General features: G+C 65.3%; 58 protein-coding genes and 2 tRNA genes (1 of these 60 running past the window's edge). 28 read left to right on the top strand and 32 right to left on the bottom strand.

From position 1 onward, the window contains the following. Together VKT83_07490 and VKT83_07485 are read right to left on the bottom strand one after the other, a co-directional pair. A protein-coding gene (locus VKT83_07490) for a response regulator transcription factor (GenBank protein ID HLY22296.1) crosses the window boundary here: on the bottom strand, positions 1–314 show its start. The gene continues 367 nt to the left of window position 1, outside the view; 314 of the gene's 681 nt are visible here — the first part of the coding sequence; its start codon is at positions 312–314; its stop codon lies off the left edge, out of view. Positions 315–369: 55 nt separating this feature from the next. Next, complete coding sequence (locus VKT83_07485; protein ID HLY22295.1) at positions 370–822, bottom strand: hypothetical protein; 453 nt, start codon at positions 820–822, stop codon at positions 370–372. Positions 823–1,255: 433 nt separating this feature from the next. On the opposite strand from VKT83_07485, the gene VKT83_07480 reads away from it, so the two are divergent. The 4 genes from VKT83_07480 (at position 1,256) to VKT83_07465 (ending at position 3,670) form a co-directional block, all read left to right on the top strand. Continuing rightward, positions 1,256–2,041 (top strand): hypothetical protein, encoded by a 786-nt coding sequence (locus VKT83_07480; GenBank protein ID HLY22294.1) that lies wholly within the window; start codon positions 1,256–1,258, stop codon positions 2,039–2,041. A gap of 103 nt (positions 2,042–2,144) precedes the next feature. Then, the gene (locus VKT83_07475; protein HLY22293.1) at positions 2,145–2,354 is read left to right on the top strand and encodes a cold-shock protein; all 210 of its coding nucleotides are present in this window, start codon (positions 2,145–2,147) and stop codon (positions 2,352–2,354) included. Positions 2,355–2,481: 127 nt separating this feature from the next. Continuing rightward, a complete protein-coding gene (locus tag VKT83_07470) occupies positions 2,482–2,661 on the top strand; it encodes a hypothetical protein (GenBank protein HLY22292.1) in 180 nt (59 codons plus the stop codon). Positions 2,662–2,680: 19 nt separating this feature from the next. Further along, complete coding sequence (locus VKT83_07465) at positions 2,681–3,670, top strand: zinc-dependent alcohol dehydrogenase family protein (GenBank protein ID HLY22291.1); 990 nt, start codon at positions 2,681–2,683, stop codon at positions 3,668–3,670. 3 nt (positions 3,671–3,673) lie between these two features. Here VKT83_07465 and VKT83_07460 read toward each other — a convergent pair whose 3' ends face one another. Next, positions 3,674–4,462, bottom strand: a complete 789-nt coding sequence (locus VKT83_07460; GenBank protein HLY22290.1) for an aspartate dehydrogenase — start codon at positions 4,460–4,462, stop codon at positions 3,674–3,676. Positions 4,463–4,495: 33 nt separating this feature from the next. After that, positions 4,496–4,939, bottom strand: a complete 444-nt coding sequence (locus VKT83_07455; GenBank protein HLY22289.1) for an OsmC family protein — start codon at positions 4,937–4,939, stop codon at positions 4,496–4,498. 91 nt (positions 4,940–5,030) lie between these two features. On the opposite strand from VKT83_07455, the gene VKT83_07450 reads away from it, so the two are divergent. Then, entirely contained in the window at positions 5,031–5,471 is a 441-nt protein-coding gene (locus VKT83_07450; GenBank protein HLY22288.1) for a TfoX/Sxy family protein, read from the top strand. A gap of 14 nt (positions 5,472–5,485) precedes the next feature. On the opposite strand, the gene VKT83_07445 is transcribed toward VKT83_07450, so the two are convergent. From VKT83_07445 to VKT83_07435, 3 genes are all read right to left on the bottom strand, one after another. Next, on the bottom strand, positions 5,486–6,661 hold the full coding sequence (locus VKT83_07445) for a phosphodiester glycosidase family protein (protein HLY22287.1): 1,176 nt from the start codon (positions 6,659–6,661) through the stop codon (positions 5,486–5,488). Between the two features lie 172 nt (positions 6,662–6,833). Beyond that, positions 6,834–7,229, bottom strand: a complete 396-nt coding sequence (locus VKT83_07440) for a RidA family protein (protein HLY22286.1) — start codon at positions 7,227–7,229, stop codon at positions 6,834–6,836. Beyond that, positions 7,226–7,972, bottom strand: coding sequence for an alpha/beta fold hydrolase (locus VKT83_07435; GenBank protein ID HLY22285.1), 747 nt, complete (start codon positions 7,970–7,972; stop codon positions 7,226–7,228). The genes VKT83_07440 and VKT83_07435 overlap by 4 nt, the downstream gene beginning before the upstream one ends. Positions 7,973–8,091: 119 nt before the next feature. Between VKT83_07435 and VKT83_07430 the strand changes: the two genes are divergently transcribed. Genes VKT83_07430 through VKT83_07415 form a run of 4 tightly spaced genes read left to right on the top strand, consistent with a single transcriptional unit; the run spans position 8,092 to position 11,973 of the window. Beyond that, the gene (locus VKT83_07430) at positions 8,092–8,847 is read left to right on the top strand and encodes an SIS domain-containing protein (protein HLY22284.1); all 756 of its coding nucleotides are present in this window, start codon (positions 8,092–8,094) and stop codon (positions 8,845–8,847) included. Between the two features lie 12 nt (positions 8,848–8,859). Then, the gene (locus VKT83_07425; protein HLY22283.1) at positions 8,860–10,173 is read left to right on the top strand and encodes an extracellular solute-binding protein; all 1,314 of its coding nucleotides are present in this window, start codon (positions 8,860–8,862) and stop codon (positions 10,171–10,173) included. Between the two features lie 22 nt (positions 10,174–10,195). Next, entirely contained in the window at positions 10,196–11,155 is a 960-nt protein-coding gene (locus VKT83_07420; protein ID HLY22282.1) for a sugar ABC transporter permease, read from the top strand. Further along, a complete protein-coding gene (locus tag VKT83_07415) occupies positions 11,152–11,973 on the top strand; it encodes a carbohydrate ABC transporter permease (protein ID HLY22281.1) in 822 nt (273 codons plus the stop codon). The genes VKT83_07420 and VKT83_07415 overlap by 4 nt, the downstream gene beginning before the upstream one ends. Here the strand turns inward: VKT83_07415 and VKT83_07410 are convergent. Next, positions 11,957–13,120 carry an amidohydrolase family protein gene (locus VKT83_07410; GenBank protein ID HLY22280.1) on the bottom strand — a complete coding sequence of 388 codons (1,164 nt, stop codon included), beginning with the start codon at positions 13,118–13,120 and terminating at the stop codon, positions 11,957–11,959. The genes VKT83_07415 and VKT83_07410 overlap by 17 nt on opposite strands. 41 nt (positions 13,121–13,161) lie before the next feature. Here VKT83_07410 and VKT83_07405 point away from each other — a divergent pair, with 41 nt between their 5' ends. The 6 genes from VKT83_07405 to VKT83_07380 are packed head-to-tail and all read left to right on the top strand — an operon-like array spanning position 13,162 to position 18,775. Then, positions 13,162–14,451 carry a neutral/alkaline non-lysosomal ceramidase N-terminal domain-containing protein gene (locus VKT83_07405; GenBank protein HLY22279.1) on the top strand — a complete coding sequence of 430 codons (1,290 nt, stop codon included), beginning with the start codon at positions 13,162–13,164 and terminating at the stop codon, positions 14,449–14,451. Then, positions 14,448–15,215 carry a glucosamine-6-phosphate deaminase gene (locus VKT83_07400; GenBank protein HLY22278.1) on the top strand — a complete coding sequence of 256 codons (768 nt, stop codon included), beginning with the start codon at positions 14,448–14,450 and terminating at the stop codon, positions 15,213–15,215. Before VKT83_07405 ends, VKT83_07400 begins: the two co-directional genes overlap by 4 nt. A gap of 17 nt (positions 15,216–15,232) precedes the next feature. Further along, on the top strand, positions 15,233–15,841 hold the full coding sequence (locus VKT83_07395; GenBank protein ID HLY22277.1) for an urea carboxylase-associated family protein: 609 nt from the start codon (positions 15,233–15,235) through the stop codon (positions 15,839–15,841). 23 nt (positions 15,842–15,864) lie between these two features. Continuing rightward, positions 15,865–17,037: a Xaa-Pro peptidase family protein gene (locus VKT83_07390; protein HLY22276.1), complete on the top strand. Its 1,173-nt coding sequence runs from the start codon at positions 15,865–15,867 to the stop codon at positions 17,035–17,037. Then, positions 17,022–18,320 (top strand): D-amino acid dehydrogenase, encoded by a 1,299-nt coding sequence (locus tag VKT83_07385; GenBank protein ID HLY22275.1) that lies wholly within the window; start codon positions 17,022–17,024, stop codon positions 18,318–18,320. Before VKT83_07390 ends, VKT83_07385 begins: the two co-directional genes overlap by 16 nt. Before the next feature lie 14 nt (positions 18,321–18,334). Further along, positions 18,335–18,775, top strand: coding sequence for a hypothetical protein (locus VKT83_07380; GenBank protein ID HLY22274.1), 441 nt, complete (start codon positions 18,335–18,337; stop codon positions 18,773–18,775). A gap of 52 nt (positions 18,776–18,827) precedes the next feature. Here the strand turns inward: VKT83_07380 and VKT83_07375 are convergent, their stop codons facing one another. The 3 genes from VKT83_07375 to VKT83_07365 form a co-directional block, all read right to left on the bottom strand. Then, complete coding sequence (locus VKT83_07375; protein HLY22273.1) at positions 18,828–19,238, bottom strand: RidA family protein; 411 nt, start codon at positions 19,236–19,238, stop codon at positions 18,828–18,830. 2 nt (positions 19,239–19,240) lie between these two features. Then, positions 19,241–20,485, bottom strand: a complete 1,245-nt coding sequence (locus tag VKT83_07370) for an ammonium transporter (protein ID HLY22272.1) — start codon at positions 20,483–20,485, stop codon at positions 19,241–19,243. A 176-nt stretch (positions 20,486–20,661) separates the two neighbouring features. Next, positions 20,662–21,951, bottom strand: coding sequence for a mandelate racemase/muconate lactonizing enzyme family protein (locus VKT83_07365; GenBank protein HLY22271.1), 1,290 nt, complete (start codon positions 21,949–21,951; stop codon positions 20,662–20,664). 106 nt (positions 21,952–22,057) lie between these two features. Here VKT83_07365 and VKT83_07360 point away from each other — a divergent pair, with 106 nt between their 5' ends. Genes VKT83_07360 through VKT83_07345 form a run of 4 tightly spaced genes read left to right on the top strand, consistent with a single transcriptional unit; the run spans position 22,058 to position 26,594 of the window. Then, entirely contained in the window at positions 22,058–24,022 is a 1,965-nt protein-coding gene (locus tag VKT83_07360) for a molybdopterin-dependent oxidoreductase (GenBank protein HLY22270.1), read from the top strand. Continuing rightward, positions 24,012–24,542, top strand: coding sequence for an NAD(P)H-dependent oxidoreductase subunit E (locus VKT83_07355; GenBank protein ID HLY22269.1), 531 nt, complete (start codon positions 24,012–24,014; stop codon positions 24,540–24,542). Before VKT83_07360 ends, VKT83_07355 begins: the two co-directional genes overlap by 11 nt. Beyond that, the gene (locus tag VKT83_07350) at positions 24,535–25,758 is read left to right on the top strand and encodes an NADH-ubiquinone oxidoreductase-F iron-sulfur binding region domain-containing protein (protein HLY22268.1); all 1,224 of its coding nucleotides are present in this window, start codon (positions 24,535–24,537) and stop codon (positions 25,756–25,758) included. Before VKT83_07355 ends, VKT83_07350 begins: the two co-directional genes overlap by 8 nt. Next, complete coding sequence (locus tag VKT83_07345) at positions 25,755–26,594, top strand: 2Fe-2S iron-sulfur cluster-binding protein (protein ID HLY22267.1); 840 nt, start codon at positions 25,755–25,757, stop codon at positions 26,592–26,594. The genes VKT83_07350 and VKT83_07345 overlap by 4 nt, the downstream gene beginning before the upstream one ends. A 96-nt stretch (positions 26,595–26,690) precedes the next feature. Here the strand turns inward: VKT83_07345 and VKT83_07340 are convergent, their stop codons facing one another. The 5 genes from VKT83_07340 to VKT83_07320 form a co-directional block, all read right to left on the bottom strand. Next, positions 26,691–27,191, bottom strand: a complete 501-nt coding sequence (locus VKT83_07340) for an SgcJ/EcaC family oxidoreductase (protein HLY22266.1) — start codon at positions 27,189–27,191, stop codon at positions 26,691–26,693. Between the two features lie 136 nt (positions 27,192–27,327). Next, a tRNA-OTHER gene (locus VKT83_07335) sits at positions 27,328–27,413 on the bottom strand. 152 nt (positions 27,414–27,565) lie between these two features. Next, complete coding sequence (locus VKT83_07330) at positions 27,566–28,813, bottom strand: restriction endonuclease (protein ID HLY22265.1); 1,248 nt, start codon at positions 28,811–28,813, stop codon at positions 27,566–27,568. Positions 28,814–28,951: 138 nt separating this feature from the next. Further along, positions 28,952–30,058: a tyrosine-type recombinase/integrase gene (locus VKT83_07325; GenBank protein ID HLY22264.1), complete on the bottom strand. Its 1,107-nt coding sequence runs from the start codon at positions 30,056–30,058 to the stop codon at positions 28,952–28,954. 1,462 nt (positions 30,059–31,520) lie between these two features. Continuing rightward, the gene (locus VKT83_07320; protein HLY22263.1) at positions 31,521–31,865 is read right to left on the bottom strand and encodes a hypothetical protein; all 345 of its coding nucleotides are present in this window, start codon (positions 31,863–31,865) and stop codon (positions 31,521–31,523) included. A 1,029-nt stretch (positions 31,866–32,894) separates the two neighbouring features. On the opposite strand from VKT83_07320, the gene VKT83_07315 reads away from it, so the two are divergent. From VKT83_07315 to VKT83_07305, 3 genes are all read left to right on the top strand, one after another. Next, the gene (locus VKT83_07315) at positions 32,895–33,569 is read left to right on the top strand and encodes a hypothetical protein (GenBank protein ID HLY22262.1); all 675 of its coding nucleotides are present in this window, start codon (positions 32,895–32,897) and stop codon (positions 33,567–33,569) included. Positions 33,570–33,708: 139 nt separating this feature from the next. Then, positions 33,709–33,954: a hypothetical protein gene (locus tag VKT83_07310; GenBank protein ID HLY22261.1), complete on the top strand. Its 246-nt coding sequence runs from the start codon at positions 33,709–33,711 to the stop codon at positions 33,952–33,954. Positions 33,955–34,039: 85 nt separating this feature from the next. Next, positions 34,040–34,789 (top strand): recombinase family protein, encoded by a 750-nt coding sequence (locus VKT83_07305; protein HLY22260.1) that lies wholly within the window; start codon positions 34,040–34,042, stop codon positions 34,787–34,789. 1,618 nt (positions 34,790–36,407) lie between these two features. Here VKT83_07305 and VKT83_07300 read toward each other — a convergent pair. Continuing rightward, positions 36,408–36,968: a hypothetical protein gene (locus tag VKT83_07300; GenBank protein HLY22259.1), complete on the bottom strand. Its 561-nt coding sequence runs from the start codon at positions 36,966–36,968 to the stop codon at positions 36,408–36,410. Positions 36,969–37,970: 1,002 nt separating this feature from the next. Between VKT83_07300 and VKT83_07295 the strand changes: the two genes are divergently transcribed. Then, entirely contained in the window at positions 37,971–38,507 is a 537-nt protein-coding gene (locus tag VKT83_07295) for a hypothetical protein (GenBank protein ID HLY22258.1), read from the top strand. A gap of 622 nt (positions 38,508–39,129) precedes the next feature. On the opposite strand, the gene VKT83_07290 is transcribed toward VKT83_07295, so the two are convergent. Continuing rightward, a complete protein-coding gene (locus VKT83_07290) occupies positions 39,130–39,588 on the bottom strand; it encodes a hypothetical protein (GenBank protein ID HLY22257.1) in 459 nt (152 codons plus the stop codon). Here VKT83_07290 and VKT83_07285 point away from each other — a divergent pair. Then, a complete protein-coding gene (locus tag VKT83_07285) occupies positions 39,508–40,020 on the top strand; it encodes a restriction endonuclease (protein ID HLY22256.1) in 513 nt (170 codons plus the stop codon). The genes VKT83_07290 and VKT83_07285 overlap by 81 nt on opposite strands. An 840-nt stretch (positions 40,021–40,860) precedes the next feature. Here VKT83_07285 and VKT83_07280 read toward each other — a convergent pair. Then, positions 40,861–41,979 carry a DUF2971 domain-containing protein gene (locus VKT83_07280; protein ID HLY22255.1) on the bottom strand — a complete coding sequence of 373 codons (1,119 nt, stop codon included), beginning with the start codon at positions 41,977–41,979 and terminating at the stop codon, positions 40,861–40,863. Between the two features lie 1,254 nt (positions 41,980–43,233). Beyond that, complete coding sequence (locus VKT83_07275) at positions 43,234–43,593, bottom strand: hypothetical protein (protein ID HLY22254.1); 360 nt, start codon at positions 43,591–43,593, stop codon at positions 43,234–43,236. Positions 43,594–43,617: 24 nt separating this feature from the next. Here VKT83_07275 and VKT83_07270 point away from each other — a divergent pair, with 24 nt between their 5' ends. Together VKT83_07270 and VKT83_07265 are read left to right on the top strand one after the other, a co-directional pair. Next, positions 43,618–44,085, top strand: coding sequence for a hypothetical protein (locus tag VKT83_07270; protein ID HLY22253.1), 468 nt, complete (start codon positions 43,618–43,620; stop codon positions 44,083–44,085). A 96-nt stretch (positions 44,086–44,181) separates the two neighbouring features. After that, on the top strand, positions 44,182–44,418 hold the full coding sequence (locus VKT83_07265) for a hypothetical protein (GenBank protein ID HLY22252.1): 237 nt from the start codon (positions 44,182–44,184) through the stop codon (positions 44,416–44,418). Positions 44,419–45,133: 715 nt separating this feature from the next. Here VKT83_07265 and VKT83_07260 read toward each other — a convergent pair. The 3 genes from VKT83_07260 to VKT83_07250 form a co-directional block, all read right to left on the bottom strand. Further along, positions 45,134–45,763: a hypothetical protein gene (locus VKT83_07260; GenBank protein HLY22251.1), complete on the bottom strand. Its 630-nt coding sequence runs from the start codon at positions 45,761–45,763 to the stop codon at positions 45,134–45,136. Between the two features lie 10 nt (positions 45,764–45,773). Then, positions 45,774–46,454: a hypothetical protein gene (locus VKT83_07255; protein ID HLY22250.1), complete on the bottom strand. Its 681-nt coding sequence runs from the start codon at positions 46,452–46,454 to the stop codon at positions 45,774–45,776. A gap of 344 nt (positions 46,455–46,798) precedes the next feature. Beyond that, positions 46,799–46,874, bottom strand: a tRNA-Lys gene (locus VKT83_07250). A 70-nt stretch (positions 46,875–46,944) separates the two neighbouring features. Between VKT83_07250 and VKT83_07245 the strand changes: the two genes are divergently transcribed. Then, on the top strand, positions 46,945–47,283 hold the full coding sequence (locus tag VKT83_07245) for a DUF6616 family protein (GenBank protein HLY22249.1): 339 nt from the start codon (positions 46,945–46,947) through the stop codon (positions 47,281–47,283). 94 nt (positions 47,284–47,377) lie between these two features. On the opposite strand, the gene VKT83_07240 is transcribed toward VKT83_07245, so the two are convergent. From VKT83_07240 to VKT83_07210, 7 genes are read right to left on the bottom strand one after another with little or no spacing between them, the layout of a single operon-like run. Continuing rightward, positions 47,378–48,430: an ABC transporter substrate-binding protein gene (locus VKT83_07240; GenBank protein ID HLY22248.1), complete on the bottom strand. Its 1,053-nt coding sequence runs from the start codon at positions 48,428–48,430 to the stop codon at positions 47,378–47,380. 25 nt (positions 48,431–48,455) lie between these two features. Next, positions 48,456–49,514 (bottom strand): ABC transporter substrate-binding protein, encoded by a 1,059-nt coding sequence (locus tag VKT83_07235; protein ID HLY22247.1) that lies wholly within the window; start codon positions 49,512–49,514, stop codon positions 48,456–48,458. A gap of 25 nt (positions 49,515–49,539) precedes the next feature. After that, positions 49,540–50,727 carry a CoA transferase gene (locus tag VKT83_07230; protein HLY22246.1) on the bottom strand — a complete coding sequence of 396 codons (1,188 nt, stop codon included), beginning with the start codon at positions 50,725–50,727 and terminating at the stop codon, positions 49,540–49,542. Beyond that, positions 50,727–51,527 (bottom strand): enoyl-CoA hydratase-related protein, encoded by an 801-nt coding sequence (locus VKT83_07225; protein ID HLY22245.1) that lies wholly within the window; start codon positions 51,525–51,527, stop codon positions 50,727–50,729. The genes VKT83_07230 and VKT83_07225 overlap by 1 nt, the downstream gene beginning before the upstream one ends. Continuing rightward, positions 51,524–52,870, bottom strand: coding sequence for an FAD-dependent oxidoreductase (locus VKT83_07220; GenBank protein ID HLY22244.1), 1,347 nt, complete (start codon positions 52,868–52,870; stop codon positions 51,524–51,526). Before VKT83_07220 ends, VKT83_07225 begins: the two co-directional genes overlap by 4 nt. Beyond that, positions 52,867–53,730 (bottom strand): ABC transporter permease, encoded by an 864-nt coding sequence (locus tag VKT83_07215; GenBank protein HLY22243.1) that lies wholly within the window; start codon positions 53,728–53,730, stop codon positions 52,867–52,869. Before VKT83_07215 ends, VKT83_07220 begins: the two co-directional genes overlap by 4 nt. Then, positions 53,727–54,512: an ABC transporter ATP-binding protein gene (locus tag VKT83_07210; protein ID HLY22242.1), complete on the bottom strand. Its 786-nt coding sequence runs from the start codon at positions 54,510–54,512 to the stop codon at positions 53,727–53,729. Before VKT83_07210 ends, VKT83_07215 begins: the two co-directional genes overlap by 4 nt. 59 nt (positions 54,513–54,571) lie before the next feature. Between VKT83_07210 and VKT83_07205 the strand changes: the two genes are divergently transcribed. After that, the gene (locus tag VKT83_07205) at positions 54,572–55,873 is read left to right on the top strand and encodes an amidohydrolase (GenBank protein HLY22241.1); all 1,302 of its coding nucleotides are present in this window, start codon (positions 54,572–54,574) and stop codon (positions 55,871–55,873) included. Between the two features lie 10 nt (positions 55,874–55,883). On the opposite strand, the gene VKT83_07200 is transcribed toward VKT83_07205, so the two are convergent. Beyond that, complete coding sequence (locus VKT83_07200) at positions 55,884–56,675, bottom strand: SDR family NAD(P)-dependent oxidoreductase (GenBank protein HLY22240.1); 792 nt, start codon at positions 56,673–56,675, stop codon at positions 55,884–55,886. A gap of 20 nt (positions 56,676–56,695) precedes the next feature. Next, on the bottom strand, positions 56,696–56,885 hold a 190-nt coding region (locus VKT83_07195; protein HLY22239.1), incomplete at its 5' end, for a hypothetical protein.

Raw genomic sequence — 56,885 nt, 5'->3', positions numbered from 1 at the left:
GGGCTGAACGGCTTCACAATGTAGTCGTCGGCGCCGAGCTCGAGGCCCACCAGGCGGTCGGCCTCGTCCGCGCGCGCGGTGAGCATGATGACCGGAACGTCGGATTCCCGGCGCAGCGCCCGTGTCACGTCGAGGCCGTCCTGGCCGGGCAGCGCAAGATCGAGCACGACGAGGTCGGGCTTTTCGCTGCGCACCGCCGGCAGCACGGAGGGACCGTCGCCCGCCGTGACCACGCGGAATCCCGCGCGCTCGAGGTAGTCCCGCGCGATCTTGACGATCTTCGGCTCATCGTCGACGACGAGGATCTTTCGCATCGCGTGTCAGGGAAGAGCGCGGGCGGGCGCCGCTTCGGCGCCCGCCCGCGCCTACTCACACCGTGCCGGCCTGGCCCTTCGCCTCGTGCTGGCGCCGGTGCCATTCTTCGAGCCACTGAGGCCCCCCTCCGCTCCCGCACGGCCCGTGGCCACCAGGTCCGTAGCCCCATGGTCCGCGGCCCCAATAGCCGCGCGGACCGCGGAACAGAGCGCGCACGATGAAGATGATCAGCACGATCCACAAGAGCGGCCAGAGGAACCCGAAGAACCCAAACCCGAACGGTCCGTGGAAACCGTACCCGTACGGTCCGTACGGTCCATACCCGTACGGGTGCATCGGGTACGGCGCCCCCGGCGCGGGGGCGGGTGCCTGTCCGCTCGGCGCGGAGCTCTGCGCGGAGCCCTGCGCCACGCCCTGCGCCAAACCGAGATTGTACGAATAGGCGGAGATTCCGGAAATGCCCGCCGCGATCGCCAGGACCAGCAGCACACCTACGACAATTCGCATCGTTCGACCCTCCCTGAGGTTCATCTACGATCTGAGGATGCGCCCGCGACGTGGAGCAGTCGTGGAGGCAGTATGGAGGGCGTGTGGAGACCGGAGCAGGCCATCCGCTTGACTCGGCACCCGTCCGGCCCGGCCGCGTGTTAAAATAGGGGGTACTCGAACATTCGGAGCGTGTTGTTTGAAGAAACCAAACTACAATGCCGCGAAGCGTGCACGTGAACTGAAACAAAAAGCGAAACGCGATGCGAAACTGGCAAAACGCCAGGCCCGCGGGGTGAATCCGGAGTCGCAGGCCGAACCCGGCGTCATGCCGGCGGACTCCGCGCCTGCCTACCCTGCACCCGCAACCTCCCCTGCACCAAGCGCCGAACCAGCCCGGCCTCTTACCGAGCACGACCACGACCCGCTGACCCACCCGGGAACGTAGGGCGCCGTGGATACCCGGAGGCGTCCAATCAACGCCGCGGTACTCGAGGCCCGGGAGCGCACCTCGCGCGTTCGCGCTGCCGCGCGGAAGGGCAAGACCGCGCAGCAGATCGCCCAGGTGCACGATTATCCCTTGAAGCTGGTCGAACAGATTCTCGCGCCCATCGCCGACGTGCGGCTGTCCGACCCGGCCGCGCTGCTCAACAACCGGCCGGTCGCCGCGGGGCTCCCGCCCGCCGACGTGCAGGTCTACTGGGTCGGGTTCCTGACGGCCTCGGGGCGGATCTGCGGACAGGGCGCGTCGTTCGCGCTGATCATCACGCTGGGCGAGCGGTCGCAAAACCACATGAACACGTTTGTCGAGGATCTCGCGACGCCCCAGGTGCGAAACGAGTACTGCGAGAGCAGCGTGCTCGGCTGGCAGCTGTACGTCCGCGATCAAAGCCTGTGCAAGGCGCTGCTGCGGTGGGGCGTGCCGTCCGATCTCGACGGCGACGATCCGACCGTGCTCGACGATCTCCCGAACGAGTTCATCGCGCCGTTCCTTCGGGGCTATCTGGACGGCGGCCGGGCGGCGACGTCCGACAACGGGGCGCCGCGATCCGGCGGACTCGCGCTCCACGGGACGGAAGCGGTCCTCGGGGCGATCAACACGATGGTCAGCCGCGGCTGGGGAATCAAGAGCGGCGTGGTCAAACCGAAGCCGCCCCGGGCCGAGCTCAAGTTCAACCGGCAGGACGCGCAGACGATCCTCACGCGCAGCCGCGCGTACACCACGCGGCGGCGGGGATAGCGCCCGACGTTCTTGCGCACCGGCGCAGAATCTGTCATACTAAGCTGGCATCAGCTGGACTGTATAAGTCGGTTGGTAGCACGATCTCGAAGGTAGGTGTAGGATGGCAACAGGTACGGTGAAGTGGTTCAACGGCGAGAAGGGGTATGGATTTATTACCCCCGAGGACGGCACGAAGGATCTGTTCGTGCACTTCAGCGCGATCCAGGGCGACGGCTACAGAACCCTCAACGAGGGCCAAAAGGTCGAGTACGAGGCCACGCAGGGGCAAAAGGGTCCCCAGGCGAGCAACGTCCGGGTCGTCAACGGCTAAGAGCCGAGGGCGTTTCCGAGACGCCGGCGCAATTACAGGAGAGCAGCCGGACAACCGGCTGCTCTCCCCACATTTGAACCAGCGCATGGAGCGTGGAGTCATGTCGAATCGCTGCAAAGCCTGCGGAATGCCGCTTCCGCCTGTCGCGATCCAGCATCACGACGAATTCTGCTCGACCGAGTGCGCGAGGCAGCACTACGGCGGCGGCCGCGCCGAGCGGACCGCGTCCGGACGGCTGCAGGCGGCCGGCCGCGGGCGGATCGTCTCGCTGAACGCTATGAAGGCCAGGCGCGCAGGAAACCGCTAACGAATTCCCGGCGCGTCACATGCGCGCCATGGTGCTCGACAGCCCGAAGACACCGCTCCGGCACGCGGACCTTCCCGTGCCGGAGCCGGCCGCCTCGCACGTGCTGCTCCGCGTTCACGCCTGCGCCGTCTGCCGGACCGACCTGCATGTGGCGGACGGCGAACTGACCGAGCCGAAACTCCCCCTGGTACTCGGGCACCAAATCGTCGGCACGGTGGAGCGTCTCGGCCCCGGGGTCGAGCGCTTCAAGCCCGGAGACCGGGTGGGCGTGCCGTGGCTGGGCTGGACCGACGGCCGGTGCGAGTACTGCCGGACCGGCCGCGAGAACCTCTGCGACAACGCGCGCTTCACCGGCTACCAGATCGACGGTGGATACGCCGAGTACACGGTGGCCGACGAGCGGTTCTGCTTTCCGATTCCGGCGGGCTATCCCAATCTCCAGGCGGCTCCGCTCCTGTGCGGCGGCCTGATCGGGTACCGCGCGCTGCAGATGGCCGGCGACGCCCGGCGACTCGGCCTCTATGGCTTCGGGTCGGCCGCGCACATGATCATTCAGGTGGCGCGGTGGCAGGATCGGCGGGTGTTCGCCTTCACGAGCCCGGGCGATGTGGCGACGCAGCAGTTCGCCCGCGACCTCGGCGCGGAGTGGGCCGGCGGGTCGCTCCAGGCACCGCCCGAACCCCTCGACGCGGCCATCATCTTCGCGCCCGTCGGCGCGCTCGTGCCGGCGGCGCTGCGCGCGCTGGCGAAGGGCGGTACGGTCGTCTGCGCCGGGATCCACATGAGCGACATCCCCGCATTCCCGTACGACATCCTGTGGGAAGAACGGGCCGTGCGTTCGGTCGCGAACCTGACCCGGCAGGACGCCGAGGAATTCTTACACCTCGCGCCGCGGGTACCGGTGCGCACGGAAGTGCACGCGTTTCCGCTCGAGCAGGCCAACGAGGCGCTGGACGCGCTGCGCCGCGGGCGCGTCAAGGGCACCGCGGTCTTGACCGTCGGCTGCTAAAGGCTACCCCGCGCGGAGCGGCGACGCCAGCCGCTTGATCGTCGCTAGGATCGACATCGCGGTCAGGACCCCTGTCCGCGGGTTTGCGCTCGGCCGGTTCTCGATGTGAACCGTGAAGCGCCCGAAGTCCCCCGCGACTTCCACGTCGTGCATGTTGCGGTCGAGCGACGGGTCGGCGATGATGCGGACCCGCGTCCGGTCGGGGCCGATGCCCGCGAGGCTGACCGCCGCGGACACGTTGACGTTGGCCGGGAAACCGCGACACGCGTCGCGTGCGCTCCCCTCGAACACGACCCTCGGCTCGATCAGGCCGCTGAGGTCGATGTCGTTGGCCTCGAGGTACGGCGCGCCCACGAGCCCGCGCGGCGGCTTGCGGGTCGTCATCGTCACCGACTCGACCGCGCCCATCGCCGCCGCGGAGATGGCGTCGAGCCCGCCGATCGCGCCGGAGACGACGTGGAGCGTCCCGCCGTGGCGGCGCGCAAGAGCGGCATAGCGCTCCGGATCCGCGACCAGCGCGCCGACGCTCGCGACCAGGAGGACCTTGCCGGCGCCGAGCGCCGCCGTCGCGATCTCATCGAACGCCGCGGCCGGAGCGGCCTCGACGACGACCTCGGAGCGGCGGACATTTTCATCGAGCGGGACGACCGGCGGCACGCGGCGGAGCAGCGCCTGTGCCGCGTCCCGGGCCTTCTCGAGATCACGGCTGGAGATGGCCGCGAGGGCCGCGCCCCGCACCCCCCGGTCGAGGCCGGCCGCGACGCCCCGGCCGATCGCACCGAACCCGACGATCCCGACGTGCCTGATGGGATCCAGCCGGAGACCCTACTTCTCCAGCGTCGCCTGCACGCTCAGCTGGACGTTGCCCTTGAGCGCCTGGGAAATGGGGCAGCCGTCCTTCGCCGCCTCGGCCGCCTTCCGGAATGCGTCCTGGTCGATCCCCGACACGCGACCCCGCACGGTCAGGGCGCTCGAGACGACCTTGAAGCCGTCGCCGACGCGGTCGAACGTCACCTGGGCGCTCACCTCGAGACGGGTCGGCGGGGTCTTCGCGTTCGCCAAACCAAACGACAGGGCCATCGCAAAACAGCTCGCGTGGGCCGCGGCGACCAGCTCTTCGGGGCTCGTCCGGCCGCCCGGCGCCTCGGTGCGTGAGACCCAGCTCACCGGCAGCTCCTTGAAGACTCCGCTCGACCCGGCCGACACCACACCGGATCCGGAGAGCAGGTCTCCTTGCCAAACCGCATCAGCGCGTCGAACCGCGGGCATTTAGGACCCCCTTTGGACCTTGGATTGCTTCATTATAGTAGATGGAGCCGCGGTGGATGGAGCGGCGCAGGCAGACCGCCGGAGGTGCCCGATGGCGATGAAGTGGCGCAAGTCTCCCGAGGCGCTGGTCCGGACGTTCGATGCGATCGTCCCGGACGATCCTCGGGTCGAGCGCCGGAAGATGTTCGGCTATCCGGCCGCGTTCGTCGGGGGCAACCTGTTCATGTCGCTGTTCCAGGATTCGCTGGTGCTGCGGCTGCCGGAAGACGACCGCGTGTCCTTCCTACGGATCGACGGATCGGCGGCGTTCGAACCGATGCCGGGCCGGCCGATGCGCGAATATGTCGTCGCGCCTCCCGCGTTGGTCGCGCGCCCCAGGTCCCTCGCGTCCTGGATCGAGCGGTCGCTGGCGTATGCTCAGTCGATCCCACCGAAGGCCGCCAAGCGCAGCGCATCCAGGGCGCCGGCGACGCGCCGCGCACCCACAGCGGCGAAGCGCGCCGCCGCGCAACGCGCCGCGAAACGGAAGTAGCCGGGTGGCGCGGCCTAGCGCGACTTCGCGGACGGCCTGCTGAAGATGATCAGGGCGTTGGCCACCGCGCGCTCGTGGCCATCGGACGGCGAGTTGACGACGACGGGCGCGGGACGGCCCGGGAGGCGCAGGGCCATCGTGACCGACCCGCCGCTGTCGAACTCCATCGCCTGAGAGGCGCCGAGCCACCGCATGTACGCCGCGAGCTGGGGCTGCGTGAGGCCCACGCTCAGATGGGGCTGCCGGCCGTCGACGGCGACGAGCAGCATCGTCTTCCCGTCCCCGGAGACGCCCACCGCGGAGACGGGGTTGGGCTTGTCGCGCTCCCGAGGCACCGGATTGTACGGATCGTCGACGAGCCGCCCGTTCTGCACGAGGAGCGGTCCTCCGCCCAGGACCGTCGCGAACGCCCGCCAGTCGGGGGCCGTTTGCAGTCCGACGTCGATCGCCATGCCGGCTTTGATGCTGCGGAGCAGCCAGTCCGAAGTCTCGCCGCGGCCGACCAGAAGAATCTCGCGCTTGGGAAACGGCGCGTAAAAGGCCTGCTGGGGCCAGACCTGCCTGACCGTGTACCGCGCCGCGGAGTCCTCCGACGCACCCGCGGGAGACAACTCTACCACCGTTTGGCGGGTCCCCGGATCCGGGACGGGCGCGCCGTACCCGCGCACGTTCGAGAGCACGGTGATCCCGCGGGGAGCGATGCCGGTGTTGAACCCGGCGATCCAGTACGTCTGGTCGATCTCCGGAACGGCGATCGACGCCGCCCACCGGAAATGCGCGATCCGGGCGCTGCCGTCTCGGCCGATCGCGAGCGCCGTCCACCCGGAGGGGCTCCGCAGCAGCCGCCCGTCCTTGACCATGATGTTGAGCGGCATCCCCGAATCGCCGATGTCGAAGAAATCGCCGTTGACGGCCGCGATGGCGCCGTTCCAGTGCGTCATCATCGACGAGACCGTCTCGTCGCCGCTGATGAGCTGGTTGTTGGCGAGCGCGGTGCTCAGGCGCACCGACGGATTGTCGAGGTCGACCCGCAGCTGGTGGATGTTGAGCGGGCCGTCGGACGTGCGAAGCGTGTAATGAGCGTACGAGATGCCGGGGGCGATTCGGGTCGAGGAACCGTGGGAGACCTGGACGGCGGGCCAGAACGGAGGCGAGCCCGCCACCCCCGCCTCCGCCGTGAACAGCAGCACCACCGCAGCCGACAGCCAACCAAACGCGGAGACGCGAAAACGACACCGACGACGCATAGACGCTAAGGCGTGATGTGCCTTCCCCCGTGATGAGCGCCGCGGCCGGGCGGCCGGGGCGTTTGTGGCGAACCTTATCTAGTACGGAACAGCGGCCCGGATCGGTTCCGCACGCCTAATGCCCAAGATAGGCCGTGCAGGTGACCTCGACCAGCAGATCCGGATGGATGAGGGCGGCGACCTGCACGAGCGTGCTGGCCGGCCGGTGCTCGCCGAAGTATCGGATCCGGACGGGGTTGATGCGCACCCGGTCGTCCATGTTCGTGAGATGGATGAGCACGCTCGTGATCCGCGAGGCATCGGCGCCCACGTGGGCCAGAACCTTTGCGATGTGCTCGAAGATCTGCTCCGTCTGCCGGGCGGCGTCGCCCGCGCCGACGACCCGGCCGTCGCGGTCCATCGCCACGATGCCCGAGACGTAGAGGATGTCCCCCGCCCGGACCGCGTCGCAGTAATGGCTCACCGGCGCCGGCAGCACGCCTTCGAGACGGATCCGCTCGATCCCGGTCATCGCGCGCCCATCTCCATCCAGTCGACCAGCGCCCGCGCCACGTGCCCCGGCTGCTCGAGCGCCGTCAGGTGGCCGGCGTCGGGAACGGTGACGAGCCGCGCGCCCGGGATGCCGTCCGCGATCTCGGCCGCGCGGTCCGGCGACGTCGCCTCGTCTTTGTCGCCGACGAGGACCAGCGTCGGGCAGCGGATGGCCGCGAGACCGGGGCGCGAGTCCGGACGCGTCATGATCGCCGTGATCTGCCGCACAAACGCGTCGGGGCCCGTGTCCTCCGCCATGCCCTGCACGATCGCCCGCAGCGTCACGTCGGTGCGGCGGGAGGGGTGCACCCATGACAGGAACAGCGGCTCGATCACCTCCGCGAAGCGGCCCTCGCAGGCGAGCGCGATCATGGCGCGGCGGCGCTCGCCCTGTTCGGGCAGATCCGCACGCGCGGACGTGTCGAGCAAGGCCAACCGGGCTACCCGGTCGGGCGCGGCGCGCATGACTTCAAACGCCGTGTAGCCGCCCATCGACAGTCCGACCAGGGCGAAGCGCGGCGGCGCCGCCGCAAGCAGGCGCCGCGCGATCCCCGCGACGCTGTCGTCGCGCGTGTGGTCGGCGACGGTGACCGGGCCGAACCGCCAGAGCGCCGAGAGCTGTTCCGCGTAGAGGCGCGGCGTGCAGAGCAGGCCGGGGATGAGCACGGTCGGCAGCGCGTCGGCCGGCCGCGCGGACTTGGATGAGGCCGCGGGGGGAGTCATGCGCTCCTCTTGGTTCAGGGGCCGTCAAAACCCTGTGTGGTCTGCAGGGGAAGGGGTTCGGGATCGCCGAAGCCGGAACATGGAGCGCCGTTCCCGACGCGCAGGGGAGGTGTCGGCTCGTGTCGGTGACCCAGCGGTTCCTCGAGCGCGTGCGAGAGTATCACGACCGCATCGCCCGCGAGGAGGCCGACCGCATCGCCGCCGCGGCGCGCCTCATCGCGGACTGCATCGGCGGCGGCGGCCTGGTCCACGTCATCGGTCCCGGCGGGCACTCCATGCTCGCGGCGGAAGAGTGCTTCTACCGGGCCGGCGGGTTCGTGCCGATCGATGCGATCCTCGACGACGGATTCTGGCTCGGCTCCGGCGCCGCCCGGTCCACGCGCATCGAGCGCACGCCCGGCTACACGAAGGCGATCCTCGACGGCTATCAGCTGCGGCGCGGCGAGGTCTTGATGATCGTCAACGCCTACGGCGTCAACGCCGCGACGATCGACGCGGCCGGCGAAGGCCGCGCGCGCGGACTCACGACGATCGGCGTGACGTCGGTCGAGCATTCGCGCAGCCTTCCCCGCGACCACCCGGCCCGGCATCCCAGCGGCCGCAACCTGTTCGAGGTCGTGGACGTCTACGTCGATACCAAGGTGCCCGTCGGCGACGGCGTGCTGCGCCTCCCGGGCTTGGACGAGCCGGTCGGGCCGATCTCGACGCTGAACAACGCCTTCGCGCTCAACGCAATGCTGCTTGAAGCGATGGCCCTGCTGCTCGGCCGGGGGCAGACGCCGCCGATCTGGCGGAGCGCGAACTCGCCTGGGGGGGACGAGTTCAACCGGCGCTACTTCGAAGAGTACGGCACGCGCATTCGCAGGCTGCTCTAAAGGAGGATGAGGATGCAAAGAACCTGGCAGCAGGCACGCTGGCTGGGACTGGCCCTGGCGGTGGCCGTGGCGGCGCTTGGAGGCGCGGCCGCGCCCGGCGGCGCGGCGCCGTCGATCAACCTCGCGATCTGGAGCGGATATCCGGAGCTTCAGCCCGTCTACCAGGCGGCCGCCGACGCGTATGACCGGGCTCACCCCAACGTCCACACGACGGTGCTGGTGACGCAGCTGCGGGACTACGAGCGCAAGCTGGCGGCGTCCATCCCGTCCGGCACCGCGGGCGACATCCTGGAAGTGGACGACGCCACGGTGTTCCGCTACATCGACGCGGGGCTGATCGCCAAAGCGCCGCCGGACATGGCCCAGTACGTCCGCGGCCGCGGCTTCGGCACTGCGTCGCAGCAGCACGCCACGGTCGGATCGGACGTCTACGGCGTGCCGTGGTTCGCGGGGATCGGCGCCCTCTTCTACAACACTGACATGTTCAAGGAGGCGGGGATCTCCGGGCCGCCGCGGACGATGGACGAGCTCGCGGCGGACGCGAAGAAACTGGTCAAGACCGACGCGCAGGGCCGCGTTACCCGGAGCGGGATCAGCCTCCGCCTCTTCGGCGCCGGCAGCGGCGTTGCCGAGAAGTTCACCATCCTGATGTGGCCGCGCGGCGGGGAGATCCTCACCCGCAACGCGCAGGGCAAGTACAAGGCCGGATACGCGAACGACGCCGGGGCCGCCACGCTCAAGATGTACCTCGACGCCCTGTACGTGAACAAAGTCGACAGCTTCGACATCAAGCACGACGCCGAGGCGTTCGAGCTCGGGCAGACGGCGATGTTCGCGCGCGAGTCCTGGGTCGTCGGGGACGCGGCGAAGAACGCGCCCGCCCTCAAGTACATGGCGGCGCCGCTGCCGCGCGACAAGCGGTGGGGCACGATCTTCAACCCCGTGAACCTCTATGTCCCGCAGTCGTCGAAGAACGCGGCGGCCGCCTGGGATTTCATCAAGTTCCTGACCCAGGCACAGTACGAGCGCCAGATGCTCGAGCAGGTCGGCTGGATCCCGCTGCGCCAAGACGTCAACTACGATCCGGTGCTGGTGAAGATCCCACAGTATCGCGCGTTCCTGTTCCAGAACAAGGACTTCGTGTACTGGTCGATGCCGTCGATCAAAGATTTCGACGAGATCGAGACCAAGCTGGCGGACCGGCTGGTGGCCGCGTACCGGGATAAGAGCCTGACCGGCAATCCGGGCGCCATCGCACGGATCCTGCGCACCTGGGCGGACGAGACGAACACCATTCTCAAGCGGGACGGGCTCTACGGCGAGTAACGGACCGGACCGCTCGACAGACGTGGGAGCGCCGCGCACCGCCGCGGCGCTCCCGCCGCATTCCCCGGCCGGCGCACGCGCCGCCTCGCGCCCACGCCTCAGCCGCGTCGTCCTCGGCCGGTACGCCTTCTGCTACGCGATGCTGCTGGTCCCCGCGGCCTTCTTCGTCCTCTTCCGCGTGATCCCGATCGTCCAGACGCTGCGCCTGTCCGTGTTCAGCTGGGACCTGATCTCCCGCGTCAAACCCTTCGTCGGCCTGGAGAACTTCAGCGCGCTGCTCGCCGACTCGAACTTCCGCCTGGCGCTGTCCAATACGACCGTGTTCGCGGTCGTGACGGTCGTCGCCGGCGTGGCGCTGGCGCTCGTCGTGGCGCTGCCGCTGGCCCGGCGCCTGCGCTTCGAGGGCGCCTATCAGTTCATCTACTTCCTGCCGTTCATCACGCCGACCGTACCCGAGGCCGTGGTCTGGAAGTGGATCTACGACGCGCGGTACGGCATCCTCAACTACGCCCTCTCGTTCGTGGGGATCCAGCCCGTGGGGTGGCTGCTCGAGCCCCGGACCACGCTCTGGGCCGTGATCATCATGTCGGTCTGGAAGACGCTCGGCTACAACATGGTCCTGTTCATCATCGGCCTGCGCGCGATCCCGGCCGAATACACCGAGGCGGGCCTGATCGACGGCGCGACGGGGTGGCGGTTCTTCCGCTACCTCACGCTGCCGCTGCTGATGCCGACGGTGCTGCTGGTGACGGTGATCTCGACGATCGGCGCGTACAACGTCTTCACGCAGGTGTACGTGATGGCCGCGGACATCCAGGGCTCGCCCGGCAGCGTGGTGCGCGTGCTCATCTACGACATCTTCGAGAACGCCTTCCGGTTCTACCGGATGGGGTACGCCTCGGCGGAGGCCACGGTCTTCTTCGCCATCGTGCTGCTGCTCACGCTGGCGCAGTTTCGGGTCCTGCGCGGCGGCGCCGAATGAGCGCGCGCGTGCAGGCGGGCCTGACCCACGCGCTCCTGATCGTCTGGGCGGCGGTCATGATCTTCCCGTTTCTCTGGATGCTGGCCACGTCGCTCAAACCGGCGCCGGAGATCCTGGCGTTTCCGCCGCACCTCCTGCCGCGCGCCCCGACCGTGCTCAACTACGTGCGGGCGTTCCAGACGGCCCCCTTCGGCCGGTTCTTCCTGAACAGCCTCATCGTCGCCGCGCTCTCCACGGCGGTGATCGTGGCCACGTCGACGGTCGCGGGGTACGTGTTCGGGAAGTTCCGCTTCCCCGGCGACACCGCGATCTTCATGCTGTTCCTCGCGACGGCGATCCTGCCGCTCGAGACCTACATGGTCCCGCTGTACCTGACGATGCGGGACTGGCACTGGATCAACAGCTACCCGGGCCTCGTCGCGCCGTATCTCGTGATGAGCTTCGGTGTCTTCATCATGCGGCAGTACTTCCGCACGGCGCTCCCCGACGAGCTGCTGGACGCGGCGCGTATCGACGGCGCGTCCGAGTGGCGGATCTTCCTGCGCATCGCCGTCCCCGCCGCCAGTTCGGCGATGGCGGCCGTGGCCATCTTCGCCGCCATCCAGGCGTGGACGGGCTTCATCTGGCCGCTCATCATCGCGAGCTCGCAGGACATGTACACAATGGAAGTCGGGCTGGCGTTCTTCCAGCAGCGCTTCACGATCGACTACGGCGCCATCACCGCCGGCGCGACGGTCAGCGCCGTGCCGATCATCGCCGTGTTTCTCTTCTTCCGGCGGCACATCACCGAGGGCATCGCCTTCACCGGCTTCCGTTAGCGTAGACGACCGCGCCGTCCACCACGGTCTGGACGATCCGCGGCGGGCCGTCGCCGGGCGACCACCGGGCCAGCACGAGGTCGGCGGCATTGCCGGGAACGAGCGACCCGAGATCCTGACGGCCGAGCAGCATCGCGGGCTGCCGCGACGCCATGGCCACGGCCTCCGCGACCCCGACATCGGCGAAGCGCACGGCGTTGGCCACCGCGCCGGCCAGGTTCAACGCGGATCCCGCGAGATACCCGCTGTTGCCGAGGCGGACCTTGCCGCCGGGGGTCAGCTCCACCGGACTGCCGAGAAATTCGTATCGACCGGGCGGCTGATCCGCGAGCCAGATCGCATCGCTGATCAGGACGCACCGCGCGGGGCCCTTCGCCCGGATCATCACCTTGACGACCTCGGGCGGCAAATGGTGACCGTCGACGATGAGGCTCGCGGACAGGACGTCTTCCGCCAGCTGCGCCCAAATGTAGTTCGGATGCCGCGGCAGCGTCGCGTGCGCGCCGTTCCCAAGATGCGTGGACAGCCTGACGCCGGCCGCGACCGCGGCTCGGATGTCGTCCGGCGTGGCGGCGGTGTGACCGATCGCGGGGACGATGCCGGCCCGCGACAGACGCTCGATCAACTCCATCGCGCCGGGCCGCTCGGGCGCAAGCGTGAACACCCGGATCCGGCCGCCGGCCGCCCTTTGGAACGTCTCGACCTCCCGCCAGTCGGGCGCGCGGACGTGGGCCGCGGGATGGGCGCCGCGCGGACCGTCCTCGGGCGAGATGTAAGGTCCCTCGACGTGCACGCCGACCACCGCCCGGCCGACCCAGTCCATCTCGTCGCAGGCCTGCGCCACCGCGCGCAGCGCCGCCGTCATCTGCTCGTGACTCGCCGTGCAGATCGTGGGGCAAAAGCGCGTCACGCCGTGGCGCCAGAGCGACCGCGCCACCCCGGCCACCGCCTCCGGCGTCGGGTCGGCGGCGTTGAGATCGTGCCCGCCGAAGCCGTTGACCTGGAGGTCGATGAACCCGGGAAACACCCACAGATCGGCCGGCGCGGACGCGCGATCGGCGGGTCGCACGCTTTCGATGCGCCCGCCGGAGACGGCCACGGTCATGGGCCGTCCGAATGCGTCGTTGCCGGTGATCGCGAGGTCCACGGCCCGCCTCCGTGTGCAGTGTATAATGGCGACGCATGTGGGTGGGAGCCGCAAAAACCGTGATCACCCCTCCGCCGGGCGCCGGCCTCGCGGGGTTCGCGGCGCGCGAGAGCGGCGCGCGCGGGGTCCACGACGATCTATACGCTCGGGCGCTCGTCCTGGAAGACGGCGGGGAACGGGCGGCGTTGATCCTCTGCGACCTGTGCGAGCTCGACGGGCCGTTCGTCGCGCGGGTGCGGCGGCGCGTGGAGGAGGCCTGCGGCATTCCGCGGGCGGCGGTCATGGTGGCCGCGACCCACACCCACGGCGCCCCGGCGACGATCGCCCTCTGCTGCGCGCCGCCCGATCCGCGCTGGCTCGGGACGCTGGAGCATGGCGCGGCGGCCGTGGCGGCGGAGGCCTGCCGGAACCTCGAGCCGGCGGACGCGGCCGTGGGGTGCGGCCGGGAAGCCTCGGTCGGACGAAACCGGAGGCGGCCCGACGGGCCGGTCGATCCGACCGTCACCGTGGTGCGATTCGACCGCGTCGATACCGCCCCGGCTTCGCTCGTGCACTACGCCTGCCACCCGACCGTGCTCGGCCCCGACAACGTCCTCGTGACGCGCGACTACGTCGGGTTTACGGTCGACGCGGTGGAACGGGTTACCGACGGCTGGGGCGCGTTTGCGAACGGCGCGTGCGGCGACATCAACGTGGGACACTCGGCCGGTCAGACGGCGCTCGGTCTGCCGACGCCGGGCCGGACGTTCGAGCGCGCGGAGGCGCTCGGCCTCCGGCTGGCCGTGGAAGCGATCCGGGCGTCGCGCGACGCCCGCCCGGTCCGCGGACCGCTCGCCACGCGACGGCGTGCGGTCACGGTGCCGGTGCGATCGCTCCCCGAGCCGGAGGCGCGTTCGACGGTCCTCGCGCAGCGCCGACACGTCGAGTCGCTCGTGACCGCGGGCGCGGCCGCCGACGCGACGGCCGAGGCGCGGCTGGAGCTCTTTTACGCGGAGTCGGCCCTGCGGTGGGCGGAGCGCGACGCGGGGCCCACTGAAGAGACCGAAGTGCAGGCGATGGCGATCGGCGACCTGGCGCTCATCGCGCTGCCGGGCGAGTTCTTCGCCGAGTCGGGACAGCGCCTGCGCGACCGGTCCCCCTTTCCGCATACGGTAGTCATGGGGTACGCGAATGGCTGCCTCGGCTACGTTCCTCCGGCATCCGCGTTTGAGGAGGGTGGCTACGAAACGCGCCTGTCCCCGTGGAGCCGCGTCGCGCCGGACGCCGAGGCCGCGATCCTCGAGGCGGCCGGCGGAATCCTCGACGAACTCCGCAACGCCACATCTCCATGACACCCGCCCGCAGCCTGCGGGTGGAGCGGCTCGCCGTGCAGATCTACCGCACCCGGGATGAGATGGGGCAGGCTGCCGCGGCCGGCGCCGCCGCCACGCTGCGAACGGCGATCGACGTCCGCGGCGAGGCGCGCGCGCTGTTTGCCTCGGCGCCGTCCCAGATCGAGTTTCTGCACACGCTCGCCGAGACGCGCGAGATCGACTGGAGCCGCGTCACGGCGTTTCACGTCGACGAGTACCTCCGGCTCCCGGCCGGCGCGCCGCAGGCGTTCGGGCAGTTTCTGCGCGAGCATCTCTTCGACCGTGTTCGGCCCGGCCGAGTGTGGCTTCTCGACGGAAACGCGGCCGACGTCGCCGGGGAGATCGCCCGCTACACGGGCCTGCTCCGGGAGGCGCCCGTCGACCTCGCCTGCATTGGAGTCGGCGAGAACGGGCACATCGCGTTCAACGAACCCGGCGACACGGACTTCGACGACCCCGCGCTGCTCCGGGTCGTCGCGCTCGACGAGCGGTCGCGGCTGCAGCAGGTGCACGACGGCTGCTTCGAGGCGCTCGCGGCGGTGCCGAAGGAAGCGATCACGCTGACCGTACCGGCGATCGTGCGGGCCGGCAGGATCGTCTGCGTGGTGCCGGGCCCCACCAAACGCGAGGCGCTCAGGGTGATGCTGCGCGGGCCGGTCTCGACGCGGTGCCCCGCGTCGGTGCTGCGCCGCCACCCAGAGGCGGTGCTGTACGCCGACGTCGAATCGGCATCCGAGGTCTGACCGTTCGGGGGGCGCGTGTGACCGGGGAACGCTTTGAGGTACGGCAGGTCGTTCCGCCGCGGGGCGGCTTCGCCTTTCTTATCAAGCGCGCGCAGCGGTTTCGCATCACCGATCTCGAAGGCCGGCAGGTCAGCGATCTCGTCGTTTTCTCGACTGACGACCCCACCGAGCGCCTCTCCCAGGGAAACACCCGCAAGCTGAACAACACGTGGCTGCTCTCGACGGGACACCGGCTCTACAGCACCAAGTGCCGGCCGCTGCTCACGATTGTGGCGGACACGGTCGGCCGTCACGACCTTCAGTCGTCGGCGTGCAGCCCGTACGACTATCCGATCCGCTTCGGCATCACGGATCATCCCAGCTGTCTCGCGATCCTCCGCGGAGTGCTCGAGGCGCACGGCATTCCGGAGCATCTGATTCCCGACCCCTTCAACGTCTTCATGAACACCGAGGTCGCAGAAACCGGCCAAATAGAAGTCCGGGCTCCGCTCTCCAAGGCGGGCGACTACATCGAGTTTCAGGCGGACATGGACTGCCTGGTCGCGATGACCGCCTGCCCGCAAGACCAGAACGCGTGCAACGGGTACCACATTACGCCGGTCCAGCTGGACGTCTTTACGGCATAGAGGCCTGCTCGGCGGAGGACAGCGTGCACCAACGCGACGGATTCGCGCACGGTTTCGAGACGGTCGAGTTCGAGCGGCGGCTCGCCCGCGCGCAGACGATCATGCGCAGGCACAAGTTCGACGCGCTCCTCTGCACGACACCGGCGAACATCCGCTATTTCACCGGCTTCGACACGATGTTCTGGGAGAGCCCGACGCGGCCGTGGTTTGTGGTAGTCCCGGCGGCCGGGGATCCAATCGCGGTGATCCCGGAAGTCGGCGGGCCCGTGATGGCGCGGACGTGGGTGAAAGACATCCGGACGTGGCCTGCTCCTCGTCCGGAAGACGACGGAACCACGCTGCTCGCGGCGGCGCTGTCCGGGACCCCGCGGCGGTTCGGCCGCATCGGGGCCGAGCTCGGCCGGGAGATGGCGCTGCGGATGCCCGTGGCGCAGTTCATCGAGCTGCGGTCTCGCGTATCGCCGGAACTGGCGGACGGCGCTCCGTGCATTTGGGAGATCCGGATGGTCAAGACCGAGGCGGAGATCGATCGCATCCGCCGGATCTGCGGGATCGCCGGTCAGGCCTACGAAGCGCTGCCCGCCGGCGTCCACATCGGTGATTCCGAGCGGGACGCCTGCCGGCGCCTGCGCGCGGACCTGACCGAGCGGGGCGCCGACGCGATCCCCTACCTCGCAGGCGCCTCCGGGCCCGGCGGGGTGCCGGAGATCATCGGAAGCCCTCGCGACCGCCGCCTGGAGGGCGGAGACCTGCTCTTCATCGATACCGGCTCGACCTGCGACGGCTACTTCTGTGACTTCGACCGGAACTACGCGGTCGGGGCCGCGCCGGACGCGGCCAGGCGCGCACACGAGATCGTGTGGGATGCCACGGAGGCGGGGATCAAGGCGGCGCGTCCGGGCGCCACGACCGAAGACGTCTGGCGGAGCATGGCGGACGTGCTCTCGGGAGGCGGCACGCTTGAGAACAACGTCGGACGGCTGGGGCACGGCCTCGGGCTCCAACTCACCGAGCCGCCGTCGAATATGCCCGGCGACCGCACCATTCTACAGGCCGGAATGGTGCTGACGATCGAACCCGGCATGGAGTACGCGCCCGGGAAGATGATCGTCCACGAGGAGGACGTCGCCATCACGGCCGACGGCTGCGAACTGCTGACCCCGCGCGCGCCCCGCGAACTGTGGAGCATACGATGAAGATCCTGGTCCTCGGCGGCGGCGTCATCGGCATCACGACCGCGTACTATCTCGCGCGGGACGGGTGCGAGGTCACGGTCGTGGAGGAGCAGGACGGCGTCGGCCGCGAGGCCAGCGGCAGCAACGCCGGCATCCTCGCGGCCGGGCACGCCTTCGCGTGGGCGTCCCCGCGGGCGCCGCTGATGCTGCTGCGATCGCTCCTCGGCCAGCAGACCGCGATCCGGGTGCGCCTCACGCTGGATCCGCGCCTCTACGCGTGGGGCCTCTTGTTTCTTCGTGAATGCACCGCTGAGCGCGCGCGCCGCAACACCCTCGTCAAGCTGCGCTTGAGCCAGTACAGCCTGGCGGTCATGGCCGACCTCGTGCGCCGCGAGAACATCAGGTACCATGCCATCGCCCGCGGCGCGCTGTACCTATATCGCGACCCGCACGAGCTCGAGCTCGGCGTCGAAAAGATGCGCCTCTTGGCGGAGCACGGGCAGCGGCAAGAGGTCCTCGACCCGGCCGGCGTCGCAAGGCTCGACCCGGTCTTCGCGCGGGTCACGCACAAGATCGCCGGCGGGGTGCTCGATCTCGGCGACTCGAGCGGAGACTCGCAGCTGTTTACGGAAGAACTGGCCCGCGTTTGCCGTGAGCGGCTCGGCGTGACGTTTCATATGAGCACGCGCATACGGGCGCTTCGCGCGCACGGCAATCACGTCACCGCGGCGGTGACCGACCAGGGCGTGCTGACCGCGGACGCCTACGTGCTCGCACTCGGCGCCTGGAGTCCGATCGTCGCACGGACGATCGGCGTGGGCCTGCCGGTGTATCCCGCCAAGGGATACTCGTCGACGTTTCCGCTGCGCGCCGGGGCGCCGGCGCCCACCGTGCCCTGCGTCGACGAGCAGTGGCTCGTCGCGTGGTCCCGCATGGGCGACCGCCTGCGGCTGACCTCGACGGCCGAGTTCGCCGGCTACGACCGGGCCTGGAGCCCGCGGAACTTCGCGAACATCCGGCAGCTGGCCGGCGACCTCTTTCCCGACGCCGTCGACCTCAGCCGCGGAGAATACCGCTCGTGCCTGCGGCCGATGACGCCCGCCGGTCCCCCGTTTCTTGGACCCGGCCGGCACGAGAATCTGTTCTTCAACACGGGGCACGGCCACATGGGCTGGACGATGGCCTGCGGCTCGGGGCGGGTCGTGGCCGACCTGATTCTCGGGCGGGCGCCTGAGATCGACCCCGAAGGGCTCGTGCCGCGGCCCGCCGCCGGGGCGGCGCGGACCCGCGTCAAGGTCCCCTAGCTGGGAGGGAACTCATGAACCGAGGCATTGCGGTCGTCACACTTCTCGCGCTTGTTGCCGTCGGGGCGTTCTACGAACGCGCGGGCGGCGCGGCTGCGCCTTCAGCCGAACAGACGGCGGCCCTTCGGGCCATCGACGAGGCATCGGCCTCGCTGTCGCAGCTCGAGACGATTCATGCCAACACCGTGCAATTGAACAAGAAGATGTCCGCGCTGTACAACCAGCTCGGCGCGGCGATCACGAAGACCGGCAAGGTCGCCGCCGCCCCGGGCGCCACCACGGCACAGCTCGTGCAGGCGATCCAGCAAATGCAGGAGACGCAGATGAGCTTCAACCTGCAGTACCTGCAGCTTCAGCAACAGATGCAGAACGAAAACCGGCAGTTTACGGCGGTGAGCAATATCATGAAGACGAAACACGATACGGTGAAGAACACGATCAGCAACATCCGCTGACCGTACGCGTTATCGCGTGGGCGTCGGGCCCCGCCCAAGTGCGGCTACGACTTCAGTCGGGCACGACGGCGATCACGTCGATTTCGACCCGGCTGCTGACAGGGATGAGACCGGTCACCACCGTGGTCGTCGCCACCGGCTTGAAGTACCGCTCCAGGACCTTGTGGACCGCGTCAAAGTCCCCGGGGTGGGTCAGGTAGACGTTTCTTTTCACGACGTACTCGAACGAGGTCCCGGCGGTTTCCAGGATGGCCTTGATGTTCTCGAGGACCTGCACGGTCTGCGCTTCGATCGTGCCCATCTCGCCGATGGCCGCGCGATTCCGCAGGCCGTCCTGTCCCTGCGTCACCGCCACCTGGCCCGTGACGAAGACGAACCCGCCGGCCTTCGTTCCGTGGGCGGTGGTGCTGGAGTAGCCGCGTCCGACGCCGGGTGCGCTGAGGATCTCCACGCGTGTGGGCATTCTCAGACTCCGAGGGCGTAGGCCTTCTCGCCGTGGATCCCCACGTCGAGGCCCGCTTCCTCGGTCGCTTCGGACACCTTCACCGCGGTGATTCGCTCGATCAACCAGAGCATGCCGAGAGTGAACACAAACGCCCATACCGATGCGAGGGTGACGGCGCCCCACTGGACTAGGAAGAAGCGCGTACCGCCGCGCAGCAGCCCGTCGACGCCGCCCGAGGCCGCCGGGTTCCAAGCCGTCGAGGCAAACACCCCCAACAGGAAGATGCCAAGGTATCCCCCGACGCCGTGGACGCCCCACACATCCAAAGCATCGTCCCACTTCAGCTGGTTCTTTAACGCCACCGCGTAGTAACACACGACCCCGGAGACGATCCCGATCAGGGCCGCGGTCGCGGGCGAGACGAATCCCGCGGCCGGAGTGATGGTGGCGAGGCCGGCGACCGCGCCGGTCAGCAGTCCGAGAAAATGCGGCCGCCGGCTGATTGACCAGTCGATCACGAGCCACGCCACCGCGGCGAACGAGGCGGCGAGATCGGTGTTGAGGAACGCAACCGCCGTCACGGAATCCACCCGGAACTCGCTTCCCGCGTTGAACCCGTACCATCCGAACCAGAGCAGTCCGGTGCCGAGGGCCACGAGCGGGATGCTGTGCGGCCCCGTCTCCGGCACGCGGCGCCGGCCCACGTACAGCACCGAGGCGAGCGCGGCCATCCCGGCGATGTTGTGCACGACGATCCCGCCGGCGAAATCCTTGACGCCCCACATCGAGAGGAGCCCGCCGCCCCACACCATGTGGACGAACGGGAAATAGACCAGCAGCAGCCAGGCGGTCAGGAACAGCATGTACGCTTTGAAGGTGACCCGGTTCGTGAAGGCGCCGGTGATCAGCGCCGGGGTGATGATCGCGAACATCATCTGGTAGGCGCAAAAGACGATCATCGGAATGGTGTCGTTGGGAGAGGGTGTGGACAGCGTGATGCCCCGGAGAAAAGCCCAGTGGAAGTTGCCGATGACGCCGGCGATATCCGTGCCGGACTTCAGGTCGCCGCTGAAGCACATCGAGAATCCGCAGAGCCACCACAAGACGGTGGTCCAGCCCATCGACACGAAACTCTGAATCATGATGGCCAGGACGTTCTTGCGCCCCACGAGGCCGCCGTAGAAGAACGCCAGGCCGGGTGTCATCAGCATGACGAGGCTGGCACAGAGAATCATGAACCCGGTGTTTCCGGTATCGAGGTGCAGCACGGAACCGCCCCCCTTAGACGACGCTGTGCCGGCGCGAGTCAACGCACATTCAGAACGTCCGGGCATGCAAATCGAGCGCTTCGACCAGGCCCTTCGTGAGCCCTGGGCCGGAGGCAAACACGCAGTCCTGACAAGCTCCGGCCGGATGACGGGACACGGACGACGCCACGGTGTCAGCGGGCCGCTCGTGCGGCCGTCTCTTCGAACCGCACAAGCGCATCCCGGTCCAACTCGATGCCCAAACCCGGCGCATCGGGCAGGCTGATGACGCCGTCCACCATCCGAGGCCCGCGGCGGACGAGGTCACGCCGCAAGGCCGACTCGCACAGTTCGGCCGGGAGAAATTCGATGAACGCGCAGTTGGGGGTCACGGTCGCCAGATGAGCAGCGGCGGCGATTGAGATCCCGGTCTTCCACGCGTGAGGCACGATCGTCAAACCCCGCTGCGCCGCCAACCCGCACACCCGGCGCGCCTCGGTCAGGCCCCCCACGCGGCCCACATCGGGCTGCACGACCCGCACGCGGCCCCGCTCCATGAGCTCGAGGAACTCGAAGCGGGTAGCCAACCACTCCCCGGCGGCAATCGGGATCGGCTGTTCGCGGCTTACGCGGGCGTACCCCGCGAGATCGTCGGAGGGCAGAGGCGTCTCGAGAAAATAGACGCCATATTCGTCCCAACCCCGGATCGTCTTCAAACAGGTCTCGGCGTCCGGGAAAGCATATTGGACGTCAACCATGATCGTAAACTCAGATCCGACAGCATCCCGGACCGCGGCAATCGGCTCGCGCATCCGCTCGTACGGCGCGCGCAGGCCCTTGTGAGCGTAGGGACCCGCCGGCGTGATCTCAAGCTTCGCGGCCCGAAACCCCACACGTTTCGCCTCGCGCGCCCATTCGACCACGGACACAAGGTACGCGTCGAAATCGGAGACGTCCGGTTGCAGAGAGGCATAGGGGACGACGGGATCCGGACGGGATGCGCCGAGCAGCGCGTGGCAAGGCCGACCGAGCGCCTTGCCGCGAAGGTCGTGGAGTGCAATGTCGAGCGCCCCGAGGGCGTGGATGACGGCGCCGCGGCGTCCGTTCATCGCCGAGCCCACGTACAACCGCTCCCAGTGAGCCTCCACTTGAAGCGGATCCTGGCCGATCAGCATCTCGCGCAAGCCCAGGCCCATCGCATGCGTGCCGGGCGCCTCGATGCACGCGCGAGCGATCCAGGGGTTGAGATCGCTTTCCCCTATCCCGACAAGACCTTCATCGGTGTGTATTTCGACAACCAAGTCGTCTTGGGCGGAGCTGGTGGCGCGAACGTCCATCCCGGGGTCGAGCAAGACGTGGCAGTCGATGCGCGTGATCTTCACAAGCATTTCCCCCCCCCCGGGCTGCCCGCCTTGCGGGCTAGGCTCGCGGTAGTTTCGCGTAGACCGGGAGAAATCCGTTCTCTGTGCGCCCGGGTCCTCCAACGGGCTCTCGGGTTCGACCGCGAGAGGACTGCAGGCAACAAGACGGAATCTCAGCGGAGACGGTTCGGACGAAGGAACCGGATGCTCGCGCAACCGGAGGTGACGCGTGCCGGCACGAGGCTATCAACGCCCGCTGGCGCGTTTGACGCACCCTCTTGTCCGAGGTGCCCGCGGCCTCGAGCGCGCGACCTGGGACGAGGCGTTGGATCTGGTGGCGCGGCGTTTCGAAGAGATCCGGCGGGCCCACGGCCCGAACGCCTTCTGCTGTTTCAGCTGTTCGAAGGCCTCCAACGAAGTGAACTTCGTCGCCCAGAAGTTCATGCGGACGGTGATCGGCACCAACAACATCGACAGCTGCAACCGGACCTGACACGCGCCGAGCGTCTCCGGTCTGGAGACGGTGTACGGCGCGGGCGGCGGCACAACGTCCTATGAAGAGCTGGAGCGGACGGATCTCTTGTTCCTGTGGGGATCCAACCCGCGCGAGACGCACCCGATCATGTTTCATCACATGCTCCGGGGGATCCGCAACGGGGCGAGGTTGATCGTGGTCGACCCGAGGCGGACGCCGACGGCGGAGCTCGCACATCTGCACCTCCAGATCCGCGTCGGCGCCGACATCGCCCTGGCCAACGCCATCGGGCATGTGATCCTCGACGAGGGGCTGCAGCACCGGGAGTTCATCGAGCACGCGACCGAGGACGCCGCCGCATACTGTGAGAAAGTCGCCTCGTACACTCCCGAGTTCGCCGAACGCGTCAGTGGCGTCTCCGCCGCCACGATCCGCGAGGTCGCCCGGATGTACGCCGCGGCGCCCCGCGCGATCATCTGCTGGACGCTCGGCATCACCGAGCACCACAACGCGACCGACGGCGTGTACGCGCTGTGCAACCTCGCGAACCTCACCGGCCATGTCGGCCGCTACGGATCCGGCCTGGACCCGCTTCGCGGCCAGAACAACGTGCAGGGCGGCGGCGACATGGGCGCGATCCCCAACCGCCTGCCCGGGGGAGCGGACGTCGAGAACCCGGCGCAGCGCGCCCCCTTCGAGGCGGCGTGGGGGGCAGCGCTTCCGTCGAAGCGGGGGCTGCACCAGAGCCTGATGTTCGAAGGCATGGAGACGGGCGAGATCCGCGCCGCCTACATCATCGGCGAGAATCCGCTCATGTCTGAAGCGAACCAGGTACGGTGCCGCGCGCTGTTCGGCGGCCTGGAGTTCATCGTGCTGCAAGACGTTGTGCTGCAGCAGACGGCCGACGTCGCCGACGTCGTCCTCCCGTCCGCGCTGTCGTGGTGCGAGTGCGGGGGGACGGTGACCAACTCGGAGCGGCGCGTGCAGTTGATGCGCAAGGCCCTCGACCCGCCGGGCGAGGCGCGCGACGACATCATGATCCTCCAGGCTCTCGCCGGCCGGATGGGCCATGACTGGGGCTACGCCGGCGCGGAAGACGTCTGGAACGAGGTGCGCCGGGTCTCGGCGAGGCACCGCGGCATGTCATATCGGCGGCTCGCCGAGTGCGGGGGCCTGCAGTGGCCGTGCCCCGAGGAGGGCCATCCCGGCACCCTCTTCCTGCACGAGCGCCTGTGGCAGCGGCCGGTGCCGGGCAAACCCGCGCCCTTCATGCCCGTCGACTGGGAGCCTCCGGTGGAGCAGCCGGATGCCACGTACCCCTTCCTGCTGACGACCGGGCGGAAACTGGAGTTCTACAACACCGGCACGCAATCGCGCGGCTACGCGGCGGCCCGGCCGCAAATGGAGTTTCTGCGCATGTGGCCCGAGGACGCGCAGCGGCTCGGGATCAACGAGGGGGACCTGGTGCGAGTGCGATCCCGGCGCGCCTCGGTGCTCGTGCCGGCGAAGCCGGACGACACGCTGGCGCCGGGGCTCTGCTTCATGACGCTGCACCATCCGGAGATCGTGCCGACCAACGTGCTGACGATCGACGCCTGGGATCCGAAGTCGGGGACCGCGGAGTTCAAGGCGACGGCCATCGCGGTCGAGCGCGTCGCGTCGCGCGGCGCGTGGAGCGAGGAACAGGTCGGCGAGGAGGCGCACGCCCATGCCGACTGAGCGCAATCCCCCGCACGCCGTCGCGGACGATGAGCGGGCGACGGTCGACCGCGCGCTCGCCCGGCTCGGCGCCGACCCTCGTCGGTCGGATCTCCTGCCGCTGCTCCATGAGATTCAAGCCTCCCTCGGATGGCTTCCCAAGGGCGCGCTCGAGCTGCTCGCCGACAAGATGCGCCTGTCCTTCCCCGACGTCTGGGGTGTGGCCACCTTCTATGCGCTGTTCCGGCTCGAGCCGCCGCGCGGAGCGGCCGTTCACGTCTGCGACGACGTCCCCTGCCGTTTGCGCGGCGCCGATTCGCTGCTCCAAGCGCTCGAAGCGCGGTACGGGCCGGCCCGGCGCTTCACCGGTGAGGCCCACGGGGCGCAGGCCGCCGGCCGAGCCTGCGCCGTCGAGTGGGAGACCGTCCCCTGCCTCGGCCAGTGCGACCACGCGCCGGTCGCCGCCGTCGCCGGGCGCCTGCACCGGCACGCTACGGTTGAGGAAATCGCCGCGGCGGCGAAAGGATCCGCCGGTGCCTGAGGTCCGGCGGCTGCTTGCGCGCGCCGGCCGAGTGGACCCCCAGAGCCTGGCCGGGTACCGTGGGGCGAACGGTTACGGCGCCCTGACGAAGGCCGTCGAGCGCGGCGCCGAATGGGTGCTGTCGGAACTGGACGCGTCGGGCCTGCTCGGACGGGGCGGCGCCGCCTTCCCCGCCGGCCGTAAGTGGCGCGCCGTGGCCGGGGCGCGGGGGCGGCGGCGGGTCGTCTGCAACGCTGACGAGAGTGAACCCGGCACGTTCAAGGACCGCGTGCTGATGGAGGAAGACCCGTTCGCGGTCGTCGAGGCGATGACCATTGCCGGCCTGACCGTAGGGGCGGAGGAAGGGTTGGTGTACATCCGCGGCGAGTATCATCTGGCCGCGGAACGTCTGCGGCACGCGATCGCGCAGGCCGAGGACGCCGGACTCCTCGGCGCCGACGTGGCCCGCTCGGGCCGGGCCTTTCGCATCCGGGTCTTCCGGGGTGCCGGCGCCTACATCTGCGGGGAAGAGACGGCGCTCTTCAATTCGGTCGAGGGGCGACGGGGCGAGCCGCGCAACAAGCCCCCGTTCCCGACCGAGGCCGGCCTCTTCGGCGACCCAACGCTGGTCAACAACGTGGAAACGCTCTGCGCCGTGCCCCTCGTGGTGCGGGACGGCGCGGCGGAGTTCCGGCGCTGCGGTACGGAACAGTCGGCCGGCACGAAGCTCTTCTGCCTGAGCGGCCACGTCGCGCGCCCCGGAGTGTATGAGGTTCCGTTCGGCACCACGCTGCGCGAACTGCTCGCGCTCGCCGGCGGCGTCTGGCAGGGACGACACCTCAAGGCCGTCCTGTGTGGCGGTGCGGCCGGCACGTTCCTCGGGCCGGAGCGGCTGGACCTGCCTCTGACGTTCGAAGACCTGCGAACCGCCGGGGGAACGGTCGGCTCGGGCGCGGTGATCGTGCTGGACGAGACGGCCGCGGTCTGGGACGTCGTCCTGCGCGTGGCACGCTTCTTCCAGGAAGAATCGTGCGGGCAGTGCGTCCCCTGCCGCGTCGGCACGCAGCGGCAGTGGGAGATCGTCGCGCGCCTGGCCGCCGGGCAGCCGCGGCCGGGGGACGCCGCGCTGCTGCGGGAGGTCGGCGCGGCCATGACGGACGCGTCCATCTGCGGGCTGGGGCAGACGGCGTCCGGCGCGGTGCTGAGCGCGCTCGAGATCGCGGGAGGAGTGCCGTGAGCCTGACGGTCGAAGTCGACGGGCGGCCGGTGGAGGCGGAGGAAGGGACGACCATCCTGCAGGCGCTGCGGCGCGCCGGCGTCGACACGCCGACCCTCTGCTACCATCCAAACCTGACGCCGATCAACGTCTGCCGGGTCTGCGTCGTGGAACTCGCGGGCAGCCGTGCCCTCGTTCCTTCCTGCTCCCGCCGCGTCGAGGCCGGCATGCAGATCCGCACCGGCAGCGAGCGGGTGCGGCGGGCGCGGAAGGTGGTCCTGGAGCTGCTGGCCTCATCGGTGGATACGTCCACGGCGCCTGACCTGCGGGCCTACCTCGCGGAGTACGGCGGGGACCCGATGCGCTTTGGAGCCGGCGTGCGCCGGGTGGAGGACCCGTTACGCGACGACAACGACCTCTACGTGCGCGAGTACGAGAAGTGCATCCTCTGCTACAAATGCGTCGAAGCCTGCGGCGACGACGCGCAATTTACGTTCGCCCTCTCGGTCGCCGGCCGGGGGTTCGCCGCGCGGATCGACACCGGGGCAGACGCACCGCTGCTCGACTCCCGCTGCGTGTTCTGCGGCAACTGCGTGGCCGTGTGTCCGACGGGAGCGCTGATGCCGCTGATCGAACACCGCATGCGGCAGGCGGGGAAGTGGGACGAACCACGGCAGCATATCACCGAGACGATCTGCCCATACTGCGGCGTCGGCTGCGCCTTGGAGCTGCACGTGCAGGACAATCGGATCGTCAAGGTCACGTCGCCTTCGGACCACAGCGTGACGCGCGGCCACCTCTGCGTCAAGGGACGGTTCGGCTTCACCTTCGTCCGACCGGACGTCCCTTCCGAGTAGGCGATCATCCAGGGACGCGGGGGGCGGGTGTGGTACGCGGGTATTGGCCGGCAGCCCTAAGGGACTCGCACCCCCGACGCCCGGGCTGACGCCATGTTACGGCTTTGAGAGGAAATCCGCCTTGCCGGTCGCCGGATCAACCGGCCACGAAGCATGCTCATGGACGATAGTCCACTTCCCGTTGAGTTTGCGGAAGACGTCGGTGAGGCGGAACGTCCACGTGACATGTTTGCCGGCCTTGTCGGTCAAATCGAAGGTGCCGATAGTGTGCGCGTACGCGAGCGTGCCCGCGGCGGTGACACGAAGATCATCGAATTTGCCCGCATTCGGGCCGGGGAATATGGCGAAAAATCCCTCATAGTCTTTTCGGAAGGCCTTCGCGCCGACGTATTGACGAGGCGGCACCGCGTCGAACACGACCAGGCTCTCATCCGGAAGGTACAGGGACATGATCTTGTTGATGTCCTTCGCCCGGAACGCTTCAATGTATCGGTCGTACAGCGCTCTCACGGTCTTCTCGTCCGCCGACTGCGCATCAACCCGCAGGGCGGCGCCGGCGAACAGCGCGGACATGAGCAGTGCGCCGACGAGCCACACGCGATTTCTCATCTGTTCCCCCTTTTGTGCCGCCGTGGCAAGTTCAGAGACTATTCTTGTACCTCGACGCCTGTCCCTCGCCGCGGCGGATAGCAGAGGACGTGCAAGAACGGAGTGTAGCGTACCGAAAAAGTTCTGGTGGGCCCTGAGGGACTCGAACCCCCGACGCCCGGGTTAAAAGTTCGGGTGTTATTTTCTCTGGGCCTTGATTACCAAGGGCTCTAGCGTGTTCCGATACGACAGGTGATGGGTATCCGAAGGGTACACGGATGAGGCCGCAGGTTCAAGACCTGCACCGCTCAAAGAATCCCTAAGCCGGTCAGCGTTCATAAGCACTTCACGGTACTGCCGGGCGGATGGTCGAATATCGGCTACTACAACGCCGCAGAATCTCCGTGCCAGCGAAAGGCCCTGCGAAATCCAAGTCGTTCAGCCTCTGCCACGGTCGTCAAATAGCACTCCAGCTTGTGGTGCCCGATCAGTGTCCTGTCGTACTGCTGGTCAAAAGGAAGATGGTAGATCTTCTCGCCGTCCCTCTGCGACACGTTGCACTTTATGCAAGGATATTGCTTTAAGGGCTGGTGTTGCAAGGAACGTATGTTTAGAGCCTTCGTAAATTGGTTGGCCCTGTCCGACAGAGCCGTGGAGGTCACGAAGGTGGCGGAAACCTGGGACTGAGGATGGTCGATCCGATACGCAACCAGGGTGCCGTAGAGTTGAAAGATATGCTTCTCGTGGATGAGCTTGTCCTGGGACCAGTATTTGCACTGGATAATTTCGATTTGGCCGCTAGGGTGTTCAACCACCAAGTCTCGACCAAGATCTGCGAACCCCTCGATGATGCCTTGGTAGAACACGCGGCACCCGTCAACTTCATACAGATAGCCAATGTACCGCTCGTAGTCCCGGCCCAGTTCCCAGGAGGACTTCTTCCTTCGCCAATACCGGTCGAGCGCCAGCTGGTTTCTTGTTGCTGACGCAAGACTGCTGTACTCGGCCTGCGTCAACCAGTGCCTTACCGGATCTTCGTCGTCCGCTTCTGGCTGTGGAGTGCCTGTCGTCAGTTGACGAATGAGGTCGTCGATGGCCTCTTCTTTGAACTCGACCAAGAATGGGAAGAGTTCCTCGTAATATTTGAGTTGATACTTCAGAACACGCCATGTCTTTTCGGCGATTCGCCGCTGCTGTGCGATTTCACGAACTTGCTGCGCTGATTTCACGGCTGGATGCGATTTGTGCCGTAGGTAATTCGATTCTTTCATGTCCAGCAGGTGGAAGTAGTCCGCATACGCCTCTGCCAGCCAGGGGAAACCCACGGATTTTTCGTGCGCGATCATCTCAATAGCTTTCTTGTCCGCCTCGATCTTCCGAGCCCATTCGAACTTCTCTGCCTCAAGAGTTCGCGCCCAATCAGCCTGTTGATTCTTGAAGGCTTGTTCGTGGTTTTCAAGCTTTCGCGCCCAATCAGCCTGTTGATTCTTGAAGGCTTGTTCCTGGTTTTCAAGATTGTCGAGCTTCGGCCTTAGGGTGCGATAGACTTTGGCGGTCTTCGCATTGTCTATGATCCACGCGACGAAGACCAGCAGGGCGAAAAGGCTGACTAAGACGATTACGGTGTTCATGGCGGTCCCCTCACCCCACGAACGACCCTACTGATTGCTTAACTGAGATCCAGCAACGACCACAATCCACGCTGTTAGATCTTAGCAACCCTTCGCCTGGCCTTGAAATACATGGCCTGGCTGGATGGGGCGCATCCTTCACACTGATCGCGCCAGAAACTCCGCAATCATCCCCGTGGTCGCGTCCTTCCGGCGGATGACGTGAGCGTAGGTGTTCAGTGTGAATGATGCTGTTCGGTGCCCCAGTCTCTCCGAGACGGCCCGCACGTTGGCACCTTGCTGGAGGAGATACGAGGCATGAAAGTGTCTGAGGTTGTGCAGGGCCCGCCTCCATGACATCGCTGTCAACGATGACGGAGTGCCATCCAACCTTTTCTCCCACAGTTTCTGGAGGTCGCGCCGTCGCAGATTGTTCGCGTGGAGCGGCCCACCGTCCCGCCGCGAGAAGACAAACTCTCCCCGTCTGGGCATCGCCTTCAAGCACTCGATAAGTTCCTGAGGGATCCCGACGCATCGTTCCGAACTGCGGGTCTTTGGAGTCTTCACTACGTATCCGCCGCCGCGCGGCCTCACGAGCGAAGAGCGGATCGTCACGTCCGCTTCCCTCAGGTCCACGTCTGTCCAGTGAAGCGCCAGGGCCTCTCCCAGGCGGCACCCTGTGGCGGCTAAGAACAAGTACAGCGGATAGTGCTGGCTTCGCTCGCGGGCTTCGCTCAGGAACAAATGGACCTGCGCTTCTGTCCAGACCTCCGGTCGTGCTTGTGTGCGCCGTGGCCCCTCAGCCAGGTGCGCCGGGTTCTGGCGGATCAATTCCTGCCGCTCAGCATCTCTGAGCGTCTTGTGTAAAAAGCGGTGGTAGTGATGGGCTGTCGTCGCCGACAGTCCCCGCTCCCCAAGCCGTACATAGAACGCTTCGAGGGAGCGACTGGAGACGCGGTGTAGGAGCAGGCTGCCGAGCGGGTCTTTCCCAATCCGTGTAATCATTGAGTCGTATCGCTCTGCGGTCTTCGGGGAGAGTCGCCCTCGGCGCAGGTCGAGCCAGTCATGCAGGTACGGTGCCAATCGCTCTTTGGGACTCCCGGCGATGCCGAGACCCGAGGAGTGCGCCCGCACATGGGTCGCTAGTTCTGCCTGCGCGGCCTCGGCCTCTTGACGGGTTCGGTAGTAGTAGTCTCGGTACTTCCTGTGCCCGATGTGAATCCGAAGAACGTGATACTTCCGGAACTTTCGGATATGCCCTGGCATCGCCCACCCCCGCGCTCGAAGCGCTGCGGGAGAGAGGTTTCGATTGACGGTGGAGCGTTCCTTGGATGGAGAGGACACGGGGGGACCCGTCCCGTGTGCCTCAACGGGAGGCACGGGACAACTCCTGGTCGGTAGGATCGCAGAGGTGCTTGCGTGGGCTCCTGCCAACATTTCGCCTGGGCAGGTGCAGGTTAAAAACCGGGGGTGCCCTTACTTATTCGACGCCGTGGACGAAAATCCTTGGGGCTGATCCGAACGGCCCGGACCCTTTCCCCTGTCCGGCTCTCCACCGGGCTGATCCGGAGACCCCGGAACCTTTGGATAGGGAGCCTCTACGCCAGGGTGCTCCGAAGAGCCTCTTCCTTTTTCCAGCATCCGTTCAATCGTTGTTTTCTCACCTCTACCTTTTCTCTTGCGCAGATCGTCAGGGGAGGCCATGACTACTTCTCCTTATGTGACCTGAGTGTGTGGAGGTGCCGTTCTCTCTCCGTCTCGCCGTGACGCGCTCGGGCAGCAGAGACGATTGTCTCCACTCCCCGATGGTTCCTTTTGTGGCTCACGCGTTAATAGTTGCCTTCTTGGCCCGTCGTTTCGGTGGTGCCGCTATCTTTACCCGTTCCTCCCGTATCTTGCTTGCCCTCGGGACTCTTGTACTGCGTAAACCCGTAAGGCCCCAGTCGGTCCTGTTCGGAACGATCCATCATCACGCTCGGAGGTACGCCCTGGGTCTCCCACCAATTTGGAGACAGGTTTTGACCGGCAGCCGGTGTCGAGTTCCACCATGGAGACGGAGCCCCGGTGGGAGCGGCCATAGCAGGAGCGGCAGACGGAGCAGCGGACCTTACTGCGCTCGACGTGCCACCCCCGGCAGGTTGTCCTGTAGGAGCAGGTGCCGCCGTAGGCCGTGACGCGGGCTGAGGGGCAGGCCCCGACAGCGGCGATGGAGTGACAGGAGGAGCAGGCCGGACGGTTGGACCCACCGGAGCCACCTGTTGCGCCATGACCGCAGGAGGCGGAGTGCCTGTGGCCGCCTGAACGGAACCTGTTGGTTGAGGCGTCATCGCATTTGCCAGCATCCTAGACACGGTGCTGTCTCCACCTTCGACCGCTCCAGTCGGTGAGGAGTTGATTCCTACACCGGCACCTCGCGGCATCCGAGCCGCTTCAGGAGACCCTGCACGAGGCATGGCGTAGGGAAGGCCAAGCCGTCCAAAGGTCACGTCCGGGTTCCCTGACTGATTTTGCAGCAAGGGATTGATGTTGGATCGACCAGCAACGAGCGAAGCGGGGCTTCCCCCTGGGGTTGGTTGCGAAAGGATGGGCACGAACCTCACCTACCCTGTTAGAGTATTTTGAAAATCGGGGGGCAGGTCCGGGCCCGATTCTCGCAGGTCACCGGACCCATCAACTCCTGCCAAGCGCCTAGCCCCACGTTCAATCGTTCGTGAAACGTCACGCCCCGTCACCTCACCGGCTGGCGACGGAACTTGGGATTCGCGAACCTGTCGGGAGCGTTCTTGGAGACGCCTGCCGTCCCGGGACCATTCAACGCAACGGCAGGGTGCAGATTGCCCGGCACCGCTCCGGTGGATGGGTGCTGCCCGAACACCGGCTGGTGAGGCTGCGGGTATCGGACGGCCGTCTCCGGCATCGGCGATCCCGGCGGTTGCTGCGCGGTCTTCGGCTTCTGCCGCGACACAGCGATGCCTCGGACGTAGCCGAGCACCGCTTTGGCATCAGGCTCGTTCAGGTCGAAGCGAGCCACCTGGCGTCCTGACTGGTCATCGAAGATTGCGATGAATGGCATGGTTCCACCACCTTTTCACTGACCAGCGGATGCGTCAGGGTTTTTCGGTTACCCATGTGGCAACCACAAAACTGTCCTATAAGGGCCTTCTCTCGTCAGGGGGTATCTAGACACCGGGGTCCACGCCCGAGCCGCCAATTTCTTGCTCACGAGCAATGATTTTGGGGTCAGGACGGGACTGTGGAGGCCCTTCTAGACGACGGCCGCAAGTGTCCTGGCCCCATGAGCCCGCCGGAGTGCCTGTCGCTGAGGCTCCGTCATGGGACGACCTTTCCTCGTGTTCCTCGGAAGCACAGCCGCGACCGGCACCCTCCAAGTCTCGCCGGTCCAGTCACCGCGTTCGGTCGTGTGGACCTCAACCACCTCAGCCCCACGGATCTTCTTGAGGCGACTCGCCATCGAGCGTTGCGCGGTCCAGACCATTGCGATCCCCCCGTCAGCATCACTCCAGGTGATCGTCGTTTCTCTCTCGGCTGCTTCACTCACGATTTCATCGCCCTGACCGTCTCACGGACTTCCGCACCGGCTTGGTCTTTCTGCTCGATGGAGTCCGTGGTTTTGGTGGAATCCGGTCTCTGAGAAAACGCAGAGCCGATAGAGCCTGATCAAAATCCACGTCGAACACCTCTGCCTTCCCCTCTTCAACCTGAATCATGACCATGGTTTTGTCTCCTCCCAGAAAACGGATGTATCACACGAAAACCAGGTTGCTCTGTTCACGCACTTGCCAATAGGGGGCGGCGGATCGCCAAGGGGTCCCAGTCCCTGGTCTGCAGGGGGACACCCCGGGGGCCTGCCCCCCCCGATGCGGTCTTGATCCCTTTGCTGCGCCGTACCAGGCCGCGTGCTGCCCTAGGCTTCCTCACAGGGAAATAGGCTGAGCCCAACAGCCTTCATCCTTCTGTAGGCCGTTCATATCACGGGTTCTACGTGTTTAGTGTTGTATCATAAGGAACCTATTGACACATACGCTACCTTTTGATACGCTCGCCTTGCCCTTGGGAGATCACGAAAAGGAGGCGAGACCAGATGGCACAGGAACAGGATTCTCCGCAAGTCCCCCGCACGGCAAAGATGATTCTGATTCCCAAAGCGTTTGAACGGGTTGCAGATGTTGCCAGTAAGGATGAGAACCGTTCGGCCCTATGCGGTGTCCACGTAAAGGCGACTGACGCAGGGGTGATTATCGAAGCTACGGACGGGGCGAGGATGATTCGGGCGACCGTGCCGACCCCTTTCAAGCCCGAAGACTTCCCGACCATCGCTGGATTCGACGCCAACGCTAACGGCGCTCAAGAAGCGATTATCCCCCTGGACGCCTGGAAGAAGGCGTTTAAGGCCGTCCCTAAGCCTAAGTATCGGCCCATCCTCGGCTGTCTCGCCCTCACAATGGAACAAGCGCAAGTTACCTTCGCGTCTACCGACCTGCAATCCGCATCTATCACGCCCGTTAAGCCGGTGGACGGGAACTACCCGAATATCGACCAGGTAATGCCGAAGGATGAGCCTACCTTCGCAATCGCCTTCGATGCCAACATTCTCGCGGACACACTCAAAGCCTTGGCGGCGCTCGCCGATGACGGGCATAAGCCGATGGTACGCTTCGAGTTCCACGGCTCGGAGAAGGCTACCAAGGTGGTAGTCTCCCATTCCAAGGAATCCGCGCAGGTAGAAGCCCTGGTCATGCCAATGCGCGACAAGTAAGGCCGCACCAGCAACGCAACCAGTCACAAGCGCCCTTGGGAGAACGACTCGGGAGAGGAGGCTCGCCGATGCGGCCAAGTCAGAGGCTTCGCCAGACGCTACGCCGGGCCTTTCTTTCCCTTCGCGGAGGGAGGCCACAATGGAACGCTTTTGGAGTTCGTGGACCGTGCGCGATGTCTGGAAGACGGATAGCGCGAAGGCCGTGATCTACGAGAACCCCTCAGTGTTCATGCGAGAGGGGCGCAGCCCCGTGCGCTATGTGGTTGAAGTGTTCACACTGGCTGAGCACTACGCCAAAGACTTTGAGACGTTCGCCGACGCGCTTGCGTTCGCCAAGTCGATTATGTGCCGAGTGCCCTTGATCGGAGACGGAGGCGTCAACTAGCCGCCTGGCCGGAGACTAGGAGCCTGTATCGCGCAGGCTCCCTGTCCCTGAACAGAGGCCGCACCAAAGAGAAGGAGGAGCAACAATGGGTCCGATTGAGCAAGACGGCAAGACACGCGTCGGTATTTACTGCCGCGTCTCGACCGAGGAGCAGAAGAACACCGGCGTCAGCCTGGCGCTACAGGAGAGCCGGTTGCGCGAGTACGCCAAGATACGTGAATGGCGCATCGTCAAGGTCTACACGGACGCGGGAGTCTCCGCGAAGACGACTCGCCGCGATGCCCTCGACCAACTGCGGGAGGATGTTCGAGCCCGCAAGATCAACGCGGTGTTGGTCTTCAAGATCGACCGGCTCAGTCGGAGCCTGTATGACCTGCTGACGCTCATTCGTGAGTTCCAAAAACGAAAGGTGGCGCTGGTCAGTCTCACCGAGTCCTTCGATACCGATTCCCCGATGGGCGCAGCCATGGTGTCGATGCTTGGAACGTTCGCGGAGTTCGAACAGCGCCAGGTCTCGGCCCGAACCACCGACGCACTCGCCAAGTTGCGTGAAGAAGGCCGAGTCTATGGCCCGACGCCGTTTGGATTCTCTCGGGACGGCAAGCGCCTCAAGCCAAACCTTCGTCAACTGGAGATCGTGCGGCGAATCTACACCATGCGGGCTCGGGGCACAAGCCTTCGAGGAATCGCCGCCGCCCTGAACGCCGACCGGATCAGAACGCAGACGGGGAGGCGTTGGGCGGTGCGACAGATTCAGTACATCACCAAGAATACTCGGCTCTATGGCCCCCACATGGAGACCGACCAGGGCAAAGACAAGCGTGCAGGCCGGTAAAGCATGTTGAGACGGTGCTCTGGGTCCAACGACTCGATTCCGCTACCGGGATCGAATCACACGGATTTTTCTACCAGTGACGTGACCGCGTTGGGCAGAGGGAAGGGCAGGGCAAAGGGGCTAATGATGAGCGTTTGGACCAAGCCTGTCTATTTCATGGGTAACTATAGCAGTCCCTGAAAACATTCCCCTGACATCTCTACCTCTACTCCCACTACGAGAATCCCTAACGCATACGGCATACGGGCCGCAGACCGGGGCGCGAGGTGCGAACCAGGACGTAAAGACTGATCGGGAAACCACGGAGTATCACAGACGGCCTTTGTTGCCACTGGGTTACTATGGCAGTATCACACACAGGTCCTAGTGACCCATCCCCACCAGGAAGAGATTGCTCATTTCCTCGGCACACGAGTCGTGTATCGCGCAGACTTCGATAACGCCCTCCTCGTTGGTCAAACAAATCCCAAATGTCGCGCCTCGGACCGCCGTGACCAGCTTTATCGCAACGCACACAGGTCGCTGCGCCTATGTGCCAATCTCCTGATAGCCAGATCCCGACGCGTGCTTTCGAGGACAGAGTGGTTATGTGCGTTCGCGTGTGCGACATTCATGGGCCACCTGCTCTTTCTCCCTTATGGAATCGGGGTGCAGGCGCCAGGATCAGGTAACTCAGTACAGGGGGCGAAACCATTGGTTAACGTGTAAACCATCGCGTCGCGCTCCATGCGGGCCCCTCCGTGACGGCAACCTTGACGGCGTCCTTAGCCCGTGACCTCGTCACTCGGTTGGTGGTCACGGCGCGAAGCGCCCCGCGCGTTTTTGCGCGGCAGAGTACTTCCTTGGTATCTTCTTGGTTATAGAGGCTCACCTTATGAGCCTAGTAACGGGCTCACGGTTATGAGCCCATGGGGGCTCAAATTGAGCCTAGTAGATGGGCTCACCTTGTGAGCCTAGTAACTAGCGTCCTTGGCTTACTGTCTTGTCGCATTGGGTTGCGAGGGTGCATATTTTGGCATAACCGTACGGAGGGTGGTGTGATACCTGCCCCAATGCTGCTCAACCCTCTTCAGTTCGCCCCGTTCGGTTGCGGCCCTTAGGTAACGGGTTATAGATGCCCGAGACATGCGGGTCTTTTTGGCAAGCCCATTTTTGCCCATCCACACGGTCCAGTCTTTGTCGTCGGCACGATCAGCAAGGGCAATAAGCATCAGCAGTTCAGGCCCCTTAGCCATTGAGTGCTCCCACACTGCCCTCATGCACCTGTTACTCATGGTGCTTCTCGCTATTCCGAGGTGTTCGATACTCGCTTTTATCGTGCGCTTGGCGCTCCATTGGTGTGCTCGCTTTCCAGGCCGTTCACTGGCCTGTCAGGATGGGAGGCGGAGTTCACGCGCGTGGACTTTCCAATCGCGTCAAGGCGACGGTCAAGGTCTTTGTCCATGAACCGAAGCACTCCAAGCGCGGCTCTAATACGGTCTCGGTCGCTATATCGCAGAAGTTCCTTGCCGGACGAAGAGTCCAGCAAGACAACAGTCCACATAGGGATATTCCTTTCTCCCGGATACGCTTGCCGGGGCCAAGTTGGATGCTGGGGTGCGGGTTCGCTGGTGCAGGGTTACTTGGTGCTGGCCGCAGCGACCAGTGCTTCGACCTGCTCGACTGGTGCGCTGCTGTGACGGATCCTTCGAACCGCTTGCGACCGTCTGAAGGCGTGTGGCGATAGTTGACCACTTGCCTGAATGATTTTGAGCGCCGCGATGGCTTCCTCGGAAAATAGGGTCTGTCCGTTGCTGAGGGTCACGGTCCCCGGCAACTCGCCACGCAAGGCCGCATCGACGATGACGATGTAGGGGACGTGGAGCAGGTCTCTCACGTTGGTTGGGGTAAGCAGCGTGCGGTGAAGGCTCTGTGTGGACATGCCCTCGCCCCTCAGAAACTCAATGAACTGGCCTCCAAAGAACCGACCGCCGGTCGCCTTGAACGCCACGGCTGCAGCAACGACTTCCGGCGTCAGCAGATACCAATGGTTCGGATGTCCGTCCGCGCGTCGGGTTCCGCCTGCACCGGGAACACTCACTGAAGGCACTTTCTCCGACTGGCACAAGCGCACGAGATACTCCTGTGCGAGGCCAATTCGACGGGCCGCATCCGCTGTGGTATACAGCATCTTTTCCATTCCGATTTCCTCCCTCTTAGCCCGGTTGCTTTGTCGGCCAGTTGTTTGGCACGCGGCAACACTGAGCCCGTACAAATGACAGTGTCGGAAGATCGAGCAACACCGACTCTTCTCCGGAGAACTCTGAAACAATCGGGAGCCGGTTCAGTTCCCCAAGCACCGCCCTCGACGCAGCGCGAGAGGCACGGGCGATTTGATTTGACTTGGCGACGCGCATCAGCCGGGCCGCCTCCTGATGTTTCTCAAGACACCGAAGTTTTATTTGGGCACGCACATCTCCACCCGCTGCCTGTTCTCGCAGTTCTTCAATCCGTTTCCGGAGCCGTTGACGTTGACGGCGCGCTGTGCTGTGCCCTGAAGGCATGGCGATACCCCGAAGGAATCCAAGCGTAAGACCAATGGTCTTTGCCTTGGAGGCTGGTTGCTATGAGTGGTTCTAGTACGGGGTATTGCGAGTACAGAACTGCGAGGTACGGAAAAAATGACAGTTTCTCAAGGCCAAGTATCTCATGGACCACCCCGGTTGTCAATTCGAAGGCGTCCCCGACAACCGGCTTGCCCAACCAGGGCGGCATGGCCGATGAACGAGAGGAGACGCAGTAATGCGTAAACGGAAAAAGAACCCGGCTGCTGTCTCGCTTGGGAGTTTGGGAGGCAAGTCCAGGATGCGAGGGATGACAGATAAGCAGAAGTCGGAGTTGGGGAAGTTGGCGGTCGAGGCTCGTGAAGCGAAGGGGCGGGCGAAAGTGTTACAGGATCTTGTCTACTGGCTGGGCCGTGTCGTGATTGGAGTCTCCATCTGTCCCCCTCTCGGCTCATTGGCTCCCAAAAGAAAAAGCCGCAGACCCCTGAGAGGTCTACGGCTCGTCGCTGCGGTGCAAAACTGCTAACCATAGTATCGCACACAGTGACAAGCGGCTGTCTACTGGCTGGTGTCATCCAACCGCTTGCCTCGATCCAACTGCTTTGATTGGTTTCCAGGAACACGAGGAGGGAAAGCCCATGAAGGCGTTTGCGTTCATCACAGTCGCTCTACTGCTTGCCTGCGCTGTCGTTGTTGGCGCTGCTGCCGCACAGTCCGTATCAGACGACCATCAAATCATTCCCGGAGACCGAATTGGTCCGCTGAAGATCGGCATGTCTATCACCGACGCCGTGGCAGCAATGGGTCAGCCAAAAACTGTGCTGCCGGACAAGAAGGTTCGTGGGGAAACTCGGTATTACTGGTTCGACATTACGGAGTTGGGCGGAAATAGCGTGACAAGCGCGCACGGTCTCTTCGCCGTTGCAGATTCGTCCGGAACCATTGTGTGGGTCGCCGCCCATTACGCTCCGCAATATCTAACGCCGAGTGGCCTGCACTACGGATCAACAGAACGGCAGGTTCTCGCTGCGATGGGAAAACCGACGAGCGTGGACAACACCTACGTCGATGACCAAGGGAAGCACGCCGCGCACTTACTTGTGTTCAAGGGTGTGGAGTTCCTCATTTATGACTTGGACCGGAGCGAGACCGTGATCGTGGTCGCTGTACGATGACCCGGCCGTCGCGTAAAAGAAAAAAGAATCCGGCCGCTGTCACGTTGGGACGCCTTGGCGGGAAGGCACGAATGAGCAGTCTGTCGGCACAGGAGCGGTCGCGGTTGGCGAGGCTGGCGGTCGAGGCTCGTGAAGCGAAGAGGCGGAAGGCGAGGAAATCGAAATTGGCCTAGGAGTTACGGGCCGCTCTAATTTTAGAGCCGAGATTTTTAGACTCCGCCGTCCGCGCCAAGTGAGGGAGCTGTTGATCGGAGCACGGCAATCGCTGCGTGAAGTACGGCGGTAAGGCACAGCCGGAGGACCAGAGCAAAAGTCGCCAACATTGACGGCTCTCCGCCTATTGTCATAGTGTTCGGACTGCAACCCTTCATTTCAAACCCGATTCGCCGCAACCCTGCCAAGTAAGCGAGCAACACTAGACGTTGGGTCATTGGCTACGCATTAACTCCATCGAGGCAACAACGGGCTTCTGTGGAGTTGTCTAAAACCCGAGGTGGATGGGCATTGATCCACTCTGCCGACTTATCGAGGGGAGGGTCCGGCGGTGTCGAGCATAGGAGACCGTATCGAACGTCGGGACAAGTCTCTCGCGGGCGCGTGGAACCGCGCCCAATTCAACCTTTCACTGAAGTCGCTCGATGCCTTTGGGTTCCCGGCTCATGTCGTTGAGCATTGCGAAGAACGGGCCCGCAGGACGGGACGCCTGCCCCATGAACTCGTCATCGAACTGGTCGAGGGGGCGATCCTTCGTGCGAACGCCGGGCGCTGAGGATTGCCGCGAGTCCATCGCCGAAGCACGCGCCGTCAAGTTTCCAGTTGAGTATATTGCGCTGACGCTTGGGATGGTCTTCATCAGCGCGATCTTGGCCTGGGCGGCCAGTCTAAGATAATGGCTCTGGATGAGATCCGCTTCAGGTTGGGTCTCGTCTCCCTTGTAATGGCTGGTGGGCTCGTCGGGCTCAATTCCCTCGCGCACAGATGGACAACGGGCAGCGTGCTCATGATCGCGCTGGGTGCTGCGGGAGCATGGTATTTTTGGATCCGGCTTCCTCAAGGTGATCGGCAGCGCCGACTGCAACACATTCGGACGCTCGGCGACCTGCTCGCGTGTACGCCGCGAGAGTTTGAGCGGCGCGTCGGGGACATTCTCGCCGAGACCGGCTACCGAAGCGTCAGGTGCGTAGGTGGCTCAGGGGACCTTGCGGCCGATCTAACTTGCCGCGATCAAAGCGGAAAGTCGGTCGTCGTGCAATGTAAGCGGTACGTGCCAGGGCATCGTGTCGGATCGCCAGACATACAGCAGTTCATCGGCATGATGACCGTCCACCATAAAGCGGACCACGGGCTCTTTGTGACGACCTCGGATTTCTCCGGCCCGGCTATCGACCTCGCGAGGAAACATCACGTCACACTTATTGGCGGACGCGAATTGACGGATCTTGTCCACAAGATCCAGTTACAGCGCGATAGCCAGGCCGGAGCCAAGCAGAAGCCCACCAGCGCCGTCGGGTAGCCCCTTCGTACCGATGTACTTTCACAGGACCAAGGCCGGGGAGAGTAGTAAATGTGCTGGGCATGACGCCCCACGAGTTCTACGGGGAATGGGCTCGTCGCGCTGTTCGGAGCGCTTTCGGTTGGACGCGAGCTGCTGCGTTTGTCGCCGGAATTATCTTCGGAGCGCTGGCCGCACTTCATGCTGGCAGAGATTACAACAGTTGGCTCTGGGCAGTTTCCATTCTGCTGTTCGTTGCCGCGCTACTATACGGATTCATCACGGTCCCATATCAAATGTATCAGGAACTAGAGCATGAACTACAGCAGAGGCCGACTCCCTCGCCGCCGCTCACCGGGGCCAGGATCACTGTGCAGAGAGTGTTCTTGCCCGGCCAACTGAGTGTCGGATTCCCAATCGTCTGCCAGGCTATACTTCGTAACAGCGGAGATATGGAAGCACGAGTCAACACCGTCGGCAATGCCCTTCCCGCCGACGCCCCCCCGTCTGACCCCTTCGAGGAAACGCGATTCGCTGACCGACTTTGGCGGGACCAATTTCTTCCGGCAGTCGCCGCAATGGGCAATGTGGCGCCTAACCGCATCGTGCGACCGGGAGAGTCATTTGAACACGACAATGCGGGGCCAATATTAACTCACGCAGAAGGTGAGAGAATCCTCGAACACACGAGGGCGATTTACTTTGTTGGGATCGTCCGATATGAGGACGCGACGGGCAGACACCACACCGATTACTGCCGGTACTTCACGGCAAGAATCAGTGGAGACGACCTTTTTGTTTCCGGCGCTCACAACCAGGAACACGCGCCGGTCGATTAGCGGCTTATTTCTGGAGCCGGAGTCACTTAGGCTTAGACGGTTCCGCTCCAGGTCGCGGTTTGGATTTTTCCCATTCAATCCATTGGTGTTCGGTGATATTCGTGCGTTCGGTGATCGCCTTCATTTCTTCGGGTGTAGGGTGGCCCCCAGCCGCAAGTTCCAGATAGCGCTCTACAGTCAATCCCAAATCAGCGGCCCGGTTGAGGTGCCAGTGTGGATTCCACTTCCTCAGCGGATGGTATTGAGGCCATTCATCGGCGATGGTCATCCACATCGAGGGGGGACTTGGAGTGGAAGCTCTTCTGGGGAAGGGACCTTGAGGGACGCCGTTATTCCAGTCCAACCGGCATAGATAAAGATCATATCTTGCGACGTAATCCCCGAGACCTGGCAAGAGGCGATCATCAAATTCAGGGCCAACGACGATCCCTCTTAGAGCGCTTCCGAAGTTGACAAAATGCTCAGAATGAGTTAGATCCCAAACTACCCACCGAAATTCCTTTTCATCCTGCCAATCGAGCGCTTTTTCGAAGAAAAGTTCACGCCAGTACTCGCTGATGTGTTTACGGATCGTCCTTTCAGGCCCGTCGGATCGCATCGAATCCAAGTTGAGAAAGAAGGGACCTTTGCTTGGGGGAGGAGCCGAGGACCTGTTGTGGTACTCAACGCTCCTCTCGAATAGCACAGAAGAGGCTTCGAGGGATGTCATTATAGACTCACGGAGTTGCGCTCGGTCGAAAATCAAGCAGATTCCTCGGTGTTTGTCCGCGTATTGCGCCCACATTCGAGGGCGACAGAATCCTCGCCAATAGATACTGTCGATGCCACCGCCAACGGCCCGTTCGTCATCCTCGGTCAAGCACAATACCTTGCAGGTGTTCTTTGCCAACTGCGCGGCCTCTCGCGCTAGCCTTGCACGTTCTTCCTCCGAGACCTCGGCGAATGCATTTTTATATGATACAAAGACGAATTTCCAGTCTTTGCTCTCGCGGGGATCGTTGGTCTTAGTAAATGGACCCAGGCGTAGTGCGCCTTGCGGCAGGATGTGGCTGAGGGCCGTTTCGATAGACGTGTAATGGTAAAGGTAACGGTCTTTCTTGTCGAGGACGAGAACGCCAGTTGGATTTGATGCGGATAACATTCCTAGAATGGCCCCGGTTCGCTGAGGGCCGAGCGCCGGATCAACCCCGCGTGTCGCGACTTACCTTCGACGTTGTTGGCTGGCGAGCACCAGGGCATCTGCAAACGGGAGAGCCTCCCAATTATCTGGCCTGTCCGCCCGACCCAACGAGGCGCGCAGCAAGTACCCCTGACAATATCCCTACTATGAGCCCCAAAAGGACGACGGTTGCGACTACATATCGGATGGAACGCAAAAGATTGTGCCGCGCGACGCCCTGGCCAATGGCAAACGTCGCAACCGGAAAAACCGCGTTGCGTAACGCATTGAGTGATAGGACCAGCATGAGGACTAGGAACGATACGATGAGAACGGTTAGAATACGACCGTCACTTTCTGTCCGTTCGTTCGCGTTTGGCAGGTGCGACGAACCGGCGAAGAGTACAAGAGCCATAGCGGCCGCAATTGTGGTTAGAAAAAATCCCAGAACGTAGTCTGCATATGCCGCGCGAGTATACCATTGCCGTATGCTGGCTGCAAATTCATCTAGCCTATTAGAGTGGTAGAGGACCTCCTTATCTTCTCCTGTGACAGAATAGGCGATGGGATCAACGACTAGGGAGGGATTCCCAAAAGACCAAGGGCTACTTCTAAGTCTGACCTGTGCTTGCGGCTCAGAGGTCCCGCGCGTCCTGGCTACGATACTGCGAATGGCCCTGTCCTTGACGTTTGCTACGCCACCTACTTCTGCGACCGTTGGACAGTACAATGTGGAACCATCTGAGAGTTCGACTTCGTATTCCCGGTCCGCGTTAATTGCGGAAAGCAAACCGTCGAGCCTGCGGAGATCGTTTGCAGAAACCACAAATGCATATTTAATGTCCCTGGATTTTGTGCTACGCACGATAGCCTGTAATTCGAGCCTAGCAACGCGACTTGCCTGCTTCTGTCCTTTTCGGGCGTCAGCCGCAAGGATTAGGCATGGATTGCACGAGCTTCCGGGCACTGATAGGTCCGGTCACACAGGCGACGGTGCCTCTTTCTGCCTTGCCGAACATGGGCGCAGGCTGACGCGGGTTGCGGGTCGGCGCCCCGCTGATCCAGGCCGAGACGGGGAGAGGGCGCGGGGAACAGTCTGTGTAACCATCGGGACAGCCTTGGTTGTAGCATGCGCCCGAGGTGGGGAGGCGCAGGTTGATCTCGACGCGATTATACCGCAGATGGTCTGCGCTTATCCTGACGGGTTGGATCTGCGTCCTCTTCGGAACCGTTACGCTAAACGCGCGAACCGCCACCATCGGCCAAACTAGAGGCACTCCCCCCAACCAACATCAGGCAACTGCCTCGCCAGCACTCGTTAATCAACAAAGCAAACCCGCACGCACAAGCCAACAGACAAACGCCGCCGAAGAAGAATTTCGGAAGAGAACCCTTCAGATCGCCGAGAAACAGAATGAAATCCTCGCCAAGCAAGTTGGCATCTACCGATGGCTTCTCGGTGTAGCGGCGCTCGAAGTCTTGGTACTCATTGTTCAGGTCATCGCGTTGGTTCGAACACTCAGGGCTACTGAAGTCGCCGCGCGCGCCGCCGGGGACGGCGTGGTACTCGCGAACAAAACGCTCGTACTCGCCCACCCTCCCAGGTTGGTCGTTCGAAAAATGTATCTGAAAGCCCCCGAGGGGCATCCGTCCACCCATAAGCAAGAAGACTTCTTCGTTCGCGGTCAGCCGATACGCGTCCGGTTCTTCGTTTCCAATATCGGCGGGACGACCGCCACCATCACGGACGGCGGGTGTTGGGTTTACCGAAACCCGCCAGGCGGATGGTTACCTGCGTTGCCGCCCTATGAAGGTCTCAGCGGCCAAGGGATCGCTCTCGGGCCGCTCGTCCACGGCGATGCGAAGCCGGTCGATGTTGAAAGCAATTGGAAAGTGGGGGAACCAGGAGAAGACCCTATCGAGTTCGTGATGGGCCGTGCGCCCCTCTACGTCATGGGATGGTTCACGTTTGCTGACGAAAGCGGTTTCTCTCGCACGACCGCTTTCTGCCGCATCTACCAATATCCCAGCGGTTACTTCGTACCCGTGGAAAATCGAGATTACGAACATGCCGATGCCCACGAGTAGGTTTGCTTAGGTGCCTACTCAGGCTCAACGGTCACTTGCCGGACAGTCACCTAAGAAACAGGAGACGCCCAGCCTAACGAAACGCTGACGGTTTGAATGTTAGTGTTCGGCAGGAGGCTTCTACCGAACATCAGGAACCGCAATGACGTGACCGACGCCGAGCGCCTCCACGACATCGAGCAGAAACTACGCTGCTGGGGCTACTTGTCGCATTACCCGGATGCGGAGCGCGATGTGGCGTGGCTGCTTGAAAGACGGGCCGAACAGGAAGCATGCATCGCCGAACTGGAGGCACGACTAAGACAAGCGGCGTGGGCTTCCTCGCTTCCATGAGCACCGTTGATGCAGGATGCCGCCTCGAACCCAAAACCCCGTGCAGTATTGGCAACTCCGCTCACGCCTGAGCGTCGAGCAGTCCGCGCAACGAATCGGAATCTCGCCTGAGCGTTACGGTGAGGTTGTAGTGCTCGGCAAAGAGCACTTCACTGAGGAAGAAATTCGGAAGGTCCTTGCTGCGACGGGTATAGCCGAGGATCGGCTCCGGGCATGGGCGCAGCGGCCCCGAGGGGATACGCGAAACCCGCCTGCGCAGTAGAAGCGTCGATCAGGCGCTTGCTTTGTCGCCCGACGGAGGTGGGATCAAGATTGTCGTCTTCTTGGCCAACTCTCTTGCACGAGACTTGGTCACGTTTCCCACGATGTCACAGTGTGCGGCGTGACCCTCTTCTGGGGTATGTTGAATCGTCAACTCAAGAGAACGGGGCACACTGGCTGCGACTACGCCGAGCCCATGATTGGCCCACATAGCTCCTAACCCATGCACGTAAGCCAGGACAGCTTCAGGGCTCGCGTGTCTTTCCCAAAATACCGAAATGTGGTGAAATCCATCTTCGCGCTTGCGCTCATGGTAGGCAGCAGACTTAATGCTGCCGTCAGCATTTATCCAGTCGGGAAGAATTAGACGATAGAGCCTATCGTCGTCCGAGACACCCTCGGTTTCTCCTTGTGGGGTTTGATCCACCGCCGCTTCGAACGTGATTGGCGGGCACTAAAGGATCCGACGCAATAGATCCGGAAGTTTGTCGGCGGGAGTAAGATCCCCCTCATTCTCGTGTCCCTGCCCTGTGTCCAGCAAGTAGGTAGGATTGCCCTGTGCCCCGATCTCAACTTCTAGGCTGCCGCGATCTCCTCGCCATTCTAGTTGGATGCCGCCAGTGACCAATGGAGCAACCCCGTACGGCACTACTCGCTTGCCCATCTCGTAAGACAAATCACGCAACGAACCCAGCAGTTGCTTGGCTGTCGTAACTGTGGCTGGAGAAATTTCGTGGGCGCCATGGAAGTACCAATCCGATCTCAAATCAAGAAACCCGTCCATGCGCCGATAGGTTTGGTCGAGCAGTTCGTCCAAAATAGATTGCGCCGCCAGCGCCCGCACCATTCCTTCAGCGGAAGCGAGAACCTCAGCCCACCCGAATTGGTAGGCTAACTCAACACCTAGACCCCCGAGCTGCGGCATCTTCAGCACAGTAGTATAGGCGACCGCTGACCTGAGCGGGGTACTGAGCGGATACGCACTCGAAACTTCTGTGGCCGTCTCTGTTCGCGGTTTGGTTTGGACGTAACCGTATTCGGGCGAGTGTTCCTGACCAAGGATGCCTAGAGTTTCGAAGGCCATCTGGGTTGACTCACCTCTCTTGCGGACTCAGGCCGAAACTCGCGTACACACTACGCAAGAAATCGGCTGCGACAGTTGTTAACTCCCGCGTCGAGACCTTCTGCCCATCCCATACAGACAGGACTCGAAAATATAGACCGTCCTTCACGATGGCGGACAAGTCTATTGTGACCGCAGCCGATAGTCGCTTATCCTGCGCACCATAGTAGAAAACGATCCCGTGCCCCACGTTAGGACCGAGATTTTCAGGGCCTCTGAAGGCAAACTTGTTAATGAAGTCACGAGTGTTGGTGTTCTCCAATAGAGCGTGGATGCCCAGCGACAGGGAATGGGTCTTGAACCTTGTGTTCAATTCGGGCGCCTCAAAGAGAGTAAGAGCGTCCATCGAGGCGGCAGTGAGCTGTTGGACATTCACACGATTAAGGTCCAAACACTGAATCTCGACCTTCTCCAACTTGATTCGCAATGTGGCCGCGAAGTTGAACAGATAACAAAGGAGGCTGAAATCTCCTAAAGACCCGCCACCTTGATCCCAGCGAATGTCTGTCAAACGGACGCCGTATGGGGACAACTTCGCAAAGAGGCGCCGCGTTAATCCTACGGGATCTCCTCCAAAGAGGGCGAAACCAGGCTCCACAAAGTCAGCCTGATGTGTGAGATCCGCCCGGGAGACCTTTAGAGTGACCGCCATTCTGCTTCTCCGTTCCCGCGACTTGGCGCAGGCTCCGGAATCGAACCGAGGACCGCACGTAGCAACGCGATTATGCCCTTCCGCAGCGAGGCGCAGCGTTCGACCCTGTCGATAGGGCTGCCGTAACCAAAGACAATTGTACCTGTCGGCCAAAGCCCCTGCTAGCCCACTGGACTCGCGTAGGTGCTCGCAGAGGATCGAAGCTTGGTAGAAGGGAGGTTCCTGACGGCCCGGACATATTGATTGAGTCCACGCCACCGTGGTCGCGTGCGCGAGCGTGGCGGGGTTATAGTGAGGGGTAATTGAGGGGTACGTTTTTACGAACCGCTCGCTAGCCCTTGGTATGGTGGGCCCTGAGGGACTCGAACCCCCGACGCCCGGGTTAAAAGCCCGGCGCTCTACCCGCTGAGCTAAGGGCCCGCCTGGGCCAGTGTAGCATCCGTCCCAAATACCCGCTAGGTCCGCGCCGCGACGCCGGTATATCTCCGGTATGTATTACTACATTGAGGAATGGAAGCACCGCAACGAATGGCTTGCGATGACTCCGGAGGACCGGGGCAAGTTTTTGTACGACCTCAGCCCAACCGTTCAAACACTGATCGACGAAGGCGCGGAACTGGTCGGGTACTGCATCAACCACAACGGTCATCACGACAAGACCGATCGATTTCTGCGCGTCTGGCGGATCCCGGACAAAGAATTCGCGCAGCGCATCGAGACAGCCCTCGAGAAGGCCGGCTGGCGTACGTTTTTCGATCCAGGGGACACGCGCGGCGAAGTCATGACGCCGCAGGTCGCGATCCCCTACCTGGTCAACCCGGAGAAGTAAGCGCCGGCAGGCACGGGCGCAGCAGGCAGCCGCCGACGACACGGCCGCAGCGCCGTAATCTGGGCTGCGGCTGCGACGGCTGCCTCCGACAGCGTCAGATCTTCGGCGTCTTCGCCATTTCCACGATCTCGTTCGTCATCACGTCGCCGGGCGGCACCGGTTGCGGAATCTGCTTCAGCCCGTAGTAGGTGTCGCTGATCGCCTTCCACACGTTCGGGTCCATGTAGCCGAATCCGTGCTGCTTCGTCGCCGGCGACGACATGTACGGGATCTCGTTCTTCCACGTCTGGAGCTCCAACGGGCGGCTCAGCGCCGGCGCGGCCTTGATCACCCAGTCCACGGCCTCGTCGGGATGGTCGGCGGCGTACGTCCAGCCTTTCGCGCTCGCCGCGAGGAAGCGCGCCAGGAGATCCTTGCGGTCGCGCAGCACGCGGTCGGTCGTGAAGTACGTATAGGCGTACAGGTGGATGCCGAGGTCCCAGAGCTTGAAGTAGCCGAAGCTGCCGGCCTGCCGCACCGCTTCGACCTGCGGCGCGTCGATGATCCAGCCCGTGATGACATCGACCTGGCCCGTCACGAGCGGCCGCGTGTCGCCGCCCACGAACTGCACCTTCACCTTGTCCGGCGGGATCTGGTATTTGGCCAGGACCGCGTCGAGCAGCGGCCGGGCGGTCGCCTGGATGCCGATCGTCTTGCCTTCGAAGTCCTTGGGCGTGTGGATGCCGGACTTGGAGAGGAATATGAACGCGAACGGGTGCCGCTGCAGCGCGGTGGCGAACGCCTTCACCGGAAGACCTCGGGAGCGCGCGTTCACCAGGACGGCGACCGACGACACGTTGCCGAAGGGCACGCCGCCGCCGGCGACGATCTGGATCGGATCGATGTTGGGGCCACCCGGCTGGATCTTCAGGTCGATGCCCGCGTCCTTGAAATAGCCCTTCCCGATCGCGGTGAAGTCGCCGGCCATCTGGGCGTTGGCGAGCCAGCCGAGCTGCTCCGACAAACCCGTCATACCCTGTGCCTGCGAGGGCGAGGCCAGGCCCAGCAGCCGCCCGCCCGCCGCGCCCAGGCCGATTACCGCGCCGCCGGCGAGAAGACCACGCCGGCTCACCGGTCTTGTGAAGAGCGTCATCGTGTCCCGCTTCATCGGTGGCCTCCGTTCGCGCTGCGCGTCAGACTTTCGGCGTCTTTGCCATCACGACCAGCTCGTTGGTCATGATCTCGTCCGGCTTCACCGGCCGGGGCATCTGCTCGAGCGAGATATAAGTGTCGCTGAGCTCAGCCCAGACCTTGGGATCCATGTAGCCCCAGCCGTACTGCTTGGTGGCGATCGACGTGAAGTAGTCGCCCATGTTGCGGAGCGTCGTGATCTCGAGCGTCCGGTTGAGGGCCGGCGCGGCGCGGAGCACGATGTCGATCGCCTCCTCCGGATGGTCGCGCGCATCGAGCCAGCCCTTGGCGCTCGCCGACAGGAAGCGCGCGAGCACGTCGCGGCGCTGATTGTACGCGGTGTCCGTGGTGAAGTAGGTATACGCGTACTGCCGGATGCCGAGATCCCACAGCCGGAAGTACCCGACCTGGCTCGCGAGTCCCAGGGTGGCGAACAGCGGCAGGCGGTCGATCACCCACCCGGTGATCACATCCACCTGGTGCGTGGCGAGCGGCGCGATATCGCCGCCTACGAAGACCACCTTCACGCGATCTTTGGCCACGTGGTGCTTCTGGAGCACCGCGTCGAGCAGCGGCCGCGCGGTCGGCTGGATGCCGATCGTCTTGCCCTCGAAGTCCCGGGGGGTGCGGATCCCGGACGACTTGAGGTAGAAGAAAGCGAACGGGTGCTTCTGCAGCACGGTCCCGAAGGCTTTGATCGGCAGCCCGTGGCTGCGGGCATTGAGCAGCACGCCGATGGACGCGACGTCGCCGAACGTGGTGCCGCCGCCCGCCACCACCTGGATCGGATCGAGGGCCGGGCCGCCGGGCTGCATCTTCAGGTCGATGCCGGCCTCGCGATAGTAGCCCTTGGCGATGGCGACGAGCTCGCCGGCCGCCTGCGAGTTGAGGAACCAGGCGAACTGCATCGACATCGCTGTGGTGCCCTGCGCCTCGGCCCGCGAGACCGGTCCGGACAATGCGGCGCCGGCCCCAAGGGCCAGCGCCGCGGCGCCGCCTCGCCGCAGCAATTCGCGGCGTCCCATCATCGAACTGAGAAACGTCACCCGATCGCGTGCCATGTGCCGCTCACCCCCCCAGAGGAGTTCACACCGCGGCGTCCGCGTGCAGCCGCCCGATCTCGTCGTCGCCGTATCCGAGCTCGCGGAGTATCTCGTCCGTGTGCTCGCCTGCCTCCGGCGCGCCCCGCCGCACCGCGGCCGCCGTCTCGCTCATCTTCACCGGATTGCCCACCGTCCGGACGCGCCCCCGCCGCCCGTCGGGGATCTCGATGACCATCTCGTTGTGCGCGAGCTGCGGATCCGCGAGCGCCTCGGCCAGCGTGCGGATCGGCGCGCAGAGGATGTCCTCATGCTCCAGAGCCGCGAGCGCTTCCTCCTGTGTCAGTTCGGCGATCCGACGCCGGAAGATCGCCTGCAGCGCCGCGCGGTTGGCGAACTGCTGCGGCTCGGTCGCGAAGCGCGCATCTTCGTGCAGGGGCTCGAGCCGCAGAGCCCGGCAGATATCGCGCAGCGGCTCCTGCTTGAACGCCCCGAGGAACAGGATCCATTTGCCGTCGCGCGTCTGGAAGTGGCCGTTGAGCGGCATCCGGCTCCAGTTGATCTCCTGGCCGGCGTTGAGCATGCACGCCGCTTCCTGCTGCTGCATGTAGAACATGCTGTCGAAGAGCGACGAAGTCACGAGCTGCCCGCGGCCGGTTTTGGCGCGCGCCATGAGGGCCAGCAGAATGCCCTGGACCAGGAGCATCCCGGCCGCGAAGTCGCACACCGCCACGGTGAACGGCTCCGGCGGCGTCCCGACCTCCGCGCGGCGCATCAGGGAGCCGGCCATCGCCTGCGCGATCCAGTCCTGGCCGCCCTTCAATTGGTAGGGACCCGACGGGCCGAAGCCGCTGCCCATCGCGTAGACGATCCGCGGGTTCATCTCCCGGACTTGATCGTACCCGTAGCCGAGTTTCTCCATCGCACCGGGCCGGAAGTTGTGCACCAGCACGTCGGCGCCGCGGACGAGGCGCTCCATGATGCCGCGCCCGCCGGGCTTTCGCAGATCGAGCGTCATCGCCCGCTTGTTGCGGTTCCCCGCGATGAACAAAAAGCTCGTCCCGTCCGGCTGCGGCAGCGTCGCGCGGAGGAAATCGCCGGCGCCCGGCCGCTCGATCTTGACGACGTCGGCCCCGAAGTCGCCGAGCATCTGCGTCGCGATCGGTCCGAGCGTGATTTGCGTGAAGTCGAGGACGCGGATACCCTCGAGCGGCAGCGGCGCGCCCGGCGGCATCAGCGGCCCTTCCAGCGCGGCGGCCGTTTCTCGCGGAACGCGCGGGTACCTTCTTCGGAGTCCTCCGAAGCGACGGCCTCCATCACCCGGCGCGGGAACCACCGCGGGGCCGCCCACGACGGCAGGTCGCGGCCCTCCATGGCGATCTGCTTGGTGCCCTCGACCGACAGCGGCGCGCAGGCGATGATGTCCGCGGCCCACCGTTCCGCCGCCGCCGCGACACCGTCCGAGGGCGCGACCTCGTTGACGAATCCGGCGGCGTGCCCGTCGCGCGCGCTCACGCGGCGGCCGGTCAGCAGCATGCCCATCGCCATCTTGTACGGAACCTGCCGGGTGAGCATCGCGATCCCGCCGTCGAGCGCCATATAGCCGACGCGGGGCTCCGGGAAGCCGAACTCCGCGTGCTCGGCCGCGACGATGAGGTCGCAGGCGAGCGCGAGCTCGAAGCCCGTGCCGAGCGCGAGGCCGTTCACGGCCGCGATCACCGGCTTCAGGAGATCCCGCCGGAACGACAGGCCGCCCGCCCCGAGGGCCGGCCCGTCCCACAAATACGGGACGCCGTTCTTCGCGTCGGGATCTTTGAGGTCGGTGCCGGCGCAGAACGCCCTGGTACCGGCGCCGCTCAGAATGGCCACGCGGACCTCGCGGTCGTCGCGGATCTCGTCCCACACGGAGGACAGCGCCGCGTGCGCGGCCCGGCTGAGCGCGTTCAGCACGTTCGGGCGGTCGATGGTCACCCTCGCGAGCGGTCCGTCCTTAGCGTAGCGGATCCCGGCCTCGCGCCGCGCCGCCTCGTTCATGATCCCGCCGCTCCATACCGGGCCGTGTTGGCGATCGGTGCGCCCAGGATCGCGCCCTGCGCGGCGAGGCGTTCTTGCAGCTCGCCGACGTCGACACGCCGGGGCTCGAGGCTCTTCCCGACGGCGATGGCCGCCGCGGTCCCCGCCGCCTCGCCCATCACCATGCACGGCGGAATTTCCCGGCTGATCTTCTGCGCCTCCGGCGTCGCCGAGTAGTGGCGGCCGGCCACGAGCAGGCCGTCGACGCCGACCGGCAGCAGGCTGCGGTAGGGCATGTAGTAGTCGCGGCCGCGCCCGATCACGTCGGGGAACGTCCGCCGCTCCACGATGTCTTCCTTGGTCAGCACGTACTCGCCGAGGAGCAGGCGCGTCTGCCGCACGCCCGCCTGCGGCGCGGCGTCCAGGACGTAGGAGCGCTCGAACCCGGGGAAGTGCTCGCGCAGCCATGCGGCCGCCCGGACGAAGCGCTGGCGCGCCTCGACCTCGAGGCGGGTCAGGTCTTCCACCCGCAGCCCGTCGAGGCCGTGGATGTGCGGCGTGTTGCACCAGATGACGCCGTCGCGCGGCGTGTGCAGCCACCAGAGGTCCCAGGACGCGCCGAAAATCTGCTTCACCTGATGGTTGAGCCGCTTCGCCTCTTCCGGATGTTCGCGCTCGAACCGCGTCGCGCGGGCGGTGTCGACGTCGGCGAGGCGGTGAACCAGCGTCATCATGTAGGAGCCCTTGATGTGCGGCGCGCCGGCGCCCGCGTACACGTCGCCGTCGCCCGTCGCGTCGATGAAGAGGCGGCCCTCGACGGCCTGCCGTCCCTCCTTCGTCTCGACCACGACCGCGTGCATTCGGCCGTCTTCCACCACCGGCCGGGAGAACCACGAATGCATCCGCAGCGTCACGCCGGCGCCGAGCGCCATCTCGTTCGAGATCTGCTTCCACACCTCGGGGTCGAACGAGGCGCCGTACGTCGTCGGATGCGGCTGGACGCGCGCGTAGAAGTCCTCGAAGCCCCACCGCGCCCACTTCCACCACAACTCCTCGTCCTGGCGGAAGCACTCCTCGAGCGGCGGCACGACGCAGCCGCCGGCCGCGGCCATGCGCTCGACGATCTCGTGGCCGATGCCGCCGACGGTCCGTCCGCCGCGGTCGCACATGTCGTCGAGTAGCAGGACCATCCCGCCGGACGCGAGGCCGCCGAGGTACCCGTAGCGCTCGAGGATCATCGTCCGGGCGCCGTTCCGCGCGGCCGCCACCGCAGCGGCGATGCCGGCGGGCCCGCCCCCGACCACCACGACGTCGGCATCGGCGACGACGGGCACGTCGCGTGCGGGCTCGTGCACGGTCTTCATGGAGCGCCTCCTGTCCGCCGCCACGGCACGAAGTAGTTCTCCAGCACTGAGATGAGGCCGAACAGCGCCAGCGCGATCGCCGAGGCGACCGCCATCGTTGCGTACAGCAGCGGGGTGCGGTAGTCGTACGTGGAGGCGAGGATGAGATACCCGAGCCCCTTGTTCGAGCCGATCCACTCCGCGACGATGGCGCCGAGCAGGCTCGCGGTGCTGGCGATGCGCAACGCGGAGAAGAGGTACGGCAGCGACGTCGGCCAGCGCAGGTAGCGGAAGACTTCCCACTTGGTCGCGGACAGCACGTGCATCAGCTCATGCGCCTGTGCGTCGACCGCGTTGAGCCCGTCCACCATGTTCACGAGGGTCGGGAAGAACGTGATCAGCGCGGCGATCGCGATCTTGGGCGCGTAGCCGTTGCCGAGCAGCAGCACGAGGATCGGGCTGATCGCCACGATCGGAAGCGTGCGGACGGTGACGGCGAGCGGGTAGACCGTGTGCCGGAAGGTGCGGTTGTGAACGAAGCCGATCGCGATCAGCACCGCGATGATGTTGCCGGTGACGAACCCGCCCACCGTCTCCACGATCGTGGGCCAGGCGTTGGTCGCCAGGATCACGGGCTGCGCCCGCAGGGCGTCCACGACCTCGAGCGGAGTCGCGGCGATATAGTGCGGCACCTTGAAGACCACCATCACCGCCTGCCACAGCGCCAGCACCGCGAGGATGCCGGTCAGCGACAGCACAATACGCCGCGCGCCGTTCTCTCGGTCGCGCGCGGCGCCGGCCGGCACGCCCATCGGCGGCTTTGATTTCATGGTGGCCGACGGCGAGTCCGCCGGCACGACCGCGGGCCCGGCCGCCTTCACGACGCGTCCTCCAGCGCCCCGCGGAGCTCCGCGGAATACCGGGTGAACTCGGGCGTGTCCTTCATCTTCGGGTGGCGCGGGTACGGTAGATCGATCTCCACGATGCGCCGGATGCGCGCCGGCCGCGGCGACATCACCACGACGCGCATCGAGAGGTAGACCGCCTCCGAAATGCTGTGGGTGACGAACACGACCGTGCGGCGAACCTCGGTCCAGATCCGCAGCAGCTCCTCGTTGAGCCGGTCCCGCGTGATCGCGTCGAGCGCGCCGAAGGGCTCGTCCATCAGCAGCACCTTGGGGTCGCTCACGAGCGCGCGGGCGATGGCGACGCGCTGCTGCATGCCGCCGGAGAGTTGCGCCGGCCGCGCCCGGTTGAAGCCGTCGAGGCCGACGAGCTTCAGCAAGGCGTCCGGGGAGGACGACGGGGTGTGCCGCGCCCCCCAGTTGCCGATGCGCAGCGGCAGGGAGACATTCTCCTCCGCGCTGAGCCACGGCAGCAGCACCGGCTGCTGGAAGACCATGCCGAGCGCCCGGGTCCGGCGGGCGGCCGCGGGCGAGGCGCCGAGCACGGCCGCCTGTCCGCGCGTCGGCGGGAGGATATCGGCGATGACGCGCAGCAGGGTCGATTTGCCGCAGCCGGAGGGACCGAGGAGCGAGACGAACTCGCCTTGCCGGACCGTAAGCGTGATGCCGCGAAGTACTTCGAGGACGCCGTCGGCAAGCGCGAACGACATGCCGACGTCGCCGAGCTCGATCGCCGGCGCATCTACCAGGACGGACATTGGACAGGCCGTTCTGCGGTTTTCGAACAGAGTCCTTTCCACGCGGGAGGTAGCCGGACGTGCGGCAGATTCTGAGGGGCGGCACCGTCGTGACGATGAACCCGCGGGACGAAATCCTCTCGCCCGGGACGGTCGTCATCGACGATGCGCGCATCGTGCACGTCGGGCCTGACGATGCCGCCGGACCGCCGTGGCCCGGGGATGCGGTCGTCGACTGCCGGGATCATCTCGTGATGCCGGGCCTGATCAACACGCACACGCACGCCGGCTTCGCGCTCTTTCGCGGGCTCGGCGAGGACCGCACCAAAGAGCAGTGGTTCGCCTCGGCCTACGCGCCGCCGTACATGGACGGCGCCGTGCCCGACGACTACTACTGGGGCACGATGCTCGGCGGGTTCGACATGCTCATGAACGGTATCACCTGCACCGCCGACCGCTTCTCCTACATGGCCACAATCGCGGAGGCGTTCGACCGCCTCGGGATGCGCGCCGTCGTCTGCCACACCCTGCGCGACATCACGGCGCCGCTCGAGTGGGACCGGGCGATGGCGCTGATCGACCGGTGGGGCACGGCCGCGGACGCGCGGATCCACTGCGGGATCGGCCCGCACGCGCCCGACACCTGCTCCGACGACCTCCAGCGCCGGATCCGGCGCACGGCGACGGAGACCGGCGCCCACGTCTTCATCCACTGCTCGCAGGCGCAGGCCGAGCTCGCGGCGCTCCGGACCCGCGGACACCGAGGCGGCGTGCACTGCCTCGCGGCGACGGGGTTGCTCGGCCCGGACGTGGTCGCGGCACACTGCATCTATATCGACGAGGACGAGATTCGCCTGTTGGCGGAGAGCGGAACGTGGGTGAGCCACTGCTCGGTCAGCGCCGCGCGGATCGAGGGACACCTCGCCCCGATCCCGGCGCTCGTCCGCGCCGGCGCCAACGTCGCGCTCGGCACGGACTGGGCGGTGACCAACAACGGGATGGACCTCTTCGACGAGATGAAGTGCGCGGGCGTGCTCAACAAAGTGGCCTCGGGCGACCCGTCGGTGCTGCCGTCCACGGCGCTCTTGCGGATGGCGACGATCGACGCGGCCCGCGCGCTCGGCATCGAGGCGCACGCGGGCAGCCTGGAAGCGGGCAAGCGCGCGGACGTCATCGCGCTCGACATGCGCAGCCCACACCTCCGGCCGTGGCACGACGTCGCGGCGACACTGGTCTACTCGGCCAAGGGGCTCGACGTGCGCCACGTCTGGGTGGACGGCCGGTGCCTCATCCGGGACCGGCGTCCGCTGGATCTCGACGTCGACGAGGTCTACGCGCAGGTCGACCGGATCTGGACGCGGCTGCGCGCGACGGCCCCGTAACTCGACCCGCCTACTCCGGCGCGATCTCCGGGAACCGGCTGAGCGGGAAGATATCCACCGTCGCCGATCGCTGCTGGATCAATAATCCCCCGTCGACGACCAGCAGGTGGCCGGTAATGTAGCGCGCGTCGTCGGACGCCAGAAAGACCGCGGGACCGGCGAGCTCGTCCACCTCGCCCACGCGGCCCATCGGAATGTTCTCGCCCCGCGCACGCTTGATGTCTTCGCTCATGTTCGAACTGTCGATCGATCCCGGGACGAGCGCGTTGACCCGCACGCCGTAGGGGGCGAGATCGAGCGCCATCGCGCGCGTCAGCGCTTCGATGCCGCCCTTCGCCGCATCGTACGCGGCGTTGCCGCGGTGGGCCCTGGAGGCCCCGCCGCTCGACATGTTGATGATCACGCCCGAACGGCGGCGCGCCATGATCTTCGCGGCGCGGGAGCCGCAGAGAAACGCGCCCGTCAGATTGACGGCGATGACCCGCTCCCACCATGCGTCGTCCGCGTCCAGGAAGTGACGCATCGTGTCCGTCAGGCTCGCGTTGTTGACGAGCACGTCGAGGGCGCCGAAGCGCCCGAGGACCGTCTCCATCAAGCGGTCGACCTGCGCGGGCACGGAGACGTCGGCCGCGACCGCCACGGCCGAGCCGCCGCGGGCCGCCAAGTCTCGCGCAACCTCATCGGCGCCGGCGGCGCTGACGTCGTTGACGACAACGTGCGCCCCCTCCGCGCCGAAGCGCGCCGCGATCGCCCGCCCGATGCCGCGCGCCGCGCCGGTGACGACTGCGACCTTGCCGGTCATTCGCGTCCCGGACGTCATCGTTAGCCGAGCATGATCCCCCGGCCGGGCTCGTTCGGACGGTCGCCGTATTCGTTTTCGCCGATCAGCAGGTCGCCTTCTTTGAAGCGCGTGGCGCGGAACGGCCGCAGCGGCACAGTCCGCGGAGCGCCGTCGGTCATCCACTCCGAGAGCGCGGCGCCGAGCGCCGGCGCGGTCTTGAAGCCGGACCCG

It is taken from the genome of bacterium (assembly GCA_035308905.1).
In the GTDB taxonomy this organism is placed as follows: Bacteria; Sysuimicrobiota; Sysuimicrobiia; order Sysuimicrobiales; family Segetimicrobiaceae; genus DASSJF01.
The sequence above is the reverse complement of the archived record's forward strand: the minus strand, read 5'-3'. Positions and strand labels throughout refer to the sequence as shown.

Coding starts and splice junctions, on each gene's coding strand:
- VKT83_07485 (HLY22295.1), bottom strand. CDS start 822: ATGCGAATTGTCGTAGGTGTGCTGCTGGTCCTGGCGATCGCGGCGGGC.
- VKT83_07475 (HLY22293.1), top strand. CDS start 2,145: ATGGCAACAGGTACGGTGAAGTGGTTCAACGGCGAGAAGGGGTATGGA.
- VKT83_07470 (HLY22292.1), top strand. CDS start 2,482: ATGCCGCTTCCGCCTGTCGCGATCCAGCATCACGACGAATTCTGCTCG.
- VKT83_07465 (HLY22291.1), top strand. CDS start 2,681: ATGCGCGCCATGGTGCTCGACAGCCCGAAGACACCGCTCCGGCACGCG.
- VKT83_07455 (HLY22289.1), bottom strand. CDS start 4,939: ATGCCCGCGGTTCGACGCGCTGATGCGGTTTGGCAAGGAGACCTGCTC.
- VKT83_07450 (HLY22288.1), top strand. CDS start 5,031: ATGGCGATGAAGTGGCGCAAGTCTCCCGAGGCGCTGGTCCGGACGTTC.
- VKT83_07440 (HLY22286.1), bottom strand. CDS start 7,229: ATGACCGGGATCGAGCGGATCCGTCTCGAAGGCGTGCTGCCGGCGCCG.
- VKT83_07435 (HLY22285.1), bottom strand. CDS start 7,972: ATGACTCCCCCCGCGGCCTCATCCAAGTCCGCGCGGCCGGCCGACGCG.
- VKT83_07425 (HLY22283.1), top strand. CDS start 8,860: ATGCAAAGAACCTGGCAGCAGGCACGCTGGCTGGGACTGGCCCTGGCG.
- VKT83_07415 (HLY22281.1), top strand. CDS start 11,152: ATGAGCGCGCGCGTGCAGGCGGGCCTGACCCACGCGCTCCTGATCGTC.
- VKT83_07400 (HLY22278.1), top strand. CDS start 14,448: ATGACACCCGCCCGCAGCCTGCGGGTGGAGCGGCTCGCCGTGCAGATC.
- VKT83_07380 (HLY22274.1), top strand. CDS start 18,335: ATGAACCGAGGCATTGCGGTCGTCACACTTCTCGCGCTTGTTGCCGTC.
- VKT83_07375 (HLY22273.1), bottom strand. CDS start 19,238: ATGCCCACACGCGTGGAGATCCTCAGCGCACCCGGCGTCGGACGCGGC.
- VKT83_07355 (HLY22269.1), top strand. CDS start 24,012: ATGCCGACTGAGCGCAATCCCCCGCACGCCGTCGCGGACGATGAGCGG.
- VKT83_07330 (HLY22265.1), bottom strand. CDS start 28,813: ATGAACACCGTAATCGTCTTAGTCAGCCTTTTCGCCCTGCTGGTCTTC.
- VKT83_07325 (HLY22264.1), bottom strand. CDS start 30,058: ATGCCAGGGCATATCCGAAAGTTCCGGAAGTATCACGTTCTTCGGATT.
- VKT83_07320 (HLY22263.1), bottom strand. CDS start 31,865: ATGCCATTCATCGCAATCTTCGATGACCAGTCAGGACGCCAGGTGGCT.
- VKT83_07315 (HLY22262.1), top strand. CDS start 32,895: ATGGCACAGGAACAGGATTCTCCGCAAGTCCCCCGCACGGCAAAGATG.
- VKT83_07310 (HLY22261.1), top strand. CDS start 33,709: ATGGAACGCTTTTGGAGTTCGTGGACCGTGCGCGATGTCTGGAAGACG.
- VKT83_07305 (HLY22260.1), top strand. CDS start 34,040: ATGGGTCCGATTGAGCAAGACGGCAAGACACGCGTCGGTATTTACTGC.
- VKT83_07300 (HLY22259.1), bottom strand. CDS start 36,968: ATGGAAAAGATGCTGTATACCACAGCGGATGCGGCCCGTCGAATTGGC.
- VKT83_07295 (HLY22258.1), top strand. CDS start 37,971: ATGAAGGCGTTTGCGTTCATCACAGTCGCTCTACTGCTTGCCTGCGCT.
- VKT83_07285 (HLY22256.1), top strand. CDS start 39,508: ATGATCGCGCTGGGTGCTGCGGGAGCATGGTATTTTTGGATCCGGCTT.
- VKT83_07280 (HLY22255.1), bottom strand. CDS start 41,979: ATGTTATCCGCATCAAATCCAACTGGCGTTCTCGTCCTCGACAAGAAA.
- VKT83_07270 (HLY22253.1), top strand. CDS start 43,618: ATGTATCTGAAAGCCCCCGAGGGGCATCCGTCCACCCATAAGCAAGAA.
- VKT83_07265 (HLY22252.1), top strand. CDS start 44,182: ATGTTAGTGTTCGGCAGGAGGCTTCTACCGAACATCAGGAACCGCAAT.
- VKT83_07260 (HLY22251.1), bottom strand. CDS start 45,763: ATGGCCTTCGAAACTCTAGGCATCCTTGGTCAGGAACACTCGCCCGAA.
- VKT83_07255 (HLY22250.1), bottom strand. CDS start 46,454: ATGGCGGTCACTCTAAAGGTCTCCCGGGCGGATCTCACACATCAGGCT.
- VKT83_07245 (HLY22249.1), top strand. CDS start 46,945: ATGTATTACTACATTGAGGAATGGAAGCACCGCAACGAATGGCTTGCG.
- VKT83_07240 (HLY22248.1), bottom strand. CDS start 48,430: ATGAAGCGGGACACGATGACGCTCTTCACAAGACCGGTGAGCCGGCGT.
- VKT83_07235 (HLY22247.1), bottom strand. CDS start 49,514: ATGGCACGCGATCGGGTGACGTTTCTCAGTTCGATGATGGGACGCCGC.
- VKT83_07230 (HLY22246.1), bottom strand. CDS start 50,727: ATGCCGCCGGGCGCGCCGCTGCCGCTCGAGGGTATCCGCGTCCTCGAC.
- VKT83_07225 (HLY22245.1), bottom strand. CDS start 51,527: ATGAACGAGGCGGCGCGGCGCGAGGCCGGGATCCGCTACGCTAAGGAC.
- VKT83_07220 (HLY22244.1), bottom strand. CDS start 52,870: ATGAAGACCGTGCACGAGCCCGCACGCGACGTGCCCGTCGTCGCCGAT.
- VKT83_07210 (HLY22242.1), bottom strand. CDS start 54,512: ATGTCCGTCCTGGTAGATGCGCCGGCGATCGAGCTCGGCGACGTCGGC.
- VKT83_07200 (HLY22240.1), bottom strand. CDS start 56,675: ATGACCGGCAAGGTCGCAGTCGTCACCGGCGCGGCGCGCGGCATCGGG.